The sequence below is a fragment of the Actinosynnema sp. NPDC050436 genome (genome assembly GCF_040655415.1).
In the GTDB taxonomy this organism is placed as follows: Bacteria; Actinomycetota; Actinomycetes; order Mycobacteriales; family Pseudonocardiaceae; genus Actinosynnema.
In genome coordinates this window covers 1-56,458 of sequence record NZ_JBFAJV010000003.1, presented here as the reverse complement: position 1 = coordinate 56,458, position 56,458 = coordinate 1, and the positions used below count along the sequence as shown (strand labels likewise).

Below are 56,458 nucleotides of genomic sequence, written 5' to 3'. Positions count from 1 at the left end.
TCACGCTGGGCGTGGCGGACCGGCCCACGGCGTCCCGGACCGCTGCCTCCATGACGTCCACCTCGGGCGGCGCGTCGGGGTCGGGCACGACCACGGCCGCGACGGCCTGCCCCCACTCCGGGTCGGGCACGCCCACCACGCACACCTCGCGCACCCCCGGCACGGCCGCGAGCACCCGCTCGACCTCGGTCGGCGACACGTTCTCCCCGCCGCTGATGATCACGTCGTCCGCGCGCCCGAGCACCTCCAGTCGGCCGTCGTCGGCGACCCGGCCGAGGTCCCCGGTCCGGAACCACTCGCCGAAGGGATCGCCGTGCTGGTAGCCGAGCGCGAGCACGGGCCCGGCGAGTTCGATCCGGTGGTCGGCGGCGATGCGGACGCGGACGCCGTCGAGCGGGACGCCGTCGTAGACGCAGCCACCCGAGGTCTCGCTCATGCCGTAGGTGGTGACCACGCGGACACCGGCCTGACGTGCGCGGTCGAGCAGCGAGGGCGGCGCGGCGGCGCCGCCGATGAGGACGGCGTCGAACTCGCGGACCGCGGCGAGCCCGGGCCCGTCGGCCGCGACCAGGCGGGCGAGCTGGGTCGGGACGAGCGCGGTGTAGTGCGGGCCGGGCCGGGAGAGCAGGGGCCGCGCGGCGGCGGCGAACCCGGTCGCCCGGAACCCCGGGGCGAGGTCCATCAGGCAGGGCTCGCGCCCCGAGACGACGGACCGGACCAGCACCTGCAAGCCCGCGATGTGCGTGGTGGGCAGCGCGAGCAGCCAGGACCCGGGCCCGCCGAGCCGGTCGTGCGTGGCCTCGGCCGACGCGACGAGCGCGGCAGCGGACAGCAGCACGACCTTCGGCTCCCCGGACGAGCCGGAGGTGCCCACGGCAACCGCCGCGCCGGCCTCCCACCCGCGCAACACCCCCAACCCACGCCCACCAGGCAGAACCCCGGCCACCACCGGCACCCCGCCACCGCCGATGCCCTCACTCCTGATGCCCTTACCGCCGATGCCCTCACCCCTGGTGACCTCACCGCCGGTAACTTGGGGATCGACCGCGCCGGAACCGACCGGGCCGGAACCGACCGCGCCGCTGCGGGCTGCTCCGCGACCAGCCGCGCTACTGCCGCCCGTGCCGCCTGTGCCAGCCGTGCCGCCTGTGCCAGCCGCATCGCCGCTGTCAGCCGCGTCGCCGTGGGCACCGCCGGGGTCAGCCGCGCTGCTGCCAGCGGTCCCGCGACCGGCCGCGCTGCCATCCGCCGGATCACCGCTTGCCGAGCCGTCATCGGGCACATCGCCGACCCCGGTGGCCTCGGCGGTCCCGAACCCGGCGGAAGGGGAGCGGGACAGGGCAGGAGCCAGGACCACCCGCAGCGCCGCCAGAGTCTCCTCCGGCGACGGCGACGGCGGGGGAGGGGGCGGCGGAGGTGACACCGGCAGGGGCGGGGGCGTGGTGGGTGGGGGCATGGTGGCCTAGTAGTAGTAGGGGTAGGGGGACCAGTCCGGGTCCCGTTTCTCCAGGAAGGCGTCGCGGCCTTCCACCGCCTCGTCCGTCATGTAGGCGAGGCGGGTGGTCTCGCCCGCGAACAGCTGCTGGCCAACGAGGCCGTCGTCGATCAGGTTGAACGCGTACTTCAGCATCCGCTGGGCGGTCGGCGACTTGCCGTTGATCTCCTTCGCCCACTGGAGCGCCGTCTCCTCCAGCTCGGCGTGCGGGACCACGGCGTTGACCGCGCCCATCGCGTGCATCTCCGCCGCGCCGTACGTCCGGCCCAGGAAGAAGATCTCACGGGCGAACTTCTGGCCCACCTGCCTCGCCAGGTACGCCGAGCCGTACCCGCCGTCGAAGCTGCCGACGTCGGCGTCCGTCTGCTTGAACCTCGCATGCTCCGCGCTCGCCAGCGTGAGATCGCACACCACGTGCAGGCTGTGCCCGCCGCCCGCCGCCCAGCCGGGGACGACCGCGATCACCACCTTCGGCATGAAGCGGATCAGGCGCTGGCACTCCAGGATGTGCAGCCGACCGGCCCGCGCCGGGTCGACCGTGTCGGCGGTCTCCCCCGAGGCGTACTGGTACCCGCTGCGGCCACGGATGCGCTGGTCACCGCCCGAGCAGAACGCCCACCCGCCGTCCTTCGCGGACGGGCCGTTGCCGGTCAGCAGGACGCAGCCCACGTCCGAGCTCATCCGCGCGTGGTCCAGCGCGCGGTACAGCTCGTCCACGGTGTGCGGGCGGAACGCGTTGCGCACCTCGGGCCGGTCGAACGCGATGCGCACCGTGCCCTGGTCCAGCGCGCGGTGGTAGGTGATGTCGGTGAAGTCGAAGCCCTCGACCGCCTTCCAGCGGGAGGGGTCGAACAGCTCGGAGACGCCGTGATCTGCCACGGCACGGACAATATGCCCGCGCCGAAGCTGAGAACGGGCCAGGCCGGCCGGTGGTCGGGACGTGGGGTTTACGCAGTGTGATGCCCATGTGTCCATGATCCGAACACCTGTTCGACTCAGCAAGGGGAATCACCTGTTCGTGGACTAGGCGACAATGTTCAGGTGAACCCGTCCACCGCGCAGGCCAGGGTGCTCGTCGACGAGCTCCTCCGCAACGACGTCCGGCACGTCGTGCTGAGCCCCGGATCGCGCAACGCTCCGCTGTCGTTCGCCCTGGCCGAGGCCGCGGCGGCCGGACGGCTCACCCTGCACGTCCGGATCGACGAGCGGACGGCGGGCTTCCTGGCGCTGGGCCTGGCCCGGGGCAGCGGCGAGGTCACCGCCGTGACCTGCACCTCCGGCACCGCCGTGGCGAACCTGCACCCGGCCTTCCTGGAGGCCCGCCACGCGCGGGTGCCGCTGATCGCGCTCACCGCCGACCGCCCGGTCGAGCTGTACCGGACCGGCGCGAGCCAGACCGTCGACCAGCAGCGCGCGTTCGGCGTCGACACCCTCCAGTTCCCGATCGCCGAGCGCCGCGCGGGCCAGAACGGCCTGTGGCGCTCGCTGGTCTGCCGGGCCGTCGCGGACGCCCGCGAGCACGGCCCGGTGCACGTCAACGTCCCCTTCCGGGAGCCGCTGGTGCCCGCCGCCGGCCAGTGGGTCGAGTCGCTCGACGGCCGCCCGTTCGACATGCCGTGGACCCGGGTGGCGACCCGGACCACGACGTCGCTGCACCCGGCCGACCACCTCGGCCCGCGCACGCTGGTCGTGGTGGGCGACACCCGCGAGGACATCACCGACCTGGCCGAGCGGGCGGGGTGGCCGGTGATCGCCGAGCCCACCGCGCACGGCCTGCGCCACGGCACCCTCCTGCTCAACGCGGGTGAGCTGCCGGCCGAGCTGAAACCGGACGCCGTGGTGGTGGTGGGCCGCCCGACGCTGTCCCGGGGCGTCATGAAGCTCATCGCGGCCACGTCCGTCGTGCACGTGCTGTCCGACGACCCGGACTGGCCGGACCCGCAGTTCGCCGCCACGCACGCCTCCACCGGCCTGGTGCTGGGCGAGCACGAGGTGGACGACCGCTGGCTCACCGCGTGGCAGCACGCCGACAAGGCAGCCTCCGACGTGGTGGACGAGTTGCTGGCCAAGGAGTCGTGGCCGACCGGCCTCCAGGTGGCCCGCGACCTGCTCGCGCACCTGCCGGTCGGCGCGAACCTGTTCCTCGGCTCCTCCAACCCGGTCCGGGACGTGGACCTGGTGGCCGAACCCCGGCTGGACGTCCGGGTGCACGCGAACCGGGGCGTGGCGGGCATCGACGGCAGCGTCTCCACGGCCGCCGGCATCGCGCTCACCTCGGGCCACGCGTTCGCGCTGATCGGCGACCTGACCTTCCTGCACGACGCCAACGGCCTGCTGATCGGCCCGGACGAGCCGCGCCCGGACCTGACCGTGGTGGTGCTCAACGACGACGGCGGCGGCATCTTCACCCTGCTGGAACAGGGCGCGGCGGAGCACGCGGGCGCTTTCGAGCGGGTTTTCGGAACTCCGCACGGAACCGACCTGGCCGCGTTGTGCGCCGCTTACGGCGTGCCGCACGAACTGATCGGGAACGCCGACCAGCTGAGACGCGCACTGGCCCCGCCGCAGGGAATCCGGGTGCTGGAAATCCGGGCGGAACGCACCGAATTGCGCGATCTGCACAGCCGGTTGAAGCTCGCGGTGTCAACCGCTTTCCAGTGACCAGGAACCTACGGACGGGGGTACAGCGACACCCCCGGACGTGGCAGCTTCGGCCTCATGTCCCTCAGAGCGAAGCTCATGCTAGGCACCGCCACCGCGGCTTCCCTGCTGCTGCTCGCCGGTACCGCGACGGCTGCGGAACCGGGCGCACCGGGCATCGGAGACCCGTACTACCCGAATGCGGGCAACGGCGGCTACGACGTTTCCCACTACGACATCCGGCTCAACTACCAACCGTCGAGCGACAACCTCGCGGGCACCACCACGATCCTGGCCAAAACGACCAAGGACATCACCCGCTTCAACCTGGACTTCCTGCTCAAGGTCAGTTCGGTCCGGGTGAACAACAAAGTCGCCGCGTTCTCCCAGCAGTCCGGCGAACTGGTCGTCGACCCCCGGGGCAGCCTCCGCAAAGGCACCGACCTGACGATCGTCGTCACCTATTCGGACGTGCCGTCGAGCCACTCGGTGGACGGCTTCACGGCGTGGAAGCGGACCGCCGACGGCGCGCTCGCCATCAACGAGCCCGACGTCGCGCCCTGGTGGTTCCCGAGCAACAACCACCCGCGCGACAAGGCCACCTACGACGTCTCGCTGTCCGTGCCGGACGGCCTGGAGGTGCTCTCCAACGGCCTCCTGCTCGGCACCACCAAGCAGGTCAACGGCCGGACCTGGTGGCGGTGGCGCAGCCTGAAGCCGCAGGCCAGCTACCTGGCGTTCGTGGCGATCGGCCAGTTCGACGTCCGCCAGTCCAGCACGCCCGGCGGCCGGCCGGTGGTCAACGCCTACTCGCCGAACCTGGGTGCCGACGACGCGGCGGCCAAGGCCAGCGTAGAGCGCACGTCCGAGGTGGTCGAGTTCCTGGAGGGCAGCTTCGGCCCGTACCCGTTCGAGGCGGAGGGCGGTGTCGTGGTGTCGCCGGGCCTGCTGGGCTTCGCGCTGGAGAACCAGACCCGTTCGACCTACGACCCGGCGTTCTTCCGGCGCGGCGCGAACACCTACGTCGTGGCGCACGAGAACGGCCACCAGTGGTTCGGCGACTCGGTGTCGGTGCACAACTGGCGCGACATCTGGCTGAACGAGGGCTTCGCCAGCTACGCCGAGTTCCTGTGGTCGGAGCACGTCGGCGAGGGCACCGCCCAGGAGAACGCCCAGTACACCTACGACCTGTACCCGGCGGACAGCCCGTTCTGGCAGGTCCTGCCCGGTGACCCGGGGGTGGACCACCAGTTCGACGGCGCGGTCTACGACCGGGGCGCGCTGGCCGTGCACGCGCTGCGGGTCGAGGTCGGCGACGACGCGTTCTTCAAGATCCTCAAGCGGTGGACGCAGGCCAAGCGCTACGGCGACGCGACCATCGAGGAGTTCATCGCGCTGGCCGAGCGCGTGTCCGGCGAGCAGTTGGACGAGCTGTTCCGGACCTGGCTGTTCACCAAGGGCAAGCCGGCGGCGGCCCCGGGCGGCTCCGCGCTGCGGGCCGGGTCGGTGGCCGAGCCGAAGTCGTTCCAGAAGATCCGCGAGACGCACGCGCTGCTCGACCGCGAGCGGCGCTGACGGCGGCCCGGTGCCGCCTCCCCCCGAGGAGGCGGCACCGGGTGGTCGGCGCGGGTCAGCCGGTCTGGCCGATCCCGTCCACGACCTCGGTGGTGATCGAGCTGAACCCGGTCACGGTGCCGGGCGTGATCCACGCGGTGGCCGGCTTGGGGCCGGCGACGGTCCGCTCGCCGATGAAGTCGCCGGTCGCCGGGTCGACGATCAGGTCGCGGCGCTCCTGCTCGTCCTCCAGGCCGATGGCGATGCCGGTGCGGCCGTCGAGGGTGGCGGCCTCGTCGTAGACCTTCACGCCGTCCAGCGTCGCCAGCGCGCGGTACCAGCCGGCCCGCAGGTCGGCGGGCATCAGGCCGGCGCGGAGGATCTCCACGCCGAAGTGGAACATCACCGGCGGGGTCGCGCCCCGGTGCGCGGTGGTGGTCCGCAGCCACTCGACGATCGCGTCGGGGTCGCGCGGCAGCCCGGTGTAGAACTCCGGGTGGCTCCAGTCGGTGGGGTCGCCGCACTGGGTCGCGCCGCCCGAGTTGGGGAAGAAGTTGCCGCACTTGGCCCGCCGCTCACCGGTGTCGGTGTCCGTGGCCTGGGGCTCGGGTGCCTCGGACTGCGGCACGGAGCCGCCGAGCCACTTCACGCCGGGCAGCCAGCCGCGCCGCTCCAGCCAGTCCTGCGACTGGTCCTGCGGGATCCACAGCTCGTGCGAGGTCTCCTTGAGGTAGTCCCAGCCCCGGATGGTCTGGTCGGGGTTCTCCTGGGAGACGCCGAACGACGTGCCGCGCCGGTACCAGGCGTGCGTGGCGATGTAGCGGTACTGGCCGGGCGCGAGCACCGGGTCCACCGCGTTGATCTTGGCGGCGGCGTCGTCGAGCACCTGCTTGGCCGACAGCAGCGACACCTTCGGCTGGGTCGGCGCGGTGGTCGTGCCGTGCTGCGCCTGGACCTGCCCCGTGGGGTCCTGGCCCGGTGCGGCACCGTCCGGGCGGGTCACCACGATCCCGGCCACCAGGGCCGCCGCAGCCGCCGCGGCGACGGGCAGGAACCAGCGGGCGGTCCGGCGGGAGCCCCGGGGCGCCTGTTCGGCCGCCGCGGCGGCGAGCACGCGGGCGCGGATGTCGCCCAGCGGCGCGTCCGACGTGCGGGCGTCGTGTTCGAGCCGGTCGAGGGCTTCGTCGAGATCGCGCATCAGCGGGACTCCTCGGTGAGCAGTGCTTGCAGTCTGGTGCGCACCCGGTGCAGGCGGGAGCGGATGGTGCTGGCGGGTTCGCCGAGCGCCTCGGCGACCTCGGCGGGGGTCAGCCCGGCCCAGGACGTGAGCAGGAGGACGTCGCGGTCCTCGTCGCGCAGGTCGGCGATGGCCCGCTTGAGGACCTGCGACGCGCGTTCGGCGTCGACCCGGTCGGCGACGACGGCGTCGTGGTCGGGTTCGGGCCGTCCTACGGCCCGCAGGTTCGCGCGGCGGCCCCGGACCTCTTTGCGCAGGTGGTCGCGCACGAGGTTGGTGGCGATGCCGTAGAGCCACCCCTTGACCGGCGCGCGCTCCGGGTCGTAGTCGTGCCGGCGGCGCAGCGCCACCAGGAAGGTCTCCGCCACCAGGTCGTCGGCCACCGACTCGCCGACGCGGCCGGCGAGGTACCCCCGCAGCTGTCGGGCGTGCGCGTCGAACAGCCGGGCGAACACGTCCGTGACGTCGGGCCCGCGCAGGTCCGGCGGTTTGTCCAGTGCTGTGGTCACGTACCGGTTGGCCGACGGGCCGCCCGGCGTCCCCGTGTCCCCGCTCACACCGCCACGATCACACGCCTTCGAGCGCTTCGCGGAACGGGCGCATCTTGGCGTGCGCCTCGCCGACCTCCGAGTCCGGGTCGGACTCGGCGACCAGCCCGCAGCCCGCGAACAGCCGCGCCGTGCGGCCCTCGACCTGGGCGCACCGCAGCGCGACGCCCAGCTCACCGTCGCCGTTGGCGTCGATCCAGCCCACGGGGCCCGCGTACCGGCCCCGGTCCATGCCCTCCAGCTCCTCGATCAGGGCCACCGCGTCCGCGCGGGGCGTGCCGCCGACGGCGGCCGTCGGGTGCAGGGCCGCGCCGAGTTCGAGCAGCGACGGGGTCCCCCGCAGGGTGCCGATGACGTCGCTGGACAGGTGCGAGACGTTCGGCAGCCGCAGCACGGACGGCCCGTCGACGGACATCGCCGCGCAGAACGGCCGCAGCGCCCCGGTCAGCGATTCCACCGCGTACTCGTGCTCCCGGCGGTCCTTGCCCGACGAGAGCAGCGCGGCGGCCAGCTCCTCGTCGGGCACGCCGGCGCGCGGCCACGTCGTGCCGGCCAGCACCCGGGAGTCGACCACCCGGCCGGACCGGCGCAGCAGCAGTTCCGGGGTCGCGCCGATCAGCCCGTCCACCGCGTACACCCAGCACTCGGGGTAGCGCCGGGCCAGGCCCTGGAGCACGAACCGGTGGTCGACGGGCTCGTCGGTGACCGCGAGCAGGTCGTGCGCGAGGACGACCTTCTCCAGGTCGCCGGCCCGCATCCGGGCCACGGCCGCGCCGACCGCCTCCCGGTAGGCGGACGCGGACAGCTCGCCGTCCTGGTAGCGCACGGTCGTCGGGCGGCGGACCGGCCGCACCCCGGCGGGCGTGCCGTCGCCGACCGTGGTCAGCCAGGCGTCGCCGTTGCGCACGCCCGCGACCACCTCGGGCACGACCAGCACCGAGTGGCCGGGGCGGTCGGCGAACGCCAGCGAGGCGAACGCCACCGGTCCGCTTCCGGGCACGCCCAGCGGGTCGTCCACGTCGAGGCCGGCGGTGAACTCCCGCCACCAGCGGTCGGCCTCGGCGAACCGGTCCGGGCCCGACACCTCGAACCGGGCGGCCTCACCCCACCCGACCAGGCCCGACCCGTCGCGCACCCAGGCCAGCGCGCCGGTCGGCGCGGGCAGCCTGGCGAGCAGGTCGGCGTGGTCCGCGCGCGTCGTGCGCACGCGCAGCCGGTGTCGGGTCCGGGAGACGGGGGCGGAGGTCACGACGTCGAGGGTAGGTAGTCGTGGCTGAGATCCCCCGCCGGCACGGCCCTAGACTCCTCGGTTGTGGTGGACAACGCAGTGCGTGCCCGCGGTCGCCGGAAGGCCGGGCTGGTGGCCAGGGCGCTGCTGGTGCTCGGCGGCGTCGTGACGCTGATCGGGGTGGTCCTGCTGCTCTCGTGCGTGAAGGACGACCTGGCGATCGAGCGGCGGCTGGGCAAGGCGACCGCCGAGGTGGTGTCGGTGGACTTCCAGCGCACGGTGGTGCGGTTCGCCACGCCGGACGGCGCGGTGCACAGCCCGGAGCAGGGCGTGCTGTACCCGGCGGGGCTGGAGCCGGGCCAGCTCGTCCGGATCGAGTACGACACCTCCGACCCCGAGCTGGCGCGGGTCGCCGAGCGCACCTGGGCGCTGGCCGTCCTGCCGGTCTCGACGTTCCTGCTCGCGGTGTGGGCGGTGCTGGCACCGCTGGTCTGGTGGGTCCGCCGACGCATGTGACACTTGTTCCCGTAAACCGTCTCCAGGTGTAACATCGGCGGCATGGACCTGGAGGCGGAGTTCGAGCGCACCGTGGCGGCGGAGCACCGCGTCGAGCCGCGCGACTGGATGCCCGACGGCTACCGCAGGACGCTGATCCGGCAGATCGCCCAGCACGCGCACTCCGAGATCATCGGGATGCAGCCCGAGGGCAACTGGATAAGCCGCGCGCCGTCGCTGCGCCGCAAGGCGATCCTGCTGGCCAAGGTCCAGGACGAGGCCGGCCACGGCCTCTACCTGTACGCCGCCACCGAGACCCTCGGCGCGGACCGGGGCGACCTCACCGAGAAGCTCATCGAGGGCCGGCAGAAGTACTCGTCGATCTTCAACTACCCGACGCTGTCCTACGCCGACGTCGGCACCATCGGCTGGCTCGTCGACGGCGCGGCGATCTGCAACCAGGTGCCGCTGTGCCGCACCTCCTACGGCCCCTACGCGCGCGCCATGATCCGCATCTGCAAAGAAGAGTCGTTCCACCAGCGGCAGGGCTACGAGCTGCTGATGACCATGATGAGCGGCACGGACGCGCAGCGCGCCATGGTCCAGGAGTCCGTCGACCGCTTCTGGTGGCCGTCGCTGATGATGTTCGGGCCGCCGGACGCGGAGAGCGCCAACACCGAGCAGTCCATGGCGTGGCGGATCAAGCGCAACACCAACGACGAGCTGCGCCAGAAGTTCGTCGACATGACCGTGCCGCAGGCCGAGAAGCTCGGCGTCACGCTCCCCGACCCGGCCCTGGCCTGGAACGAGCAGCGCGGCCACCACGACTTCGGCCAACCCGACTGGGACGAGTTCTGGCAGGTCGTGGGCGGCAACGGGCCGACCAACGCGCAGCGCGTCGCCCACCGGCGCAAAGCACACGAAGACGGCGAGTGGGTGCGCGCGGCAGCCGCCGCGCACGCCGCGAAGCGCGCCGACCGGGCAGAGGAGGGTGCGGCGTGAGTTCTTCCTGGCCGCTGTGGGAAGTGTTCGTGCGCGGCAAGCGCGGGCTCAACCACGTGCACGTCGGTTCGCTGCACGCCCCCGACGCGGAGATGGCCGTGCGCAACGCGCGTGACGTCTACACGCGCCGCAACGAAGGCGTGTCGATCTGGGTCGTGCCCGCGACCGCGATCACCGCGTCCTCGCCCGACGAGAAGGACCCGTTCTTCGAGCCCAGCGGCGACAAGGTCTACCGGCACCCGACGTTCTACGCCATCCCCGAGGACGTGCCGCACCTATGAGCTTCGACAACGCGTACGAATCGCTGGTCGACCACGAGGACGCGCACTGGGCGTTCGGCACGGGCTTCACCGAGGCGCTCGCGGGCGTCGACCGCGACGTCCCGGCCGCCCTCGACCCGGCCGACCTGGCCCAGTACTGCCTCATGCTCGGCGACGACGCCCTGGTGCTGTCCCAGCGGCTCGCCGAGTGGTGCTCGCGCGGGCCCGAGCTGGAAGAGGACGTGGCGCTGGCCAACATCGCCCTCGACCTGCTCGGCCAGGCCCGGCTGCTGCTCACCCGCGCCGGCGAGGTCGAGGGCGCGGGCCGGGACGAGGACGCGCTCGCCTACCTGCGCGACGAGCGCGACTTCCGCAACGTGCACCTCGCCGAGATCGAGTGCGGCCCGTTCACGGGCGGCGACTTCGCCACCACGATGGCCCGGCTGCTGGTGTTCTCCTCGTGGAAGACCGCCCAGTACTCGCGGCTGCTCACCTTCGCCGACCCCGTGGTCGCCGCGATCGCCGCCAAGGGCCTCAAGGAGCTGGCCTACCACCGCGACCACGCCGCCCAGTGGGTCGTCCGGCTCGGTGACGGCACCCCCGAATCGCACGAGCGGATGCGCGCCGGGATCGACCGCGTGTGGCCCTACCTGGACGAACTGTTCACCGCCCACCACGTGGAGCTGCGGCTGGGCGTCGACCCCGCCGCCTTCCGGGCCGAGGTCGACCAGGTGCTCGACGCGGTGTTCGCCGCCGCCGGCCTCGACCGGCCGGAGCCCGTGCCCGCCGCGCGGGTCAACGGGCGGGCCGGGCGCGACGGCGTGCACACCGAGGCCATGGGCTACCTGCTCGCCGAACTCCAGCACCTGCACCGCTCGCTGCCGGGTGCGACGTGGTGACCGCGCGCGCCGCGCTCGACGTCGCCTCCCGCGTCCGGGACCCCGAGCTGCCCGTGCTCACCCTCGCCGACCTCGGCGTGCTGCGCGACGTCGCGGTCGAGGACGGCCGCGTGCTGGTCACCATCACCCCCACCTACTCGGGCTGCCCCGCCGTCGACGAGATGGGCGCCGACCTGCGGCGCACCCTGCACGACGCGGGGTTCGGCGAGGTCGAGGTGCGGCTGTCGCTCGCGCCCGCGTGGACCACCGACTGGATCACCGACGACGGCCGGCGCAAGCTCGCCGAGGCCGGCATCGCCCCGCCGTCCCGGGTCGGGCCGCGCCCGGTCGGACCGGTGCCGCTGCAACTCGTGCCACCCCCGTCGCGGGTGCCGTGCCCGCGCTGCGGGTCCTCCCGCACGGTCGAGCTGTCCCGGTTCGGCTCCACCGCCTGCAAGGCGCTGCGGCGGTGCGAGGACTGCGCCGAGCCCTTCGAGCACATCAAGGAGATCTAGATGGCCCGGCCGGTGTTCCACAAGCTGACCGTGGCCGCCGTCGACCGGCTGTGCGACGACGCGGTCGCCGTCACCTTCGACGTGCCCGACGAGTCCACCGCCGACTTCGCGTTCCGCGCCGGGCAGTACCTGACCTTGAAGATCGGCGAGGAACGCCGGTCGTACTCCATCTGCGCCCCGGTCGGCGCCGCGCCCAGGATCGGCGTGCGGCGGGTCGACGGCGGCCTGTTCTCCGAGCACCTCGTGGACCGCGTCCAGCGCGGCGACGTGCTGGAGGTGCTGCCCCCGCTGGGCAGCTTCACGCCCACCGCCGGCGAGCACCACGGCCTGGTCGTCGCCGGCTCCGGGATCACCCCGGCGCTGTCCATCGCCGCCACCGTCCTCGCGGCCGGCGCGCGCGTCACCCTCCTGTACGGCAACCGGCGCGCGGACACCGTGATGTTCACCGAAGAACTGGCCGACCTGAAGGACCGCTACCCGTCGCGGTTCCAGCTCGTGCACGTCCTGTCCCGCGAACCGCGCGACGTGGAGCTGTTCAGCGGGCGTCTCGACGCCGAGAAGCTGCGCGCGCTATTCGACACCGTGGTGCCGTTCGCGTCCATCGACCAGTGGTGGCTGTGCGGGCCTTACGGGCTCGTGCGCGACGCACAGGACGTCTTGGCGTCCCTCGGCGTGGACGAGTCGGCCGTCCACCACGAGCTGTTCTACGTCGACGAGCCGCCGCCCCCGCCCCGCCGTGCCGAAGAAGTGCTCGAAACGGCCGCCGAGGGCACGGTCATCCTGGACGGCCGGACCACGACCGTGCCGCTGCCACCCGACACGCCGATCCTCGACGCCGCCCAACGGGTGCGCTCCGACCTGCCGTTCGCCTGCAAGGGCGGGGTGTGCGGGACGTGCCGCGCGCTGGTCGTGTCCGGGACGGTCGACATGCGCCGCAACTACGCCCTCGAACCCCGCGAGGTCGCCGCCGGCTTCGTCCTGACCTGCCAGTCCGTGCCCGTGACGCCCACGGTCACGGTCGACTTCGACGCCTAGTCCAGCGCATCTGGCACCATGGGTCCCATGGGGAGATCAGTGCTGGCAGGGCTGGTCATCGGCACCATGGTGGTGGCGATGTTCCTCATGCTCATGATGACCGGCTCGCCGGGCGGCACGAGCGGGTCGCTGCCCGCCAACGTCATCGCGGTCGGCATGGTGTCGGTGTTCCTCGGCGGCGTCCCCGGCACGCTGATCGGCGTCGTCGTCGGCCTGTCCAAGACCCGCCGCACCCGCGCCCTCCCGCCGCCCGCCCTGATCCAGCCGATGCTGCTGCCGCCGCCCCCACCACCGCCGCCACTCGTCCGGCGGGACCGCTGGGCGGCCTCGGTCGGCCGCGCCGAGCTGTCCGTGCGGCGGGTCTACGCGGTGGTCGACACCGTGCCGCCGTCACCCGCCCGCGACTGGATGGGCCGGATCGCCGGCCAGTTCGAAGCCGAACTGGGCAACGTGCGGCGCATCGCCGACCTCGGCCGGGCGCTGGACGCCGACGGCGACCACCCCGTGGTGCAGCGGCTGCAAGCCGCCGTGCGCGACTTCACCGCGTTCGAGGGCGAGGTGGGCAGCGTCGCGCTGCGCATGGTCGACCACACCTCGCTCGACGCGGCCCGCGTCCACCTCGAAGTGCTCGAACAGCAGCTGCCCCAGCTGGGCCACCGCTAGCCCCGCGCCCCCGGGCCCGCCATCGAGGACTGCCACCACTCCAGCACCTCCTCGGCCACCTCCGGCAGCGCCACCAGCAGGCCGTCCCCCGGCAGCGACGCGTCCTCGCCCCGCCGGTCCAGCACCGCCGCCCCCGACTCCACCGCCAGCGCCACCGCGCCCGCCACGTCCCACTCGTGGTAGCTGTCCAGCACGGCCGCCGCCGCGTGCCCCAGCGCCACCTGCGCCACCGCCAACGCCTTCGACCCCAGCACCCGCACCCCCGACCCCGACACCGCCGCCCGCGAGATGAACTCGCCCATCCCCGGCCACGGGCCCGTCCGCGTCATCTCCGTGCACACGATCGGGCTGACCGGCTGGCCGCCGAGCTTCACCGGCGTGCCGTTCGCCCGCATCCCGCGCCCCCGCGCGGCGGCGTAGATCTGCGCCCGGTACGGGTCCGCCACCACACCCACCACCGGACCCCAGCGGTCCACCAGGGCCAGGCTGTACGCGCACCACGGCACGCCCGCCACGTAGTTCGCCGTGCCGTCCACCGGGTCCACCACCCAGCGGAACTCCGCGTCCGACGGCACGTCCACGTCGGTGTCCTCGCAGAACACCGGGATGTCCGGGAACTCCGCGGTCAGCACCCGCCGGGTGTGCCGCTCCAGGGTGCGGTCGGTGTCGGTCACCCAGTCGAACGGGTACGGGTCGTCATCGGGCTGCGCACCCCGGCCCGCCGTCGCCATGATGACGTCCGACGCGTCGTTGGCGAGGCGGCCCGCTATCTCCAGCGCGATCGACACCAGCCCCGGATCGACGGGCTGCGCGGGCCGGGACGACAAGACGGTCATGCCGCACTAGTGTCACCGCCCCCGGTGACCGCGACACGTCCACCAGGTGAAGCGACGACGATCTCCCGGGCAACGTCGACCGCGACGCGAGGAGTTCGACCGTCGTTCCGCGATCCGTCACGCCGCCGTGTCCTTCGCCGCCCAGGGTTCTCGGCGTGCGCGTAGCGATCGTCACCGAGAGCTTCCTGCCCCAGGTCAACGGGGTGACCAACTCCGTCCTGCGGGTGCTGGAGCACCTGCGCGCGACCGGCCACCCGGCCCTGGTCGTCGCACCCGGCGCGGGCGCCGACCAGCACCGGGGGACCCCCGTCGTGCGGGTGCCCGCCGTCGACCTGCCGAGGTTCAGCTCCCTGCCGGTCGGCGTGCCCACCCGCAGGGTGCAGACCGCCCTGGCCGACTTCCGGCCCGACGTCGTGCACCTGGCCAGCCCGTTCGTGATGGGCGCGCGCGGCGTGTCGGCGGCCCGGCGGCTCGGGCTGCCCTCGGTCGCCGTCTACCAGACCGACGTCGCCGGGTTCGCAGGCCACTACGGGCTGGGGCTCACCGCACGGGCCGCGTGGCGGTGGACCCGCCGGCTGCACAGCCAGGCGGACCGCACGCTCGCCCCGTCCACGTGGGCCGTGGAGGCGCTGCGCGAGCACGGCGTGCCCCGCGTGCACCGGTGGGGGCGCGGTGTGGACGTCGACCTGTTCACCCCCGCACGCCGTGACGACGCGTTGCGGCGCTCGCTCGCACCGGACGGGGAGCTGCTGGTCGGGTACGTCGGGCGGCTGTCGCCGGAGAAGCAGGTCGCCCGGCTGCGCCCGGTGCACGACCTGCCCGGCGTGCGGGTCGTCATCGTCGGCGAAGGCCCGGAAGAAGCCGCGCTGCGGCGCGACCTGCCCGGCGCGGCCTTCCTCGGGTTCCGGCACGGGGCGGACCTGGCGGCGGCCTACGCGTCGCTGGACGTGTTCGTCCACACCGGACCGCACGAGACGTTCTGCCAAGCGGTGCAGGAAGCGCTCGCCAGCGGCGTGCCCGTCGTCGCACCCGACGCGGGCGGGCCGCGCGACCTCGTGCGACCCGACACGGGTTACCTGTTCACCAGCGACGACGAACTGGTCACGGCCGTCACCGAACTGCGCGACCCGCTGCACCGCAGGCGAATGGGCAACGCCGCCCGGCGATGGGTGCGCGGCCGGACGTGGTCGGCGGTGTGCGACGAACTCCTGGGGCACTACGCCGCCGTGCTCGACCTGCCGGAGCGGCAGGCGGCATGAAGCGCGTGCAACCGGCCTCCGGCGTCCCGGTGAGGATCGTCCAACTGGCCAACTTCTACGGCCCGCGATCCGGCGGGCTGCGCACCGCCCTGCACCACCTCGGCGCCGGGTACGCGGCGGCCGGCCACGAGGTGACCCTCGTCGTACCCGGCCGGGGGCACGCCGACGAGCGGCTGGCCCCGGACGTCCGCCGGATCACGCTCCCCGCCGCCGGCATCCCCGGCACCGGTGGGTACCGGGCCGTCGACCCGTGGCGGGTGCGGGCGCTGCTCGACCACCTGCGCCCGCACCGGCTGGAGGTCTCGGACCGGGTGACGTTGCGCGGGATGGGCCGGTGGGCGGCGGCGCGCGGCGTGCCCAGCGTGGTGATCTCCCACGAGCGGCTGGACCGGCTGTTGCAGCAGTTCCTGCTGCCCCCGGGCCTGGCCGTGCGCGGCGCGGACCGGGCGAACCGGCGGATGGCGGCGTTGTACGACACGGTCGTGTGCACGACCGACTTCGCCCGCCACGAGTTCGACCGCATCGGAGCTCGGAACGTCGCAACGGTCCCGCTGGGCGTCGACCTGAGGACGTTCACCCCGAGCCGCAACGACCGGGCGCTGAAGGCGGACCTGGCGGCGGGGGCGGACGCGCTGCTGGTCCACTGCGGGAGGCTGTCACCGGAGAAGCACGTCGAACGCAGCGTCGACACGGTCGCCGAACTCCACCGCGCCGGCCACCGGGTGCGCCTGGTGATAGCCGGCGACGGCCCGAGGCGGGAGGCGCTGGAACGGAGAGCGGCGGGCCTGCCGATCACGTTCCTGGGCTTCGTGAACCGACGAACCGCCGTAGCCGACCTGCTGGCCACGGCGGACGTGTCCCTGGCCCCGGGCCCGCACGAGACGTTCGGCCTGGCAGCCCTGGAAGCACTGGCCTCCGGCACCCCGGTCGTGGTCTCGAAGTCCTCCGCCCTGGCCGAGATAGTCCGCCCGGGATGCGGCGAGGCGGTCCCCGACCACGCCCCGGCCTTCGCCGAAGCCGTGGAAGCGCTGCTGGCCGACCCCGAACCCACCCGCCGCGCGGCAGCCCGAACCCGAGCCGAGGCGTACCCGTGGCACACGGCGATAACCGGGATGCTCACCGCTCTCCGCATCCCCTGACCAACAGGCCCCAGGCCCACCACGCCGCCGACCGCGCCCGCATCACGCTGCCGCGCCGGCTTCGCCATCCATGCCTGCCAGACCCGCGCGCACCGCACTCGCGCTCACGCCGTGCCCAGGATCGCCCCGCACTGGCACTCGCACCCGGCCACCGGACCGCGCCGCGCTGACGACCGCATCCGCACCGGGACCGCCGCGCGTCAGGCCGGCTGCGCGTCCCGATCCCCGCTCAGCACCCGCCCAGCGTCATCCGGGCAGCCTTCACCCTGGCGTTGCGTGTGCCTGGTGCCTCAGTGCCTCCCGCCGTGCCGCCTCCTCTTCTCTACGGCAACGAAAGTCATCGGCGGATAGTGCCCGGATCCCTGATCTTTAGTCCCATCCGGTGATCTTCGTACGCGATGACATCTGCGATCACATCCGTCGAGCAAACCGGCCGACCATCGAATCAGTCGATCGGACCGTGCAAGCATCTCCGCTGGTCAGGAGCACCCCGAGTGGCATCCGGCGAGGATGGGGTGAGTGGCCGGGGAGTGCGTCACCTACGCTTTCCCCATGTCGCGCGCAGGTCTGGACAAGAACCCCCGCGAGGTCGCCGAGATGTTCGACGGCGTGGCGAAGGGCTACGACCGCACGAACTCCGTCATGACCCTGGGGTTCGACCGGCGCTGGCGGGAGTGGAGTCGGCGGGTCCTGGACGCGCGGGCGGGGGAGAAGGTGCTCGACCTCGCCGCCGGGACGGCGGTGTCCACGGTGGAGTACGCGGCTTCCGGTGCCTGGTGCGTGGCGGCGGACTTCTCGCTCGGGATGCTGGTCGGGGGTGCTCACCGGCCCGTGCCGAAGGTGGCCGCCGACGCCTTGCACCTGCCGTTCGCCGACGGGTCGTTCGACGCCGTCACCGTCTCCTTCGGCATCCGCAACTTCAACGACACCGAGGCCGCCCTGCGGGAGATGGCCCGCGTGGTGCGGCCCGGTGGTCGGATGGTGATCTGCGAGGTCTCCACGCCGACGTTCCGGCCCTTCCGGTTCGTCTACATGCGTTACCTGCTGCGGATCCTGCCGTTCATCGCGCGGTTCGTGTCGTCCAACCCGGACGCCTACAAGTACCTCGCCGAGTCGATGCGCACCTGGCCCGACCAGCGCGCCCTCGGCGAGATGATCGCGCGCGCCGGCTGGGACGACGTGGCCTGGATGAACCTGACCGGCGGCATGGTGGCGCTGCACCGGGCGGTCAAGCCGGAACCCGACCAGGACCGGAACTGAGCCGGCCCGGCTGACGAGTGGGCGGACAACCCGGGGCGAGCAACCCCAGGCGACCCCGGGCAACCCGGGGCGGGAACGCCCCGCAGAGCCCGGCGGCGGGTTTCACCTGGCACGAGTGGGCGTCGGCGCTGCTCTCAGGTGTCCGCCAGTAGACTCGGCACGGACTTTGTGAACTGACGCACAAGGAGCGGGGATGACGACTCCCAGCCGCCGCAAGGCAGGCGAGGACGCCGAGGTGATCGTGGTCGGCGCGGGTCCGGCGGGCTCGACCGCGGCGGCTTACCTGGCTCGCGCAGGTCTGGACGTGTTGCTGCTGGAGAAGTCCGCGTTCCCCCGCGAGAAGGTCTGCGGCGACGGGCTCACGCCGCGCGGGGTCAAGCAGCTCATCGACCTCGGCATCGACACCCGCGAGGAGGCCGGCTGGTTGCACAACCGGGGGCTGCGGGTGGTCGGTGGCGGGGTGCGGCTGGAACTGGACTGGCCGGACCTGGCGTCCTTCCCGCCCTACGGCGTGGTGCGCCCGCGCCAGGACTTCGACGAGATGCTGGCCAGGACCGCCCAGCAGGCGGGCGCGCGGCTGTTCGAGCAGACGAACGTCACGGGCGCGATCACCGAGCACGGCCGGGTCGTCGGGGTCACCGCGAAGACCGGGCCGGACAAGCGGGAGGTCTCCTACCGCGCGCCGGTGGTGATCGGGTGCGACGGGGTGTCGGCGCGGCTGGCGCTGAGCGTCGGCATCCAGAAGGACGACGCCAAGCCGATGGGTGTCGCGGTCCGCCGCTACTACGCGAGCCCGCGCACGAAGGACGACTTCCTGGAGTCGCACCTGGAGCTGTGGGACCGCGCGAACGACGTCCTGCTGCCCGGCTACGGCTGGATCTTCGGCATGGGCGACGGGACCGTGAACGTCGGCCTCGGCATCCTCAGCACCTCGAAGGCGTACGGGACTACGGATTACCGAGCCCTCCTCAAGTCGTGGCTGGACGGCACGCCGGAGGAGTGGGGCTTCCGCGAGGAGAACGCCACCAGCCGGATCGGCGGCGCCGCGCTGCCGATGGGCCTGAACCGCAAGCCGCACTACCGGGACGGCTTGCTGCTGGTCGGAGACGCGGGCGGCATGGTGAACCCGTTCAACGGCGAGGGCATCGGCTACGCGATGGAGTCGGCGCGGATCGCGGCGGAGAGCGTGGTGCAGGCGCTGGCCCGCTCGGGTCCGAGCCGGGAGCGGGCGCTGCACGGGTACCCGGTGCGCATCGAGCAGGCGCTGGGCAGCTACTACCGGATGGGCAACCTGTTCAGCCGGCTGATCGGCCACCCGACCATCATGCGCACCGCGACGAAGTACGGTCTACCTCGCAAGACGTTGATGAAACTGGTCCTGAAGCTGCTGGCGGGGCTTTACGACCCGAAGGACGGGGACGCCTTCGACCGGGTCATCACGGCGGCCACGAAACTCACCCCAACGGCCTAATCGGCACACCGCTAATCGTCGCAGCACCGGCTTCTGAGCCGGTGCTGTTTCGTTTTCGGTGTGCTCCCGTTCACGTCGGGGCACCGAAGTCGGTGATCTGGACCCCGTAAGGCCAGGTCAGACCGTGTCCAGGGGGTGCCGGTCACGGCTGTGTGTGACGTTCTACACTGGCCCTCAGGTCTTGTGAATCAGTTCACAACCGGCTGTGATGCCTTGTGAAGTGTTTCACAAGCGACCTGCGGAAAGTTAGGTGCGCCTAACTTCCGGAGGCCGCAAGAACACCCCTTAGGGTGCGCAACGGTCGGCGGTGCACCACCACCGCGACACGCGAGGAAAGGACGACGGAGAGTGCTGGACCCTTACCTCCCCCTCGTATTGATGTTCGCCCTCGCCGCGGCCTTCGCCCTGTTCTCCGTGACGGCCGCGCCGTACATCGGCCCCCGCCGCTACAACCGGGCGAAGCTCGACGCCTACGAGTGCGGCATCGAGCCGTCACCGCAGCCCGTGGTGGGTGGTGGCCGGATGCCGGTCGCCTACTACCTCACGGCGATGCTGTTCATCCTGTTCGACATCGAAATGGTGTTCCTCTACCCGTTCGCGGTGTCCGCGGACCGGCTGGGCCTGTTCGGCCTGGTGGAGATCGCACTGTTCGTCGCAACGGTCGGCTTCGCGTACGCCTACGTGTGGCGGCGCGGCGGCCTCGACTGGAACTGAGGGGGAAGACCCGTGGGTCTCGAAGAGAAGCTCCCGAACGGCATCCTGCTCGCCAGCGTGGAGAAGCTGGTCAACTGGACCCGCAAGTCCTCGCTCTGGCCGGCCACGTTCGGCCTCGCCTGCTGCGCCATCGAGATGATGACCACCGGCGGCCCGCGCTACGACCTGGCGCGCTTCGGCATGGAGGTCTTCCGCGCGTCCCCGCGCCAGGCCGACCTGATGATCGTCGCGGGTCGGGTGACCAACAAGATGGCCCCGGTGCTGCGCCAGATCTACGACCAGATGCCCGAGCCGCGCTGGGTGCTGGCGATGGGCGTGTGCGCGTCCAGCGGCGGCATGTTCAACAACTACGCGGTGGTGCAGGGCGTCGACCACGTCGTGCCGGTCGACATGTACCTGCCGGGCTGCCCGCCCCGGCCGGAGATGCTGATCGACGCGATCCTCAAGATCCACGCGAAGATCATGGACGAGCCGCTGGGCGCGACGCGGGCCGCGCTGCTGGCCGAGCAGGGCCACTCCACGGACCTCATCCCGTCCTCCCAGCGGTTTGCGAAGAAGTGAGCGGCATGGCTGACGACAAGCGCGAGGTCGAGAAGACCACCGGCGCGGACAACCCGTCCCCCAACGGCGAGGCGCTCAGCTCGGCGAGCATGAGCGAGGCCCAGCACGAGGAGCACCAGGCGCGCGGCGGCGTGGTCGCGGGCCGGGCGCGCACGGGCATGTTCGGCACGTCCGGCTCCGGCGACACGTCCGGGTTCGGCGGCCTGCGGCTGCCCGCGCACGTGGCCGCGCCCAGCGAGCGCCCGTACGGCGGCTGGTTCGACGAGGTCGCCGACGAGCTGCTGGCCGCGCTGCACGAGAAGGGCCTGCCCGCCGACACCGTCCAGCAGGTCACCGTGGACCGGGGCGAGATCACGTTCTTCCTGCGCCGCGAGCACCTGGTCGAGGTGGCCCGGGTGCTGCGCGACGACCCGGCGCTGCGCTTCGAGCTGTGCAGCTCGGTGTCCGGTGTGGACTACGGCGAGGCCGCGCCGCAGCGGCTGCACTCCGTCTACCACCTCACGTCGATGACCTACCGCCGGCGCATCCGCCTGGAGGTCGCGGTCGACGTCGACGACGCGCACGTACCCAGCCTGGTGTCGGTCTACCCGACCGCGGACTGGCAGGAGCGCGAGACCTGGGACATGTTCGGGATCGTCTACGACGGCCACCCCGGCCTGACCCGCATCCTCATGCCGGACGACTGGGACGGCCACCCGCAGCGCAAGGACTACCCGCTCGGCGGCATCCCGGTGGAGTACAAGGGCGCGGAGATCCCCCCGCCAGACCAGAGGCGGTCCTACTCATGACCGAACGTCTTTCCGACGTCACGACCGGCACCGACACGTCCGCGCCGGGCCGGGACAGCACCCCCGACGACAGCCGTCCCGACGACGGCCGCAACGGCACGGCCGACGCCTACGCCGGCTCCCGGGAGACGACCGAGGGCACCGTCTACACGGTGACCGGCGGCGACTGGGACGAGGTGCTGGCCGACGCGGCGGGCGACGAGCGCATCGTCATGAACCTGGGCCCGCAGCACCCGTCGACGCACGGCGTGCTGCGCCTGGTGCTGGAGCTGGAGGGCGAGACCGTCACCCAGGCCCGCAGCGTCATCGGCTACCTGCACACCGGGATCGAGAAGAACCTCGAGTACCGGAACTGGACGCAGGGCGTCACGTTCGTGACGCGCATGGACTACCTGGCCCCGCTGCACAACGAGGCGGCCTACTGCCTCGCGGTGGAGAAGCTGCTCGGCGTCGAGGTGCCGGAGCGCGCGCAGGTGATCCGCGTGATCCTCATGGAGCTCAACCGGATCAGCTCGCACCTGGTGGCGCTGGCCACCGGCGGCATGGAGCTGGGCGCGCTGACCGGCATGACGGCGGGCTTCCGCGAGCGCGAGGAAGTCCTGCACCTGCTGGAGCACCTGACCGGCCTGCGGATGAACCACGCGTTCATCCGGCCCGGCGGCCTGGCGCAGGACCTGCCGGCCGACGCGCCGCAGAAGATCCGGGACTTCATCAAGGTGATGGACTCGCGGCTGCCGGACTACGACAAGCTGCTCACCGGCCAGCCGATCTGGCGCAACCGGCTGGAGGGCATCGGCTACCTGCCGGTGGACGCCTGCCTCGCGCTGGGCGTCACCGGGCCGATCCTGCGCTCCGCCGGCCTGGCGTGGGACCTGCGCAAGATCGAGCCGTACTCGGGCTACGAGCACTACCGGTTCGACGTGCCGACGGCGACCGAGGCCGACTCGTTCGCCCGCTACCGGCTGCGGGTCGAGGAGATGCACCAGTCGCTCAAGATCGTCCGGCAGGCGGTGGACCGGCTGGAGCCGGGCCCGGTCATGGTGGAGGACGCCAAGATCGCGTGGCCCGCGCAGCTCACCATCGGCGCGGACGGCATGGGCAACTCGCTGGAGCACGTCCGCAAGATCATGGGCCAGTCCATGGAGTCGCTCATCCACCACTTCAAGCTGGTGACCGAGGGCTTCCACGTGCCGCCCGGCCAGGTGTACGTGCCGGTCGAGTCGCCGCGCGGCGAGCTGGGCTACCACGTGGTCTCCGACGGCGGCACCCGGCCGATGCGCGTGCACGTGCGCGAACCCAGCTTCGTGAACCTCCAGTCGATGCCCGCGATGTGCGAGGGCGGCATGGTCGCCGACGTCATCGCGTCGGTGGCCTCTATCGACCCGGTGATGGGTGGTTGTGACCGATGACTCAGACCCAGGAACCAACCGGCGTGTTCGGCGAGGACACGGTGGCCCGCGCGCGGGAGCTGGTCGCGCGCTACCCGCAGTCCCGGTCGGCGCTGCTGCCGATGCTGCACCTGGTGCAGTCGGTGGAGGGCTACGTCAGCCAGGCGGGCATCGCGTTCTGCGCGGGCCAGCTCGGCCTGACCAACGCCGAGGTCAGCGCGGTGGCGACGTTCTACACCATGTACAAGCGCCGCCCGTGCGGCGAGCACCTGGTGAGCGTCTGCACGAACACGCTGTGCGCGGCGCTCGGCGGTGACGCGATCTACGCGAAGCTGCGCGAGCACCTCGGCTCGGACGGCCGGCCGCTCGGCCACGAGGAGACCTCGGGCGAGCCGGGTGCGCCGGGTTCGATCACGCTGGAGCACGCCGAGTGCCTGGCGGCCTGCGACCTGGGCCCCGTGCTCCAGGTGAACTACGAGTTCTACGACAACCAGACCCCGGCCAAGGCGCTGGAGCTGGTGGAGTCGTTGCAGGCCGGGGTGAAGCCGGACCCGACGCGCGGTGCGCCGCTGACCGACTTCCGGCAGGCGGAACTCCAGCTCGCGGGGTTCTTCGAGGGTCGTGAGGCGGACCTGGACGGTCCGTCGGCCGCGCCCGAGACGGTGCGCGGCGCGGCGCTGGCCGCCGACCGGGGCTGGACGGCGCCGGCCATGCCGGAGAACGCCGAGTTCCCCGCGCTGCCGGAAAAGAAGTAGGGGGAGGCACCGATGGTCGACAACCTGACTCCCGTCCTCACCAAGCGCTGGCTGTCGCCGCGCTCGTGGACGCTGAAGACCTACGAGCAGCTGGAGGGGTACACGGCGCTGCGCAAGGCGCTGACCGCCCACCCGGACCAGCTCATCCAGCAGTGCAAGGACTCCGGGCTGCGCGGTCGCGGCGGCGCGGGCTTCCCGACCGGCCTGAAGTGGGGCTTCATCCCGCAGGGCGACGGCAAGCCGCACTACCTGGTGATCAACGCCGACGAGGGCGAGCCGGGCACCTGCAAGGACATCCCGCTGATGATGGCGGACCCGCACTCGCTGATCGAGGGCATCATCATCACCTCGTACGCGATCCGGGCGAACTTCGCCGCGATCTACGTGCGCGGCGAGGTGCTGCACTGCATCCGCCGGCTGAACGCGGCCGTGCGGGAGGCGTACCAGGCGGGCTACCTGGGCAAGGACATCCTCGGCTCCGGGTTCGACCTCGACGTCGTCGTGCACGCGGGCGCGGGCGCGTACATCTGCGGCGAGGAGACCGCCCTGCTGGACTCGCTGGAGGGCAAGCGCGGCCAGCCGCGGCTCAAGCCGCCCTTCCCGGCGACCGCCGGCCTCTACGCCTCGCCCACCGTGGTGAACAACGTCGAGACCATCGCGTCGGTGCCCTACATCGTCAACGGCGGCGCGGACTGGTTCCGCACCATGGGCCGCGAGCGGTCGCCGGGCCCGAAGATCTACTCGCTGTCCGGCCACGTCGAGCGGCCCGGCCAGTACGAGGCCCCGATGGGTGTCACGCTGCGCGAGCTGCTGGACCTGGCGGGCGGCATGAAGGACGGCGTCCCGCTGAAGTTCTGGACGCCGGGCGGCTCGTCCACCCCGCTGTTCACCGCCGAGCACCTCGACGTGCCGCTGGACTTCGAGGGCGCGGCCGAGGCGGGCTCGATGCTGGGCACCACGGCGCTGCAGATCTTCAACGAGACGGTGTCCGTCCCGTGGGCGGTCATGAAGTGGACCGAGTTCTACAAGCACGAGTCGTGCGGGAAGTGCACGCCGTGCCGGGAGGGCACGTACTGGCTGGTGCAGATCCTCCAGCGGATGAACCGCAACGAGGGCACCGCCGGTGACATCGAGACGCTGCTGGACATCTGCGACAACATCCTGGGCCGCTCGTTCTGCGCCCTCGGTGACGGCGCGGTCAGCCCGATCACCAGCGGCATCAAGTACTTCAAGGACGAGTTCCTCGCCCTGTGCGACGTGAACTCGAAGGTCCTGGCGGGAGCAAGCGCATGACGATCGCGCCTGACAAGTCGACCGAGCTGGTGGTGCCCGAGGGGCACGTCAAGCTGGTCATCGACGGCCTGGAGGTCGTCGCGCCCAAGGGCGAGCTGCTGATCCGCACCGCCGAGCGCCTCGGCATCGTCGTGCCGAGGTTCTGCGACCACCCGCTGCTGGACCCGGCGGGCGCGTGCCGGCAGTGCCTGGTCGAGGTGGAGATGGGCGGCCGGCCGATGCCGAAGCCGCAGGCGTCCTGCACGATGACGGTCGCCGACGGCATGGTGGTCAAGACCCAGCTCACCTCGCCGGTCGCCGACAAGGCGCAGCAGGGCGTGATGGAGCTGCTGCTCATCAACCACCCGCTGGACTGCCCGATCTGCGACAAGGGCGGCGAGTGCCCGTTGCAGAACCAGGCGCTCAAGCACGGCCGCGCGGACTCCCGCTTCCACGAGCACAAGAGGACGTTCCCGAAGCCGGTGGCGATCAGCACCCAGGTGCTGCTGGACCGCGAGCGGTGCGTGCTGTGCCAGCGCTGCACCCGGTTCTCGGCGCAGATCGCGGGCGACCCGTTCATCGAGCTGCTGGAGCGCGGCTCGCAGCAGCAGATCGGTGTCGCGGAGGAGAAGCCGTTCCAGTCCTACTTCTCCGGCAACACCATCCAGATCTGCCCGGTGGGCGCGCTCACCTCGGCCGCCTACCGGTTCCGGGCGCGGCCGTTCGACCTGGTGTCCACGCCGAGCGTGTGCGAGCACTGCTCGTCGGGCTGCGCGGAGCGCACCGACTGGCGGCGCGGCAAGGTGCAGCGCAAGCTCGCCGGCGACGACCCCGAGGTCAACGAGGAGTGGATCTGCGACAAGGGCCGGTTCGCCTTCCGCTACGCGACCGCCGACGACCGGGTCACCCGGCCGCTGGTGCGCGACCGGGAGTCCGGTGAGCTGCGCGAGTCGTCGTGGACCGAGGCGTTGCAGGTCGCGGCGGCCGGGCTGGCCAAGGCCCGGGACGGCCGGGGCGCGGCGGTGCTGGCCGGCGGCCGGCTGACCGTCGAGGACGCCTACGCGTACTCGAAGTTCGCCCGGATCGCGCTGCGCACCAACGACGTCGACTTCCGGGCCCGCCCGCACTCGGCGGAGGAGCTGGAGTTCCTCACCTCCGCGGTGCTGGGCACCACGCCGGAGGACGGCGTGACGTTCCGGGGCATCGAAGCCGCGCCGGCCGCGCTGCTGGTGGCCTTCGAGCCCGAGGAGGAGGCCCCGATCGTCTTCCTGCGGCTGCGCAAGGCGGCCCGCGCGAAGAAGACCAAGGTGTTCCACCTGGGCCAGTTCACCTCGCCCGCCGTGGAGAAGACCTACGGCACGCTGCTCGCGTGCGTGCCCGGCGGCGAGCCGGCGGCGTTGAACGCGCTGCCCGAGCACGCCTCGGACGTGGTCGAGGAGCTGGCCAGGCCGGGTTCGGTCATCCTGGTCGGCGAGCGCGCCGCCGAGGTGCCGGGCCTGTTCTCGGCGGTGGCCGCGCTGGCCGCGAGGACCGGGGCGAAGGTCGCCTGGATCCCGCGCCGGGCGGGGGAGCGGGGCGCGCTGGAAGCGGGCCTGCTGCCCACGCTGCTGCCCGGCGGCCGGCTGGTGTCCGACGCCGCCGCGCGCGCCGAGGTCGAGCGGTCCTGGGGCCTGGACGCGGGCGCGCTGCCCGGCACGGCCGGCCGCGACACCACCGGCATCCTGGTCGAGGCCGCGAGCGGCGGGCTGGACGCGCTGGTCGTGGGCGGGGTCGACCCGTTCGACCTGCCGGACCCGGCGCTGGCCGAACGCGCCCTGGACGCGGTCGGTTTCGTGGTCAGCCTGGAGCTGCGGCACAGCGCGGTCACCGCGCACGCCGACGTGGTGCTCCCGGTCGCCCCGGCGGTGGAGAAGTCGGGCAGCTTCCTGAACTGGGAGGGCCGGCTGCGCCCGTTCCCGCTGACCCTGGAGGGCACCGGCGCGCTGTCGGACGGCCGCGTGCTGGACACGCTGGCCGTGGAGATGGACGCCGACCTGTTCACCCAGACCCCGGCCGCCGCCGCTGCGGACTTCGACCGCCTGGGCCGGGGCACCGCGTCGGCCGCCGCGCCGACCGTGCCCGCGCCGCTGCTGCCCCAGCCGAAGGCCGGCCAGGCCGTGCTGGCGACCTGGCGGCGGCTGCTGGACAACGGCTCCGGGCAGGACGGCGAACCGTACCTGGCGGGCACCGCCCGGCCGGTGGCGGCGAAGCTGTCCGAGGCCACCGCGCGGAACCTGGGCGTCGAGCTGGGCGGCGTGATCACGGTGGCGACCGACCGGGGCGAGGTGTCGCTGCCCGTCGAGGCGGCCGACCTGCCCGACGGCGTGGTGTGGCTGCCCGGCAACTCCGGCGCGGTCACCGTGCGGCGCAACCTGGCGGCCGGCCACGGATCCGTGGTGGCCGTCGCCACCGCGCAGGGAGGCAAGGCATGAACGCGGGACAGCTGCTGGCCGACGACCCCGTCTGGCTGGTCCTCATCAAGGTCGTCGGGATCTTCGCGTTCCTGGTCGTGATGACCCTGTTCATGATCAACTGGGAGCGCAAGGTCGTCGCCCGGATGCAGCAGCGGCCCGGTCCCAACCGGGTCGGCCCCGGCGGCTGGCTGCAGTCCCTCGCCGACGGCCTGAAGCTGGCGTTCAAGGAGGACATCCGCCCCGTCCTGGCGGACAAGTGGGTGTTCTTCCTGGCCCCGGTGATCTCCTGCATCCCGGCGTTCGTCGCGTTCTCGGTGATCCCGCTGGGCGGCAAGGTCTCGATCTTCGGCGAGGAGACCGCCCTCCAGCTCGTCGACCTGCCGGTGGGCGTGCTCGTCGTGCTCGCCTGCTCGTCGCTGGGCGTCTACGGCATCGTGCTGTCCGGCTGGGCCTCCGGCTCGCCGTACCCGCTGCTCGGCGCGCTGCGCTCGGCCGCCCAGGTGATCTCCTACGAGATCGCCATGGGCCTGTCGATCGTCGCCGTCGTGATGAGCTCGCACTCGCTGTCCACGGCCGACATCGTCGGCAGCCAGTCCGGCACGATCGCGTGGGGCGCGCTGCCCGCGTGGAACGCGATCCTGCTGCCGGTCAGCTTCGTCATCTACGTCATCTCCATGGTCGGCGAGACCAACCGCGCGCCGTTCGACCTCCCCGAGGCCGAGTCGGAGCTGGTCGGCGGCTTCCACACCGAGTACAGCTCGCTCAAGTTCGCGCTGTTCTTCCTCGCCGAGTACGTGAACATGGTGACGGTGTCGGCGCTGGCCACGACCCTGTTCCTGGGCGGCTGGCAGTTCCCGTTCGTCGGGCCCGACCACGTGCTCAACTCCAACGGCTGGCTCGGCCTGATCTGGTTCGTGGTCAAGACGCTGGGCTTCCTGTTCCTGTTCATCTGGCTGCGCGGCACGCTGCCCCGCCTGCGCTACGACCAGTTCATGCGGCTGGGCTGGAAGTTCCTGGTCCCGATCGCCCTGTTCTGGTTCGTCGCGGTCGCGTTCACCCGCTACTTCAACCTGGAGCGCGAGGCCGACCGGTTGAGCACCGGCGTGCTGCTCGCCGTCTTCGGCGTGGTCCTGGCGGTGATCGTGCTGGTCGCGTTCCTGCTGCCGGACCAGCGCGAGCAGCGCGACCCGAACGCCGTGCCGGTCACCGGCGGCGGCTTCCCGGTGCCGCCGCTGGACCTGCAAGTGCCCAAGTCGCCCCCGCGCCGGCAGGTGCCGGTGGCGAAGCTGCCGTCGTCCGACGGCGGCGCACCACCCCTGCCCCCCGGCGGGGACCGGACAACCGCGCCCGCGCCAGCGAGTGTGTCAGCTAAGGAGGCCGGCGATGGGGATGCTTGATCCCGTCAAGGGTTTCGGGGTCACCTTCGGGACGATGTTCAAGAAGGTCGTCACCGAGGAGTACCCCGAGGTCAAGAAGGTCACCGCGCCCCGGTTCCACGGGCGGCACCAGCTCAACCGGCACCCGGACGGGCTGGAGAAGTGCGTCGGCTGCGAGCTGTGCGCGTGGGCCTGCCCGGCGGACGCGATCTTCGTCGAGGGCGGCGACAACACCGAGGAGCAGCGCTTCTCGCCCGGTGAGCGGTTCGGTGCCGACTACCAGATCAACTACCTGCGCTGCATCGGCTGCGGCCTGTGCATCGAGGCGTGCCCGACCCGGTCGCTGACCATGACCAACGAGTACGAACTCGCCGACGACGACCGGCAGAAGCTGATCTTCACCAAGGAGGACCTGCTCGCGCCGCTGCTGCCCGGCATGGAGCAGCCGCCGCACCCGATGCGGCTGGGCGAGAACGAGCAGGACTACTACGTGGACGGGCCGCGGCTGGCCCAGCAGCAGCAGGCCCAGGAGCAGCAGGCGCGGGAGGCCGGGCGATGATGCTGTTGCTCCAGCCCGAGGACGCCGCGCGCGTGGTCGACGTCGTGACCACGGGCGAGGCCGTGTCGTTCTGGGTCCTCGGCCCCCTGGCCCTGGCCGGCGCGCTGGGGATGCTGTTCGCCCGCAACGCCGTGCACTCGGCGCTGTGGCTGGTGCTGACCATGCTCAGCCTCGGCGTGCTGTACATGGTGCAGCAGGCCCCGTTCCTGGGCTTCGTGCAGATCATCGTCTACACCGGCGCGATCATGATGCTGTTCCTGTTCGTGCTGATGCTGGTCGGCCGGGACAGCTCGGACTCGGTGGTGGAGGTGCTGCGCGGGCAGCGGCTCGCGGCGAGCGTGCTCGGCGTCGGCTTCGCCGGCCTCGTGGTCGGCTCGCTGGCGCGGGCGCTCACCGACGTGCAGCCGGTGGGCCTGGCCCAGCAGAACACCCAGAACGGCGGCAACGTCGCCAACATCGGCGAGGCGCTGTTCACCGACTACCTGTTCCCGTTCGAGCTCACCTCGGCGCTGCTGATCACCGCCGCCGTCGGCGCGATGGTGCTGGCGTTCACCCAGAACGCGGGCAAGGAGCGCAAGAAGACCCAGCGCGAGCTGGTCGAGGAGCGCTTCCGGGGCGACCGGCCCGGCTCGCTGCCCGGTCCGGGCGTGTTCGCCACCGCCAACTCGGTGGCCACGCCCGCGCTGCTGCCCGACGGCTCGGTCGCCTCCGAGTCGCTGTCCGAGCTGATCGAGACCACCGCCAAGGAGACCCTCGACGGCGACGTCGCCGAGGTCTCCGGGACCGGGCACCAGGCCGACGCGCGCGCCCTCAAGGGGGACCAGCCGTGACCGCTCGGCTCACCGGGACCACCCGGCCCACCGGGTTCCTCCGGCTCACCGCGCGCTCGGCGGTCGCCGCCGCGCGGTTCGCCGAGCGGGTGCCCGCCCGCCCGGCGGTGCGGCTCGGTCGGCTCAGCACCGGGCCGGCGAACGCCCGCGCGATCGAGGGAGTGCAGTCGTGACCCCCACCTACTACCTGCTGCTGTCCGCCCTGCTGTTCAGCCTCGGCGCGGTGGGCGTGCTGGTGCGGCGCAACGCCATCGTCGTGTTCATGTGCGTGGAGCTGATGCTCAACGCGGTGAACCTGAGCCTGGTCACGTTCGCCCGGATCAACGGAGCGCTCGACGGCCAGGTCATGGCGTTCTTCGTGATGGTCGTCGCCGCCGCCGAGGTCGTGGTGGGCCTGACGATCATCATGGCGATCTTCAAGACGCGTCGCTCGGCCTCGGTCGACGATTCCAACCTGCTGAAGTACTGAGAGGTCACCGGTGACGGAACCTGTTGCCGCCAGCGGGATCGGCGGTCTCGCCTGGTTGTTGTTGGCGTTGCCCGCGTTCGGCGCGGCGGTGCTGCTGATCGGTGGCAAGCGCACCGACAAGTGGGGCCACCTGCTGGGCACGGCGACGGTCGTCGCCGCGTTCGGCTACGGCGTGGCGCTGTTCCTCGACACGGTCGGGCGGACCGGGGAGCGGACCAGCGAGCTGCACCTGTTCGACTGGGTGTCGGTCAACGCGCTCACCGTCGAGTTCGCCCTGCGGCTCGACCCGCTGTCGCTGACGTTCGTCCTGCTGATCACCGGTGTCGGCGCGCTGATCCACCTCTACTCGATCGGCTACATGGCCCACGAGGCCGGGCGGCGGAAGTTCTTCGCCTACCTGAACCTGTTCGTGGCCGCGATGCTCCTGCTGGTGCTGGGCAACGGTTTCGTGACCCTGTACTTCGGCTGGGAGGGCGTCGGCCTGGCCTCCTACCTGCTGATCGGCTGGTACCAGCACAAGCCCGAGGCCGCGTCGGCGGCCAAGAAGGCGTTCCTGATGAACCGGGTCGGCGACCTGGGTCTGGCGATCGCCATCTTCATCCTGTTCAAGGAGCTGGGCACCACCCAGTACACCGAGGTGTTCGCCCGGGTCGGCGAGCTGTCGGCGGCCGAGGTCACCGCGGTGACCCTGCTGCTCCTGCTCGGCGCGTGCGGCAAGTCCGGCCAGTTCCCGCTCCAAGCGTGGCTCCCGGACGCCATGGCGGGCCCCACCCCGGTGTCCGCGCTGATCCACGCGGCGACCATGGTCACCGCCGGCGTCTACCTGATCGCCCGGTCCAACCCGATCTACGACCTGTCGGCCGACGGCCGGCTGGTCGTGATGTGCATCGGCACGTTCACGCTGATCATCGGCTGCATCATCGGCTGCGCCTACGACGACTTCAAGAAGGTCCTGGCGTACTCGACGGTCTCCCAGATCGGCTACATGATCCTGGCCGTGGGCCTCGGCCCGGTCGGGTACGCGCTGGGCATCATGCACCTGCTCACGCACGGCTTCTTCAAGGCCGGGCTGTTCCTCGGCGCGGGCTCGGTGATGCACGGCATGAACGACGAGGGCGACATCCGCCGGATGGGCGGCCTGTGGCGCAAGATGCCGGTCACCTTCGTCACCTGGACGCTGGGCTACCTCGCGCTGATCGGCTTCCCGTTCCTGTCCGGCTACTTCTCCAAGGACGCGATCATCGCCGCGGCGTTCAGCGAGCAGGGCTGGCGCGGCTGGGTGTTCGGCGGCGCGGCGGCGCTGGGCGCGGGCCTCACCGCGTTCTACATGACCCGCCTGCTGCTGCTGGTCTTCCTCGGCAAGGCCCGCTGGACCGACCTCAAGTCCTCGGACGGCCGCGAGTACCACCCGCACGAGTCGCCGCTGTCGATGACCGTGCCGATGGTCGTGCTGGCGGTCGGCTCGGTCGGCGCGGGCGCGTTCTTCGCCTCCGGCGACAACCTGGCCGGCTGGCTCGCCCCGTCGCTGGGCGAGCTGCGGGAGCAGCACGGCGTGCTGGACCACACCGTGGTCAACTTCCTGGTGCTCGGCCTGTCCGCGCTGGGCGTGCTGGTGGCGTGGCTGCTGTTCGGCCGCAAGCCGCAGCCGGTGGCCCGGCCCGAGCGGGTGTCGTTCCCGGTCCGCGCGGCGCGCGCCGACCTGTACGGCAACGCGCTCAACGAGGCGCTGTTCGCGCGGCCGGGCACCTGGCTCACCCGCGCGCTGGTCTTCGTGGACAACAAGGGCGTGGACGGCCTGGTCAACGGGTCGGCCGCGCTGCTCGGCGGTAGCTCGGGCCGGCTGCGCAGGCTGCAGACGGGCTTCGTGCGCTCCTACGCGCTCTCCATGCTCCTGGGTGCGATCTTCGTCCTGGGTGCGCTGCTGATGGTGAGGTTCTCGTGAGCTGGACGCTGATCGCGCTGCTCCTGCTGCCCCTGGTGGGCGGCGTGGTGGTGGCCTTCCTGCGGGGCAACGACCGGCTGGCCAAGGCGGTCGCCCTGGCCGTGTCGCTGGTCGAGCTGGCGGTCGCGGTGGTCGCCTGGGTCGGCTACGACACCTCGTCGACCGAGCGGCTCCAGCTGACCAGCTCGGCCGACTGGATCCCGTCGTTCGGCGTGCACCTGTCGTTCGGCGTGGACGGCATCGCGCTGGTGATGATCGCGCTGATCGCCTTCCTGGTGCCGGTCGTCATCGGCGGCTCGTGGGCGGACAAGCTGCCCGAGGGCCGCAGCGCCGGCGGGTTCTTCGCGCTGCTGCTGGTCATGGAGACCGGCATGGTCGGCGTGTTCGCCGCCACCGACGTGTTCCTGTTCTACGTGTTCTTCGAGGCCGTGCTCGTCCCGATGTACTTCCTGATCGGCCGCTTCGGCGGTCCGAACCGGCAGTACGCGGCGATGAAGTTCTTCCTCTACTCGCTGCTCGGCGGCCTGGTCATGCTGGCGTCGGTGATCGGCGTGTACGTGGCCGCCGCCGACCGGCTGGGCTCCGGCACGTTCGACTGGGCGACGCTGGTCACGGTCACCCGCGAGCTGCCGCTGTCCCACCAGATCTGGCTGTTCCTCGGGTTCTTCGTCGCGTTCGCCATCAAGGCCCCGCTGGTGCCGCTGCACACCTGGCTGCCCGACGCCGGCGCCGAGGCGCCGGTCGGCGCGGGCGTGCTGCTGGTCGGCATCCTGGACAAGATCGGCACGTTCGGCTTCCTGCGCTACTGCCTGCCGATGTTCCCGCTGGCCAGCCAGGAGCTCGCGCCGGTGGTGCTGGTGCTGGCGGTGGCGGGCATCCTGTACGGCTCGCTGCTCGCGGTCGGCCAGTCCGACCTCAAGCGGTTCGTCGCCTACACCTCGATCGCCCACTTCGGGTTCATCGCGCTGGGCATCTTCGCGTTCAGCTCGCAGGCGGGCGCGGGCGCGGTGCTCTACATGGTCAACCACGGCATCTCGACCGGAATGCTGTTCCTGGTCGTCGGCATGGTGATGGCCCGGGGCGGGTCGCGCCTGATCGAGGACTACGGCGGCATGGCGAAGCTGACGCCGGTGCTCGGCGGCCTGTTCTTCGTGGCCGGCCTGTCGTCGCTGGCGCTGCCCGGCACCAACTCGTTCGTCAGCGAGTTCCTGGTGCTGGTCGGCTCCTACCCCAACCAGCCGGTCTACACGATCCTGGCCGCGCTGGGCATGGTGCTGGCCGCGCTCTACATCCTCTGGCTCTACCAGCGGGTGTTCCAGGGCCCGGTGCGCGGCACGGCGCTGATCGGCGCGACCGGCGGGCCCGGTGCGACGGTCGACCCGGAGCGCGCCCCGGTGCGGGACCTGGGCAAGCGGGAACTGGCGGTGCTCGCGCCGCTGGTCGCGCTGATCCTGGTGCTCGGGTTCTACCCGAAACCGGTGTTGGACGTGATCACCCCGTCCGTCGGGGCGACGCTCAGCGAGGTCGGGGTCGCGGACCCGGTCACGCAGGAAGGCAAGTGACGTGGAGACGTTCCTCGCTCAGACCCAGCGGCTCCAGGCGCCCGAGATCGACTACCTCGCGGTCGCGCCGATCCTGATCGTGCTCGGCGCGGCGTGCTTGAGCGTGCTGGTCGAGGCGTTCCTGCCCAAGACCCAGCGGTGGTCGAGCCAGGTCGTGCTGACCCTGCTCACGCTCGTCGCGTCGGGCGTCGCGCTGGCGGTGTACGGCAGCGCCGAGGAGACGCCCGCGCAGGGCGTGGTCACCCTCGCGGGCGCGATCGCGGTGGACCAGCCGGTGATCTTCCTGTGGGGCACGCTGCTGCTGCTCGGCTTCGGCGCGGTGCTGCTCATCGCGGACCGCTCGGTCGAGCCGGGCGGCGCGTTCGTCGCCGACGCGGCCATCCGCCCCGGCACGGTCCAGGACCGCGCCCAGGCGGGCCGGTTCGGGATGCAGACCGAGGTGTTCCCGCTCACGCTGTTCGCGCTCGGCGGCATGATGGTCTTCGTCGCGTCCAACGACCTGCTGACCATGTTCATCGCGCTGGAAGTGCTGTCGCTGCCGCTGTACCTGATGTGCGGCCTGGCCCGCCGCCGTCGCCTGCTCTCGCAGGAGGCGGCCGTCAAGTACTTCCTGCTCGGCGCGTTCGCGTCGGCGTTCTTCCTCTACGGCGTGGCCCTGCTCTACGGCTACGCGGGCTCGGTCAAGCTCGCCGACATCGCCACCGCGACCGCCGGCACCGACCGCTCCGACACGCTGCTCTACGCGGGCTTCGGCCTGCTCGTGGTCGGCCTGCTGTTCAAGGCGTCGGTCGGCCCGTTCCACGCGTGGACCCCGGACGTCTACCAGGGTGCGCCGACCCCGGTCACCGCGTTCATGGCCGCCTGCACGAAGGTCGCCGCGTTCGGCGGCATCCTGCGGGTGCTGTTCGTGGCGTTCGAGAACAGCAGCTGGGAGTGGAACGGCGTGCTGTGGGGCGTGGCGATCGCGTCCATGGTCATCGGCGCGGTGCTCGGCCTCACCCAGACCGACGTGAAGCGGATGATCGCCTACTCGTCGGTGGCGCACGCGGGTTTCCTGCTGGTCGGTTCCATCACGCTGACCAGCGAGGGCCTGTCGGGCACGATGTTCTACCTGATGGCCTACGGCTTCACCACCATCGCCGCGTTCGGCGTGGTGTCGCTGGTCCGCAACGCGGACGGCGAAGCCACCCACCTGTCCCAGTGGGCGGGCCTGGCCAAGCGCTCGCCGATCACCGCCGCCGTGTTCACGTTCCTGCTGCTCGCGCTCGCGGGCATCCCGCTGACCAGCGGGTTCATCGGCAAGTTCGTGGTGTTCACGGCGGCGATCAAGAGCGGCATGGCACCCCTGGTGGTGATCGCCCTGATCGCCTCGGCGGTGGCGGCGTTCTTCTACCTGCGGGTCATCGTGCTGATGTACTTCAGCGAGCCCGCGCCGGACGGCCCCACGGTCAGCGTGCCCGGCGCGTTCACCACCGTGGCCATCACCATGGGCGCGGCGATCACGCTGGTGCTGGGCCTGTGGCCGGCTTTCGCCCTCGATTGGGCGGGTGCCGGCGGGTTCGCCTTCTAGTGGTACGTAGGCTTCAGGAGTGACCAGTAGCGAGCAGGCGGGGACGGGGTTCCGGTTCACGGACCCCGTGCTCGCGGAGGTGGTGCAGGCCGGGCTGGCCGAGGTGGAGGAGCTGCTGCACAAAGTCGTGCGGAGCGAGTTCCACCCGGTGATGGAGACCTCCCTGCACCTGGTGGACGCCGGCGGCAAGAGGATCCGGCCGCTGTTCACCATCCTGTCCGCGCAGTTGGGGTCCGCCTGGAACCGGGACAGCGTCATCAAGGCCGCCGCCGTGGTCGAGCTGACGCACCTGGCCACGCTGTACCACGACGACGTGATGGACGAGGCCACCATGCGCCGGGGCGCGGAGTCGGCCAACGCGAAGTGGGACAACAGCATCGCCATCCTGACCGGCGACTACCTGTTCGCGCACGCCTCCGCGCTGGTCGCGGACCTGGGCACGCGGGCCGCGCGGATCATCGCCGAGACCTTCTCCGAGCTGGTCACCGGCCAGATGCGGGAGACGATGGGCCCGCGCCAGGGCGAGGACCCGGTCTCGCACTACCTGACCACGATCGCCGAGAAGACCGGGTCGCTGATCGCCACCGCCGCCCGGTTCGGCGCGATGTTCTCCGACATCACGCCCGCCCAGGTCGAGGCGTTGCAGACCTACGGCGACATCATCGGCGCGGCGTTCCAGATCTCCGACGACGTCATCGACATCGCCAGCCCGTCGTCCGAGTCGGGCAAGACCCCCGGCACGGACCTGCGCGAGGGCGTGAAGACGTTGCCGATGCTCTACGCGCTGGAGGACGAGCCCGACTCGCGGCTGGCGGGCCTGCTCGCCCGGCCGCTGACCGACGACGCCGAGGTGTCCGAGGCGCTGACCCTGCTGCGCTCCTCGACCGGCCTGGACCGGGCCCGGCGGACGCTGGACGACTACGCGGCGCGGGCCCGCGCCACGCTGGTCGACCTGCCCGCCGGCGCGGCGCGCGAGGCGCTCGAATCGGTCAGCGAGTACGTCGTCACGCGCTCCCGCTGACCGGGTCCGCTACTCGACCGGAGCGAGCAGCCGGGGCTTGCGCCGGGTGCGCAGCGCGTCGAGCGTGAAGACGACCAGCGCCACCCACACCAGGGCGAACCCGAACCACCGCGACGGCGGCATCGGCTCGTGCATGACGAACACGCCCCACGCGAACTGGAGGATCGGCGCGAGGTACTGGAGCATCCCCATGGTGATCAGCGGGACGCGCCGCGCGCCCGCGCCGAACAGCATCAGCGGGACGGCCGTGACCACGCCGGACGACACGAGGACCAGTGCGTGGCCGACGCCGTGGTCGTGGAACGTGCCGGCGGGGCCCAGCCAGAGCAGGTAGCCGACCGCTATCGGGGCGAGCACGACGCTCTCGGCGGTCAGGCTGGCCGTGGCGTCCAGCGGCACGGTCTTCTTCAGCAGGCCGTAGAGGCCGAACGAGCAGGCCAGGACCAGGGAGATCCACGGCAGCCTGCCGTAGTCCACGGCCAGCACGACGACCGCGACCAGCGCCACGGCGATGGCGGCGAGCTGCGCGCGGCGCAGCCGCTCCCGCAGCACCACGACCCCGAGCACGACGCTGACCAGCGGGTTGATGAAGTAGCCGAGGGCGGCCTCCACCACGTGCCCGGTGTTCACCGAGTAGATGTAGACGCCCCAGTTGACCGCGATGAGCACCGACGCGGCGGCCACCATCAGCCAGCCCTTCGCCGACAGCGTGCGCAGCCCGGCCCAGCGGCCCAGGACGGCGGTGAGCAGCACCATCACCACCAGGGACCAGGCGATCCGGTGCGCCAGGATCTCCACCGCGCCGGCCGGGGCGAGCAGCGGCCAATAGGCGGGCACGATGCCCCAGAGGAAGTACGCGCCGATGCCGAACGCGACGCCGCGATTCGTTTGGTTGGTTTCCGACGAACTGGCGGAGGAGTTTGTAAACGGCGGCACGGGGGTACTCTACGCTGCTGTTTCTCCTGGTCAGTCGGCCCAGGTGGCCTGTTGTCCGACTGGTGGTCACCGTCCGGGCGGCAGGGCGCGCTCTGCCGGTTGGTCAGGGTAGTTTTGCAGCCGCTCCACTACCGGGTGACGGCCGGAAGCGGAGCGTGTCGGGGTGTGACAGGGACGTTGCAGTGGGAGGGTCTCCCGTGGGTTCGCTGTTCGGACAGGTCTGGCTGTGGAGCCTGCTGTCGTTCGTGGCAGGCGTCGCGCTGACCTGGCTGGTCCTGGTCCGCCCGGCGAAGAAGGAGCTGGAGGAGCTGGAGGAGCGCCTGCTCACCTCCCCGCGCCCCGCCCCGGTCGCCACCCCGGTCGCCCCGGTGGCCGCCCCCGCGCAGGACGAGTACGACGACTGGCCGAGGGACCCCACCTCGCCGGTCGATTCGCTGCTGGGCGACGAGCCGCCGCGCTACGACGTGGCCGGCCTCCAGCTCGACCGGCGCGACGAGCGCTCGGACGACCTGGACGACGAGCACCGCCCGCTGTCGGACTTCGAGGAGCGGCACGTTCCGGAGGACGAGCGCCCGCGCAGCCTGTTCGAGCGCCTGACCCCCGAGGACGACCAGGCCGCCGGCCACGACGACCCGAACCGTCCCGACGCCGGTCGGACCCGTGCCGGCCACGGCGACGTGGACGCGGGTGTCGTCGGACGGGGCTTGTCCGGCGTCGACTCTTTCGGTGCGGGCCAGGAGGCGGGGGAGCCCGAATCGCCGGCCGAGCGGACCCAGCTGCTGCCGCCCACCGCGCCGCCGGCCGAACCCGCCGCGCCGCCGACCGAGCCGACCGCGCCGCCCGAGGTCGAGGCGTTCCAGCCGCGCGAGGTGTGGCGCGAGGAGCCCGCCGTGCCCGAGGTGTACGGCGAGGACGCCGACGAGCCCGGCAACTCCCCGTCCCACGAGGAGGAGGACGAGCCGGAGCGCCCGGCCGAGGCCACCGCCCTCATCCCGGCGACCGCCCTCGCCCAGGCCATCGCCGAGGTGGACGGCCGCACCGACGACCGCACCCACGCCGACGACCGCTTCCAGCCCGGCCGCTCCCAGCCCGACCACTCCCGGGACGACCGCCCCGAGGACGACGACCGCTCCCAGGAGGAGCGCGCCAGGGCGGACGAGCGCGCTCAGGCCGAACAGGCCCGTGCCGACGACTTCCACGCCGAACTCGCCCGCTCCCGCGACGCGCAGCTGTGGCCGGACCACGACCTGACCGGCGAGTACCCGGTGATCCGCGAGACCCCGCCGCCCGCCGGCCCGGCGTTCACCGAACCCGCCTTCACCGAGCCCGCAGCCTCCGGCCCCGCTGCCACCGAACCGGCGTTCACCGAGCCCGCTGCCACCGGACCCGCGTTCACGGAGCCCGCTCCGGACCGCCGCGAGGCCGAGCGGTTGTCGCCGCGCACCGAGTACATCTCGCCGTTCGGCGCGGACCTGACCGTCGATCCCGAACCACCGCTGACCGAGCCCGCCCACGCGCGCCCCGAGCCGGTGCACATCCAGCCCGAGCCGTTCGAGCCGATGCACTCGCAGCCCGAGCCGTTCGAACCCGTGTACGCACCCGAGCAGGCCACCGCAGCGCCGACCACCGAGCCGCCGGTCGTCATCCCGGCGATCGCGGAACCGGTCATCCCGGAGCCCTCGGAGCACCGCGCTCCCGACCACGCGATTCCCGAGCAAGCGACGCCCGAGCACGAGGCTCCGGAGCACGCGGCTCCCGAGGAGCCGGCGGCGGAACGAGCGGTCGAGGAGCCGCGACCGGTGGCCAACTCGCTGTTCACCGAGCCCGAGCGCGAAGCGCCCGCCGCTCCGGTGTCGATGTTCACGCCGCCGGACCTGGGCGACGAGCCCGCCGGCCCCGCGCACGCCCGCCCGGAAACCCCCGCCATCACCGCGCACACCGACACCCCGCACACCGCCGACACCTCCCACGCGGAGACCTCCCGCGCGGGGCAGACCCGGGCGGAGCGCGCGCGTTCCCTGCCCTCCCGGTCCAAGCCGGCCAAGGCGGAGGAGCCGCGCGAGCCCGGCCGTCCCCGCTCGCTGTTCGAGCCGCTGCTCACCCCCGAGGACATCGACGACGAGCCGCCGGTCCCGCCGGTCACCCCGCGTCCCCCGGCACCCGGCAACGACCAGCCGTTCGTCCCGACCCTGGCCCCGGAGCTGCTGGCGTCGAGCAGCGGCGGCCTGCCGCAGCGCCCGACCCGCCCGGCCAACAGCCCGCGCACGCCACCGCCCGCGCCGCTGTCCCCGCAGCCGATCAGCCCGCCCCCGCCGCGCCCGGTCCGGCCGCGCCCGGTCGGCTTCAGCCCCAGCACCGGCGGTCGCCCGGCGACCGGTGCCACCACCCGCTACCAGCAGCCCGAGGGCTTCAACCCGAGGTCGCCGTTCGGGCCGGGTTCGGTGCTGCCGAAGTCCGACGGCATGGCCCCCGCGCCGGACTTCCACGTCAAGGCGACCCTCACCGGCCGCCGCTACTACACCGGCGAGTCGGCGAACTTCCGCGAGACTCGCGCCGACGTCTGGTTCCGCACGACCTCCGACGCCGAGAAGGCGGGCTTCCGCCCGGCGCCGTGAGCCGGGGCGGTCCTCGCGGGACCGCCCCGTTTCACCCCCACCACAGGCGCCGCGTGGGATAGTCCTCACGGCGCGCAGAAGCTCCCTGGGGAGGGAACGCGAAGGGCCCCTGTTCCGGGAGGCGGAACAGGGGCCCTTCCGTGTCTGCCGAGCTGCGCGCCGGGGCCGTCCTAGGCCACGGTCCAGGTGTCCTTGCCGCGCAGCAGCGCGCCCAGGTCCGGTGCCTTCGCCGCCCGCGCGGCCTCCACCTGGGCCCGTGCCGCGTCGTCGTACGTGGTCCGCGCGACGTTGCGGAAGACCCCGGTCACGGTGTGCTGGAGGTCCTGGGTCGACAGCCGGGACAGCGCGAACGCCAGGTTCAGGTCGTCCGCGTCGTGCACCACGACGTCCTCCGCGGACACCTCCGAGGTCTTCGCCACGGCCAGCCCGAACCCGTCCCGCACCACCGCGAACTCGCCGCCGGTGCCGAACGTGATCGGCTGCCCGTGCACCACGTTGATGATCCGCCGGGCCGCCTCGTCGGCGTCCTTGAGCACGTCGAACGCGCCGTCGTTGAAGATCGGGCAGTTCTGGTAGATCTCGACCAGCGCCGAGCCCCGGTGCTCGGCGGCCTGCCGCAGCACCTCGGTCAGGCCCGCGCGGTCCGAGTCGACCGCGCGCCCGACGAACGTGGCCTCCGCGCCCAGCGCCAGCGACACCGGGTTGAACGGGTGGTCCAGCGAGCCCAGCGGCGTGGACTTGGTGACCTTGCCCTCCTCGGAGGTGGGCGAGTACTGGCCCTTGGTCAGGCCGTAGATCCGGTTGTTGAACAGCAGGATCTTCAGGTTCACGTTGCGCCGCAGCGTGTGGATCAGGTGGTTGCCGCCGATGGACAGCGCGTCGCCGTCACCGGTCACCACCCACACCGACAGGTCGGGTCGGGCCACGGCGAGACCGGTCGCGATGGCCGGCGCCCGCCCGTGGATCGAGTGCATCCCGTAGGTGTTCATGTAGTAGGGGAACCGGGACGAGCAGCCGATCCCGGAGACGAACACGATGTTCTCGCGCTTCAGGCCCAGCGTCGGGAGGAACGACTGCACGGCGTTGAGCACCACGTAGTCGCCGCACCCCGGACACCAGCGGACCTCCTGGTCCGACTTGTAGTCCTTGGCCTTCTGCGGCTCGTCGGAAGCAGGAACGCCGGCCAGACCCCCCAGGCCCGGCAGCCCCAAATCGATGGCCGTCACGCGGACACTCCCTTGATCACATCGGCGAGCACGTCCTGGAGCTCCTCCGCCTTGAAGGGCAGGCCCTGCACCTTGGTGTAGCTGATCGCGTCCACCAGGTACTTCGCTCGCAACAACAACGCCAGTTGACCGAGGTTCATCTCCGGCACGACGACCTTGTCGTACCGGGCGAGCACGTCCCCGAGGTTGCGCGGGAACGGGTTGAGGTGGCGCAGGTGGGCGTGGGCCACCGGCATCCCGAGCTTGCGCACCCGGCGGGCCGCCGCGCCGATCGGGCCGTAGGACGAGCCCCAGCCCACGACGAGCACCCGCGCCTCGCCGGACGGGTCGTCCACCACCACGTCGGGCACCGCGACGCCGTCGACCTTGCGCTGCCGCAGCCGCACCATCAGGTCGTGGTTGGCCGGGTCGTAGGAGATGTTGCCGTTGCCGTCGGCCTTCTCCAGGCCGCCGATGCGGTGCTGGAGGCCGGCCGTGCCGGGCACCGCCCACGGGCGGGCCAGCGTCTCCGGGTCGCGCAGGTACGGCCAGAACTCGCCGTCCGGGCCGTTGGGCTCGGTGGCGAACTCGACGCTGAGGTCCGGCAGGTCCTCGACGTCCGGGACCAGCCACGGCTCGGAGCCGTTGGCGATCGCGCCGTCCGAGAGCAGCAGCACCGGCGTGCGGTAGACCAGCGCGATCCGGGCCGCCTCCAGGGCCGCGTCGAAGCAGTCCGCGGGGGACTGCGGGGCGACGATCGGCACCGGCGACTCGCCGTTGCGGCCGAACATCGCCTGGAGCAGGTCGGCCTGCTCGGTCTTGGTCGGCAGGCCGGTGGACGGGCCGCCGCGCTGCACGTCGACCACGATCAGCGGCAGCTCGGTCATCACCGCGAGGCCGATGGTCTCGGACTTGAGCGCCACGCCGGGGCCGGACGTCGAGGTCACGCCCAGCGCGCCGCCGTAGGACGCGCCCAGCGCCGCGCCGATGCCCGCGATCTCGTCCTCGGCCTGGAGCGTGGTGATGCCGAAGTTCTTGTGCTTGGACAGCTCGTGCAGGATGTCCGACGCCGGGGTGATCGGGTAGGTGCCCAGCACGACCGGGAGCTTGGAGAGCTGCCCGGCGGCCACGAGCCCGTACGCCAGCGCGGTGTTGCCGGTGATCTGCCGGTAGGTGCCCTGGTTCAGCTTGGCGGGCGCGACCTGGTAGGTGACCGCGAAGGACTCGGTGGTCTCCCCGTAGTTCCAGCCCGCGCGGAACGCCAGCACGTTCGCCTCGGCGATGTCCGGCTTCTTGGCGAACTTCTCGCGCAGGAACCGCTCGGTGCCCTCGGTCGGCCGGTGGTACATCCAGGACAGCAGGCCCAGCGCGAACATGTTCTTGGCCCGCTCGGCGTCCTTCTTGCCCAGGCCCGTGCTCTCCAGCGCGCCGATGGTCAGGGTCGCCATGGCGACCTTGTGCACCTGGTACGCCTCCAGCGAGGTGTCGTCCAGGGGGTTGCCGGCGTAGCCGACCTTGACCAGGTTGCGCTTGGTGAACTCGTCGGTGTTCACGATCAGCATCCCGCCCTTGGGCAGGTCGCCGATGTTCGCCTTGAGCGCGGCAGGGTTCATCGCCACGAGCACGTCGGGCCGGTCGCCGGGCGTGAGGATGTCGTAGTCGGCGAAGTGCAGCTGGAAGCTGGAGACCCCGGGCAGCGTCCCCTGTGGTGCCCGGATCTCGGCCGGGAAGTTCGGCTGCGTCGCGAGGTCGTTGCCGAACGCCGCGGCTTCGGAGGTGAAGCGGTCGCCGGTGAGCTGCATCCCGTCGCCCGAGTCGCCGGCGAAGCGGATCACCACGCGGTCGAGCTTCTGGACCGTGCCCGTGCTCCTGGCGTTGCCACCACCTGGCGCGGCGCCATTACCAACGTCGGTAGTCATGTCCTACGCCGATCCCTCTCTTCACGCCCGCCTGAGGGCAAGTCGCCCCTCCCCTACCGCTGAGGGTAGTCGTGCCCGCTCACGGGCCGGTTTCTGCTGTACCACTCTGCGGGACGGATCGTTCCACCTGGTGTGACGGCGTTCCCCGGGACCGGGATCGCCGCGCTTTTGGCCGTACCCAGCGGTAACCGTTACCGGAAATTACAGGTGGTGCCGGGAGCTGTCCAGGGTCACGGCCTGCCGCTGATCCGGGCTTTCGCCGCCGCCAGCCGCGCGGCGAACTCCGGCGTGGCGATGGAGGCGGACTGCGGCCCGATCTCGACGTCGACGGCGTCCGCGTGCGCGTCCAGCACCGCCGTCGTCCGCATCGTGGACTTGATCGTGCGGACCAGCTCGCGCGGGGCTTCGGCGCACGCGCGGGCGAACTCCACCGCCGAGGCCACCAGCTCCTCGTGCCCGCCGTCCACCCGGTCCCAGGCCAGCCCGTGCCGGACCGCCGCGTCGGCGTCCAGGACCTGGCCGAACAACGTCATCGCGGTCGCCGTCTGGGGGCCCGCCAGGCGTTGCAGCATCCACGTCATCCCGCCGCCGGGGTGGATGCCGAGCTGGAGGAACCGCGCGTCGAACCGCGCCTTCGGACCGGCCAGCCGGACGTCGCAGGCCAGCGCGAGGTTCAGCCCCGCGCCCACCGCCGCGCCGCCTACGGCCGCGATCGTCGGCAGTGCGCAGCCCGCCACCGCCAGGAAGCCCGCGTAGATGCGCCGCAGGCCCTCCTCCCGGGCCTCGCCCAGCGCCGTCAGGTCCGCCCCCGCGCAGAACGCCGGCGGAGTGCCCGTCACCACCACGGCGTGGACGTCGGCATCCCGCTCGCAGGACTCGACGGCGGCGACGAGCTGGTCGGACAGGTCGAGCGTCAACGCGTTGCGCCGCTCGGGGTCGTGCACGGTGATCACGCCGACCCGGTCGCAACGCTCCAGCAGCACCTCGGACATGGCCGCGACTCTAGGGCCAGGCCGCCCGCACCCGATCGGGGTGCCGGACCCGATCGGGGTGCCGGATCCCGATCAGGGGGCCGGCGGTCGGTCGAGCAGGCGCGAGAGCACCACCGTGGACACCGTCCGGTCGATGATCTCGACCGCGCGCAGGCGCTCCAGGGCGGTCTCCAGGTGGTGGATGCTGGCCGCGCGGAGGTGGACGATCGCGTCGGCCGCCCCGGAGACCGTGTAGGCGGCCATCACCTCGGCCATCGGCTCCAGGCGCTGCTGGATGTCGTGGGGTGCCACGTTGCCCCGGCAGTGCACCTCGACGAAGGCTTCGGTGCCCCATCCGAGCTGCTCAGGGTCCACGACGGCGGTGAAGCCGCGCAGCACGCCGGTGTCCAGCAGCTTGTCCACCCGCCGCTTCACCGCCGGGGCGGACAGGCCCACCTCCTTGCCGATGTCGGCGTAGCTGGACCGGGCGTTGGCCATGAGGCACGAAATGATTCGCTGGTCGATCGAGTCCACACGCAACATTCTGCACCAACAGACGCAAAACTGCGGCATTGTTCGCTGGTCAGACGGGAATTTACCCTTCGATCCATGACCTCGGTTTCCCTCCTCGGCCCCGGCGACGAGCCGATCGTGCTGGGCGTCACCACGCCCGCGACGCCCGTGCGCGTGCCGACCACCCGCAGGTACCTCATGTGCCCGCCGGAGTACTTCACGGTGGAGTACGCCATCAACCCGTGGATGGACCCGACGCAGCCGATCGACACGGCGCTGGCGGTCCGGCAGTGGACCGCGCTGAAGGAGGCGTACGAGCGCCTGGGCCACCGCGTCGACCTGATCGAGCCGGTGCCGGGCCTGCCGGACATGGTGTTCTCGGCCAACTCGGGCACCGTCGTGGACGGCCAGGTCCTGGGTTCGAGGTTCCGCGCCGACCAACGCGTCCCGGAGGCGGACCACTTCCGCAGGTGGTTCCTGGCCAACGGCTACAAGTCCGTCGTGATGCCGGAACGCACGAACGAGGCCGAAGGCGACTTCACCTGGACGGGCAAGTACCTGCTGGCCGGCACGGGCTTCCGCACGGACCCGCTGGCCCACTCGGAGGCGCAGGAGGTGCTCGGCGTCCCGGTGATCTCGCTGCAGCTCGTGGACCCGAGGTACTACCACCTGGACGTGGCACTGTTCGTGCTGTCGGACGACCTGGTGGCGTACTACCCGGAAGCGTTCTCCCCGGGCTCCCAGAGGGTCCTCCGCCGCCTGTTCCCGGACGCCGTGATCGCCACCGCCGAAGATGCCGCCTGCCTGGGCCTGAACGCAGTCTCCGACGGCCGCAACGTGATCCTGCCGGTCGAGGCGACGGCACTGGCGGACCAGGTCGCCAGGCGCGGTTTCGAGCCGGTCTTCGTGGACATCTCCGAACTCCGCAAGTCGGGCGGCGGCCCGAAGTGCTGCACGATGGAACTCAGGGACTAAAGAGCCGAAGTCCTGGCTGCCCAAGCTTGATCGTCTTGATGCGGTTCCAGCCGTCCAAGGCTTTCGGCTTGCAGCGCGCGGAACATGCACGGAACAGCGAAGGCCCTCTGCAAGATCATTGCCGGGGGCCTTCGTCGCTGCTCACGCCACTGCATGTCTGACTTCGCGGCCCTTGCGGGCGTTCGGAGGCCGTTGCGGCCTCGGTCAGGCGGGATTGAGTCCTTGCTCGGGCGGATGAGTCGGGGTCAGCGAACTCAAGTTCGCCGCGCACGCAGGAACTCTGCCGACTGATCGACTTCGAAGGGCTTCCCGGGACGGCTGGGTGACCAGCCGCCGGCGAGGGCTGCGCGGATACCGTTGGCGACGTCGGCCGGCCTGATCGGAGTGGCAGGTGCGTTGATCCAGTTGCTCGGGTGCGGCTGGCTGGTCTTCACGACCAGAACGGTTCCTGCGGAGTCGGCCTGTTCCACTGCGTAGGTCAGGGGAGTTCAGGCGAGTCCCTGGCAGTACGACGGCTTGTGCCGGACGCGCCACCGGTAGATCGTGCCGTCGACGACGATTCGCCGAGAGCCCTTCTGCACCAGAGCCATGCCTGCCCCCGCGTCGCACTTGTTGGAACGGCGGAACATACACGGGGCAGCGGTACGGTCGACACGCTATTCCTGCATATATGCAGCTCAAGAGGGCAATGGACTTCGCCGCTACCTACGCTGGCATCGAAGAACGTCCTCGCCGGAAGGGCAGGCCAACGGGATGACTGAGCGGTGCGATTGGGTCCCGACCCAGCGGGGACCGGGGTTCGTGTCATCCCGTCGACCTTCCAGAGGACTGTCACGCGAGCTGAGGGCCTGCGAGCTTGGCACCGGTAGGCGCACGTCGACCGGGCATGTCGCAGGCCCTCAGCTCGCGTGACAGGGCTGCGCCAGGTCGACGGGATGACACGAGCCCCCTCTGTGGGGGCTGGGTCGGCGGTCATCATGTGAGGTGTGGACGTGGGGCTTGTGGTGTCTCTGGTCGCGACCGGGCTGGTGCTTCTCGGGCTGGTGGTCGTCATCGTGGTGGACCGGTGGTCCACCAAGCCCGCTTCCGAGCACGACTCGCCTGGGCCGGAGTCGTCCGGGGGTGGTGGGGGTGGTTGATCCGGCTGCTCGCGCGTAATGAAGTGGGCGCGTGGCCGGGGTGCTTAGCAGGTGTCCCGGCAAACCTGCGGCCTGTCACCCGTTGGGCTGATCGGGCTGGCGGGTCGGGGCGGGTCAGTGCTCCGATCGACGGCACTCGCTGTCGACCTAGGTAGGGAGCCGCCTCATGAACGACCTCGAAGACCGGGTGCCTTCGCCTCAGCCGCAACCGGAGGAGGACCGGGTGGAACGCGATCAGACAGCGGGTCCCCAGCAGCTCAGCGGGCTGGAGTGGCTCGTGCGGCAGGCTCAGCGGCAGCGCAAGGGCTGACCGCGCCGGGGGCCGTCTCAGGCCGCGTCGGGCCCGTCCGCACCTGCGGGCGGGCCCGTGGGCGCTCCGGGGGTGGCCGGCGTCCGGGTGAAATCCCGGCGGTTGTCGTCGGTGTCCGTGCTCGCGGTGTCCCGGGACAGCGACTCGGTGCCGAACGGGCTCGTCGGGCCTCGCGCGGCCTGCCCCTCCTGCCGGCACGCGGTGGTGCCCAGTTCGGTGGTCCACGCCAGGCCGTCCACCACCCCGTCCTGGTCGGCCACCGACACGCTGCCCTGCGGGCCGAGCAGGAGGCCCACGGGGGACGGGGAGGTATACCTCAGCAGGGTCGCCTCCGGCGGCACGGTCCCGGTGAAACCCTCGTTGACGAACACGAGCATCGCGCCCGGGTCGAGGACCGTTCCCGGCGGGATCGCCACGACGGCCTCGACGGCGCAGTTCGGCCGGTGCGCGCGCACCTCGTACCCGCTCACGTCCAGCGGCTGCGCGCCGACGTTGCGCAGCTCCAGGAACTCGTCCAGCTCACCGTTGAGCCCGCTCGCCTTCACCTCGTTCACCACCAGGGCGGTCGTCACCGCGCCCACCGGGGACGCGGGGGCGCAGAGCACCGCACCGCAGGCCGACAGCACCACCGCACCCACCGCCCGACCGCGCATGGCCCCTCCGTCCCGGCTCGACGTCACGTCCATGCTGGCGAAACCCGCACCGCCGCCGACAGGGGCCCGCGAACGGGGCCGGGGTCAGTCGGACACCTCGCGCTGGAACGCGGCCCACAGCAGGTTCAGCGGGTGGTCGGGCGGGAACTTGGCGCGCTCCTCCTTGCGCGCGAACACCCCCACCAGCCGTTCCAGCTCCGGCTTCCGGTCGTTCTCCAGCTCCACCACGCGCAGGCCCGACCCCTCGCGCAGCTCGTTGTTCGCCGCCACCACGCCCAGCCCGGACGTGACGATCATGCAGCCCTCGACCAGGCCCGACCGCAGCAGCGACATGCCGTACTGGATCTCGTCGATCTCCGCCGCGATGTCGAGCTCGTTGCGGTAGTCCGGCCCGAACCAGCCGCGCAGGAACTCCGCGATCAGGCCGTCGCCGGGCACGACCAGCGGCAGCTTCGGCAGCTCCCCGGTGCCGACGGCCGCGCCCAGCCGGTGCTCGGGCAGGTTCGTCAGCAGCGCCAGCCCGCCGCGCCGCCACTCGATGACGTCGAAGTCGGCGAAGTCCGACCCGCCGCCGGCCGGGGTGACCACGGACCCGCAGACGATGTCGACCTCCTTGCTCTCCAGCTTGTTCCAGATGTCCTTGGTCCGGATGTGCACGACCTTCAGCTCCACGTCCCGCTGCCGGAAGTCGTCGGCCACGTGGTGCCACGCCTTGGCCAGCGAGTCGAGCATGAACCGCGTGGTGCCCACGGTGAGGGTCGTGCCGAGCTTGCGCCGGCACTCGTGAATCGAATCCAGCCAGTCGCCCAGGGTGTCCTTCGCCAATTCCACCAACGCCTCGCCGGTCGGGGTGATCAGCACGTCCTTTCCCCGTCCCTGCTTGACGACGAGCGGTTCGCCGCAGAGCGACTTGAAGTTGCGGTTCAACGTGTCGACCTGCTTCTGGACGCTCGACTGCTCGCGGCCGAGCACCCGCGCGGCACGCAGCGCCGACCGCGTCTCGTGCACTGCGATCAGCGTCCTGAGCTGGTCCAACGTGGTGTCCAGCAGCAGTGGCGAGGTGTGCAGGAGCCTGCTGAGCTGGTTGCCCACGGGGAGCAGCAGCCGGGCCGAGGTGGACATCGTGGGCCTCTCGGGTCAGGGCGGAGTGATCTACCGATTAGTTGTACTGAACTTGACCACAGTGTGCCGTGAAATTATCCGAAGATCTTGACGGATTTTCCTGGACAGGTATGCGTGTTCCGTAAGAGACTTCTCCGGCAACCAGGTGCGAGTTCGCATGGGAGCAATCAGGGGGAGTTTTGGGGGGTTGGGGGCCCGCCGGGCGCGAGCCGGGCGGGCCCCCACGTATTAACCTCATCCGCCGTGACGGTTTCCACGCTCGACTGGGGTACGACGTACCGGGTCACCGTGCTCGACCTCGGGCTCGCCTGCTGCGGTGTCGAGGTGATGGCCGCCCTCGAAGGGGACCGGCCGCACGACCTGGCGGCGCTGGGGGTGGACGTGGCGCACGCCGAGGGCGAGGCCCACGTGCTCATCGTCTCCGGGACGGTCACCGACGTCATGTTGCCCGCCGTGCTCGCCACGTACCAGGAAATGCCGGAACCGCGTTACGTGCTGTCGGTCGGCGCGTGCAGCAACACCGGCGGCCCGTACTGGGACTCCTACAGCGTGACCAAGGGCATCGACCAGGTCCTCCCGGTGCACGTCGCCGTCCCCGGCTGCCCACCCCGCCCCGAGGCGCTGCTCGACGGCCTCGCCGCCCTCCACCGGCTCGTCTCGTGACCGCCGCGTCCGCCGAACTGGCCGCGCTGGTCCCCGGCGCGCGGGTGGCGACGGCGTTCGGCCAGAGCACCGCGCACGTCGCCGTGGAGCAGTGGCACGCCGCCGCCGCGCACGCGCGCGACGGGCTGGGCTGCGCGGCGTTCGACTGGCTGGGCGTCGAGGACGCCGGCCGGCCCGGCGCGTCCGGCCTGCGGCACGCGGTCTTCCTGCACGTCGTGCAGCCCGACACCCGCCTGGGCCTGCTGCTGCGCACCGAGGTGGCCGACGAGCCGCTGCCCAGCGTGGCCGGCCTGTGGGCGGGCGCGGCGTGGCACGAGCGGGAGGCCGTCGAGATGTTCGGCATCGCCCTGGCCGGCCCCGCGCCGCACCTGCTGCTGCCCGACTCGTTCGCCGGGCACCCGCTGCGCAAGGACTTCGTGCTGGCCTCCCGCGTGGTGCGGCCGTGGCCGGGGCGGCTCGAACCGGGCGAGGACGGCTCGTCCGCGCCCAGCCGCAGGCGGACCGCGCCGCCCGGCGTGCCCGACCCCTCGTGGGGTCCCCGACGTGGAGGTGAGAACGGTGCCTGACCTGCCGCCGCGCACCAGGGGCGTGATCGCGCTGCTGGAGGCCAACTGCACGGTCTGCATGATCTGCGCGCGCGAGTGCCCCGACTGGTGCATCCACATCGACTCGCACACCGAGACCGAGCAGCAGCCCGGCTCGGCCCGGCCCCGCGCGCGCAACGTGCTCGACCGGTTCGCCATCGACTACGGGCAGTGCCTGTACTGCGGGATCTGCGTCGAGGCGTGCCCGTTCGACGCCCTGCACTGGGCACCGGACTTCTCCTACCCCGGCACCGGCACGCCGACCGGTGAGGGCGCCGTGGCCGAGTTGGTCCACGAACGGGACGTCCTGGGCACGTGGGTGGCCCACGTGCCGCCGCCGCCCGCCCTCGACCCGGCCGCCGAAGCCGCCCCGGAGAGCTCCGCCGCACGCCCAGCACGAGGGGGTTCCGGAACCACGGGACGCCCTGGCGCGTTGAGGGGGAGGACGTAAGGCACCGGAGGCGAAGCAACGTGCACAAGCACTACAACGGGTTGAAGACCGCGTTGCTGCTCGGCGCGATGAGCGCGCTGATCATCGGGATCAGCTCGCTGTTCGGGCGCACCGCCCTGGTCGTCGGCGTGATCCTGGCGTTCGGGGTGAACGCGTACGCGTACTTCAACTCCGACAAGCTCGCGCTGCGGGCGATGCGGGCGCGGCCGGTGTCCGAGGTCGAGCAGCCCGCGATGCACCGGATCGTGCGGGAGCTGGCGATGGCCGCCCGGCAGCCCATGCCCCGGCTCTACCTGAGCCCGACGGCCGCCCCGAACGCCTTCGCCACCGGCCGCAACCCGCGCAACGCGGCGGTGTGCTGCACCACCGGCATCCTGGAGCTGCTCGACGAGCGCGAGCTGCGCGCCGTGCTCGGGCACGAGCTGTCGCACGTGTACAACCGCGACATCCTCATCTCCTGCGTCGCGGGCGCGCTGGCGAGCGCGGTGGGCATGGTGGCCAACCTGGCGATCTTCGCGGGGATCTTCGGCGGCGACGACGAGGAGCGCCCGAACCCGGTCGCGCTGCTGCTCGTCGCGGTGCTGGGCCCGGTCGCGGCGGCCATCGTGCAGATGGCGGTGAGCCGGTCCCGCGAGTACCAGGCCGACGCGTCCGGCGCGGAGCTGACCGGCGACCCGCTCGCGCTGGCCTCGGCGCTGCGCAAGCTGGAGCACGGCACGCAGGTCGCTCCGCTGGCCCCGGAGCCCGCCGTGGTGGCCCAGTCGCACCTGATGATCGCCTCGCCGTTCCGGGCGGGGGAGAACCTGACCAGGCTGTTCTCCACCCACCCGCCGATCGCCGACCGCGTGCGCCGGCTGGAGGAGCTGGCCCGCTCCTGACCGGCGCCGCAGGTCCTAGCGGGACTCGCGGGCCACGTTCATCAGGTACTGGCCGTAGCCGGACTTCGCCAGCCGCTCGCCCTGCGCGTAGCACTCGTCCGCCGTGATGAAGCCCATCCGCAGCGCGACCTCCTCCGGGCACGCGATCCGCACGCCCTGGCGGTGCTCCAGCACCTGCACGAACTGGCTCGCCTCGACCAGCGAGTCGTGCGTCCCGGTGTCCAGCCACGCGAACCCGCGCCCCAGGTCCACCAGGTGCGCCCGGCCCTCGCGCAGGTAGGCCAGGTTCACGTCGGTGATCTCCAGCTCGCCGCGCGCCGAGGGCTTGAGGCCGCGCGCGATGTCCACGACCTGGTTGTCGTAGAAGTACAGGCCGGTGATCGCCTTGTTCGACTTCGGCGCGGCCGGCTTCTCCTCGATCGAGACCAGCCTGCCGTCCTGGTCGACCTCGCCGACGCCGTAGCGCTCGGGGTCGCGCACCGGGTAGCCGAACAGCACGCAGCCGTCCAGCGTCGCCACGTGGTGCTGGAGGACCTTCGAGAAGCCCTGCCCGTAGAAGATGTTGTCGCCCAGGACCAGCGACACGTCGTCGTCGCCGACGAAGTCCGCGCCGATCACGAACGCCTCGGCCAGGCCGTTGGGGTGGGCCTGCTCGGCGTAGGAGATCCGCAGGCCGAACTGCGAGCCGTCGCCGAGCAGCCGGCGGAACAGCGGCAGGTCCACCGGTGTCGAGATCAGCAGCACCTCCCGGATGCCGGCGAGCATCAGCACCGACAGCGGGTAGTAGATCATCGGCTTGTCGAAGACCGGGAGGAGCTGCTTGGACACCGCCTGGGTGATCGGGTGCAGCCGCGTGCCGCTCCCGCCGGCCAGGATGATGCCCTTCACCGGTAGTTGGTGAACTGGAGGGCGATCCCGAAGTCCGACCCCTTGAGCAGGGCGATGACGTCCTGGAGGTGGTCCTTCTTCTTGCCGGAGATGCGGAGCTGGTCGCCCTGGATCTGCGCCTGGACGCCCTTGGGCGCCTCGTCGCGGACCTTCTTGGCGATCTCCTTGGCCTTCTCCGACGAGATGCCCTGCACCAGCGTGCCGGTGACCTTGAACACCTTGCCCGAGATCGCCGGGTCGCCGACCTCGAACGCCTTCATCGAGATGCCGCGCTTGACCAGCTTCTCCTGGAAGACGTCGATCGCGGCGCGGCAGCGCTCCTCCGTCTCGGACTGGAAGGTGATCGCCTCCTCGCCCGCCCAGGACACCTGGGTGCCGGTGCCCCGGAAGTCGAAGCGGGTGCTCAGCTCCTTGGCGGCCTGGTTGAGAGCGTTGTCGACTTCCTGCCGGTCGACCTTGCTCACCACGTCGAACGACGGGTCTGCCACGTGCCCGGTACCTCCGCTTAGGTGGGTCTGGAACCGCCCGGCAGCCTACCGGGGTATCCCGGTTGCGAACCCCCGTGCGGGCTTATGTATTGTCTCCTCCGCACCCGGTGATCCGGGAGCGGGGCGGGTTGCCCGAGCGGCCAATGGGAGCGGACTGTAAATCCGTCGCGAAAGCTACAGAGGTTCGAATCCTCTACCCGCCACGCGAGCCGGCAGACCCCCGTGACCAGTGCGAACTGGTCACGGGGGTCTTCTCGTAGCTGCGGCCTCACGCGCCGCACGACCGTCGTGCGCGCTTGGTGCGATCCGGCGCCCAGCGCGCTTTCCCCTGCCGGCCCCTGCTGTGGCCCTCGTGGAATCGGACTGCGGCAGCCCCCTGACGACCGAAACGGCGTTTCGGCGCAGGGCGGACCGTTCGGTCCGGTGTGATCTAAGCCTCACAAGATCGGCTCACGGGCGCTGTGCGCGCCGTCGTCAGCGTGCCCGGCGGTAGGTCCTCACGCCTGCTTCGGCCTCGGCTGCCGACGAAGGCGGGGCCGACGCGCAAGCGCTTCCTCTCGCTTGCGTGCCGGCCCCACGTCGAGAGCATAACCCATCTCGAACGTATGTTCGAGGGTTACGCGATGGCGGCTCTGCCCGCTTCCGTCAGCTCCGCGTCCGACCGCTCGTCCAGCCCGACCGCGCGCCTGGGGCGCAGCAGCCCGGCGTGCACCAGGTCGTGGGTGGCCGTCCGGTCGCAGCACGGCAGGCCGTCGACGTACAGGTCCGGTTCCCTCCCGCCGGACAGCTCGCCCCGTCCTGCGGCCACGGCCCGAAGCATGGCCTTCGCCCTGCCGGAGAGTTCCCTCGCAATGGTCATGGCGACCCCCTCGCCGTCCTTCCGCTCTTACCCCTCGTACTTGTAAGGAGGTCTCGACTCCTGCACTGAGTACCCTCCGAACGGGTGGTTGAACGCCGGGTCGTCGCCGACCACCTTCCCCCCTGCGGCCGGTCCGATCACGTCGCCACGCCGACCGGTTGCGCTGATCGGCCCAACCGGCGCGGGGGACGGGCCGCGAGCCGCCCGGTCGGCCACAATCGCGGGGTGCGCATCCACGTGGTCGACGCCTTCACGGACCGGGCCTTCGCGGGCAACCCCGCCGGCGTGGTGCTGCTCGACGAACCCCGCCGAGGACGCCTGGATGCAGGCCGTCGCGGCGGAGATGAAACACGCCGAGACCGCATTCGTGCGGCTCGTGGACGACGGCCCGCTGCCGCTGCGCTGGTTCACGCCCGTCAAGGAGGTCGACCTGTGCGGCCACGCCACCCTGGCCGCCGCGCACGTCCTGGGCGGTGACCGGAGCTTCGCCACCCGCAGCGGCGTCCTCACCTGCGCGGCCCGCGACGGCTGGGTGGAGATGGACTTCCCGGCCGACCCCGCCCGGCCGATCGGGATCACCGCGCCGCTGCGCGCCGGCCTGCCCGGCGTGACGATCACCGCCGTCGCGCGGGCCGTCTCCGACGTCCTGGTGCAGGCGGCGTCCGCCGCGGAGGTCCGCGCGCTGCGCCCCGACCCGGGGGCGTTGGGCGAGGTGCCCGGCCGGGGCGTGATCGTCACCGCGCCCGGCGACCGGCCCGGCCTCGACGTCGTCAGCCGCTGCTTCTACCCCTCGTACGGGATCCCGGAGGACCCGGTGACCGGTTCCGCGCACTGCACGCCGGCCTCCTGGTGGGCACCTCGGCTGGGCCGCGCCGAGCTGGTCGCGGAGCAGGCGTCGCCCCGGGGCGGGCAGGTCCGGGTGGTCCTGGACGGTGATCGGGTGCGGCTCGCGGGGCAGGCGGTGACCGTGCTGGCAGGAGAGCTGATCGTGTGAGCCGTTCTGTCACTTCTCGTGGTAATCGGCTCATCGACCTGCCATTTCGTCGCCCAACCGGGGTACATTGGCACCCCTGGAGGGGTCTCGGTCGGTGTTCGGGACCCCTCAGTCACGCCAGGAGTTCGTAGGCCGGCACCGGCCGTCCGCGACGACGGCCGACGAGGAGGCTGGATGTCCGACCACGCGTCGGCCACGGCGCCCAACGCGCCGACCCGGTCCACGAACCGCGCGTTCAGCGTGTTCGCGGTCCTGCTCCTCGCGGCGGGCGCGCTGTCCGCGTTCGCCGTCGGCTCCTGGCTGCCGAAGGACGACGACCGGTTCGACCTGCTGTGGGCCGGGCCGCTGCTCGTGGTCGGGTTCCTGCTCGCCGAGCAGCTCGCCATCAACGTCGACGTCCGCAGCGGCGTGGCCTGGACCATCTCGTTCACCGAGATCCCGCTCGTGCTGGGCCTGCTCGTCGCGCCGTTCGAGGTCGTGCTCGCCGCCCACGTGGTCGCGGGCGTCGGCACGCTGCTGGGCAGGCGCGTGCTCGACCGCGCCGTCTACAACGCGGGCCTGATGTTCATGGAGATCTCGGTGGCCTTCGCGGTCGCCCACTCCGTGAAGGAGTTCGTCGGCGAGGACGGCCCGTTCTGGGCCGGCGCGTTCCTCGGCACCATCGCCGTGCCGCTGCTGGCCAGCGTGCTCGGCCTGACCGCGCTGCGGCTGATGGGCAAGGGGATGCGGGTCGCGCCGAGCCTGCGCCTGGTGCTCCAGACCCTGGTCGTGGCGCTGCTCAACACCTCCGCCGGCCTGGCCGGCTACGAGATCGCCACCAAGGCCCCGTGGGGCGGGCTGCTGATCGCCCTGGTCTTCGCCGGCATCACCGCCATCTACCTCGCCTACTCCGGCCTGCTGCGCGAGCAGCGCGACCTGGAGGCGCTCAGCGAGGTCTCGCTGCGGGTCGCCCGCTCCGGCCGGCACGCCGCCGGCCCGCGCGGCGCGTCCGCCGAGGACGGCGACGGGCGGGCCGAGGACGACGAGTGGCAGCTCATCGCCGAGCGGATCCGCGAGCAGCTCAACGCCAACCGCGTGGTGCTCCGGCTGCGCACCGACCCGCAGGCCCCGATGCAGATGCTGGTCGCCGGCGAGCCGCTGCCGCACGGGATGCGCCGCGACGACCCGCGCCAGCTGCGCGAGGACGCCATGCTGCAACTGCCCGGCTCGCAGGTGCGGTACTTCCGCGTCGTCGACGCCGGCGAGGACGTGTCCGAGGCCCTGGCCCGCCGCGACGCGCAGGAGGCGCTGGTGGTGCCGCTGCGCGGCGCGACCCAGCTCCTCGGCGCGGTCGAGGTGCACGACCGGCTCAGCCGGTGGCGCGGCTTCGGCAAGGCCGACCTCCAGCTGCTGCGCACGCTGGCCAGCCACCTGTCCACCGCCGTGGACAACCGCCGGCTGCTCGCCCGGCTGCGCCACGACGCCTACCACGACCCGCTGACCGGCCTGCTCAACCGGCCGGGCTTCCGCGAGGCGGGCAA

General features: G+C 71.9%; 55 protein-coding genes, 1 tRNA gene and 1 pseudogene (1 of these 57 cut by a window edge). 40 read left to right on the top strand and 17 right to left on the bottom strand.

The window, feature by feature from the left end:
• Positions 1-946: the 5' portion of an o-succinylbenzoate--CoA ligase gene (gene menE / locus AB0I60_RS08520; RefSeq protein ID WP_360726933.1), read on the bottom strand. It extends 77 nt beyond the left edge of the window; only the first 946 of its 1,023 coding nucleotides appear in the window; it begins with the start codon at positions 944-946; its stop codon lies beyond the left edge, outside the window.
• Between the two features lie 516 nt (positions 947-1,462).
• The gene (locus tag AB0I60_RS08515) at positions 1,463-2,374 is read right to left on the bottom strand and encodes a 1,4-dihydroxy-2-naphthoyl-CoA synthase (RefSeq protein WP_360726931.1); all 912 of its coding nucleotides are present in this window, start codon (positions 2,372-2,374) and stop codon (positions 1,463-1,465) included.
• 162 nt (positions 2,375-2,536) lie between these two features.
• On the opposite strand from AB0I60_RS08515, the gene menD reads away from it, so the two are divergent.
• Positions 2,537-4,156 (top strand): 2-succinyl-5-enolpyruvyl-6-hydroxy-3-cyclohexene-1-carboxylic-acid synthase, encoded by a 1,620-nt coding sequence (gene menD, locus AB0I60_RS08510; RefSeq protein ID WP_360726929.1) that lies wholly within the window; start codon positions 2,537-2,539, stop codon positions 4,154-4,156.
• A 57-nt stretch (positions 4,157-4,213) separates the two neighbouring features.
• On the top strand, positions 4,214-5,710 hold the full coding sequence (locus AB0I60_RS08505; RefSeq protein WP_360726928.1) for a M1 family metallopeptidase: 1,497 nt from the start codon (positions 4,214-4,216) through the stop codon (positions 5,708-5,710).
• A 55-nt stretch (positions 5,711-5,765) separates the two neighbouring features.
• Here AB0I60_RS08505 and AB0I60_RS08500 read toward each other — a convergent pair whose 3' ends face one another.
• Genes AB0I60_RS08500 through AB0I60_RS08490 form a run of 3 tightly spaced genes read right to left on the bottom strand, consistent with a single transcriptional unit; the run spans position 5,766 to position 8,723 of the window.
• Positions 5,766-6,887, bottom strand: a complete 1,122-nt coding sequence (locus AB0I60_RS08500; protein WP_360726926.1) for a CU044_5270 family protein — start codon at positions 6,885-6,887, stop codon at positions 5,766-5,768.
• Positions 6,887-7,483: a sigma-70 family RNA polymerase sigma factor gene (locus tag AB0I60_RS08495; protein ID WP_360726925.1), complete on the bottom strand. Its 597-nt coding sequence runs from the start codon at positions 7,481-7,483 to the stop codon at positions 6,887-6,889. Before AB0I60_RS08495 ends, AB0I60_RS08500 begins: the two co-directional genes overlap by 1 nt.
• Positions 7,484-7,493: 10 nt before the next feature.
• Positions 7,494-8,723, bottom strand: a complete 1,230-nt coding sequence (locus AB0I60_RS08490) for an isochorismate synthase (protein WP_360726924.1) — start codon at positions 8,721-8,723, stop codon at positions 7,494-7,496.
• Positions 8,724-8,786: 63 nt separating this feature from the next.
• On the opposite strand from AB0I60_RS08490, the gene AB0I60_RS08485 reads away from it, so the two are divergent.
• The 7 genes from AB0I60_RS08485 to AB0I60_RS08455 are packed head-to-tail and all read left to right on the top strand — an operon-like array spanning position 8,787 to position 13,550.
• On the top strand, positions 8,787-9,218 hold the full coding sequence (locus tag AB0I60_RS08485; protein ID WP_360726923.1) for a DUF3592 domain-containing protein: 432 nt from the start codon (positions 8,787-8,789) through the stop codon (positions 9,216-9,218).
• A 42-nt stretch (positions 9,219-9,260) separates the two neighbouring features.
• The gene (paaA, locus tag AB0I60_RS08480) at positions 9,261-10,199 is read left to right on the top strand and encodes a 1,2-phenylacetyl-CoA epoxidase subunit PaaA (RefSeq protein ID WP_360726921.1); all 939 of its coding nucleotides are present in this window, start codon (positions 9,261-9,263) and stop codon (positions 10,197-10,199) included.
• Positions 10,196-10,480: a 1,2-phenylacetyl-CoA epoxidase subunit PaaB gene (paaB, locus tag AB0I60_RS08475; RefSeq protein ID WP_360726919.1), complete on the top strand. Its 285-nt coding sequence runs from the start codon at positions 10,196-10,198 to the stop codon at positions 10,478-10,480. The genes paaA and paaB overlap by 4 nt, the downstream gene beginning before the upstream one ends.
• Positions 10,477-11,358 (top strand): 1,2-phenylacetyl-CoA epoxidase subunit PaaC, encoded by an 882-nt coding sequence (gene paaC / locus AB0I60_RS08470; protein ID WP_360726917.1) that lies wholly within the window; start codon positions 10,477-10,479, stop codon positions 11,356-11,358. The genes paaB and paaC overlap by 4 nt, the downstream gene beginning before the upstream one ends.
• Entirely contained in the window at positions 11,352-11,852 is a 501-nt protein-coding gene (paaD, locus tag AB0I60_RS08465) for a 1,2-phenylacetyl-CoA epoxidase subunit PaaD (RefSeq protein ID WP_360726915.1), read from the top strand. Before paaC ends, paaD begins: the two co-directional genes overlap by 7 nt.
• A complete protein-coding gene (paaE, locus tag AB0I60_RS08460; RefSeq protein WP_360726913.1) occupies positions 11,853-12,887 on the top strand; it encodes a 1,2-phenylacetyl-CoA epoxidase subunit PaaE in 1,035 nt (344 codons plus the stop codon).
• A gap of 27 nt (positions 12,888-12,914) precedes the next feature.
• On the top strand, positions 12,915-13,550 hold the full coding sequence (locus tag AB0I60_RS08455) for a hypothetical protein (RefSeq protein ID WP_360726911.1): 636 nt from the start codon (positions 12,915-12,917) through the stop codon (positions 13,548-13,550).
• On the opposite strand, the gene AB0I60_RS08450 is transcribed toward AB0I60_RS08455, so the two are convergent.
• Complete coding sequence (locus AB0I60_RS08450) at positions 13,547-14,386, bottom strand: inositol monophosphatase (RefSeq protein ID WP_360726910.1); 840 nt, start codon at positions 14,384-14,386, stop codon at positions 13,547-13,549. The two genes, AB0I60_RS08455 and AB0I60_RS08450, sit on opposite strands and share 4 nt — an antisense overlap.
• Before the next feature lie 155 nt (positions 14,387-14,541).
• Here AB0I60_RS08450 and AB0I60_RS08445 point away from each other — a divergent pair, with 155 nt between their 5' ends.
• From AB0I60_RS08445 to AB0I60_RS08350, 20 genes are all read left to right on the top strand, one after another.
• Entirely contained in the window at positions 14,542-15,645 is a 1,104-nt protein-coding gene (locus AB0I60_RS08445; RefSeq protein ID WP_360726909.1) for a glycosyltransferase family 1 protein, read from the top strand.
• Between the two features lie 29 nt (positions 15,646-15,674).
• Positions 15,675-16,784 carry a glycosyltransferase gene (locus AB0I60_RS08440; RefSeq protein ID WP_360728481.1) on the top strand — a complete coding sequence of 370 codons (1,110 nt, stop codon included), beginning with the start codon at positions 15,675-15,677 and terminating at the stop codon, positions 16,782-16,784.
• Between the two features lie 552 nt (positions 16,785-17,336).
• A complete protein-coding gene (locus AB0I60_RS08435) occupies positions 17,337-18,044 on the top strand; it encodes a demethylmenaquinone methyltransferase (RefSeq protein WP_360726907.1) in 708 nt (235 codons plus the stop codon).
• 193 nt (positions 18,045-18,237) lie between these two features.
• Entirely contained in the window at positions 18,238-19,515 is a 1,278-nt protein-coding gene (locus AB0I60_RS08430) for a geranylgeranyl reductase family protein (RefSeq protein ID WP_360726905.1), read from the top strand.
• Positions 19,516-19,863: 348 nt separating this feature from the next.
• Positions 19,864-20,229 (top strand): NADH-quinone oxidoreductase subunit A, encoded by a 366-nt coding sequence (locus tag AB0I60_RS08425; RefSeq protein WP_033428518.1) that lies wholly within the window; start codon positions 19,864-19,866, stop codon positions 20,227-20,229.
• Between the two features lie 12 nt (positions 20,230-20,241).
• Positions 20,242-20,790 carry an NADH-quinone oxidoreductase subunit B family protein gene (locus AB0I60_RS08420; RefSeq protein WP_360726903.1) on the top strand — a complete coding sequence of 183 codons (549 nt, stop codon included), beginning with the start codon at positions 20,242-20,244 and terminating at the stop codon, positions 20,788-20,790.
• 89 nt (positions 20,791-20,879) lie between these two features.
• The gene (locus AB0I60_RS08415; protein ID WP_360728478.1) at positions 20,880-21,578 is read left to right on the top strand and encodes an NADH-quinone oxidoreductase subunit C; all 699 of its coding nucleotides are present in this window, start codon (positions 20,880-20,882) and stop codon (positions 21,576-21,578) included.
• Positions 21,575-22,987 carry an NADH-quinone oxidoreductase subunit D gene (locus tag AB0I60_RS08410; RefSeq protein WP_360726902.1) on the top strand — a complete coding sequence of 471 codons (1,413 nt, stop codon included), beginning with the start codon at positions 21,575-21,577 and terminating at the stop codon, positions 22,985-22,987. Before AB0I60_RS08415 ends, AB0I60_RS08410 begins: the two co-directional genes overlap by 4 nt.
• A complete protein-coding gene (nuoE, locus tag AB0I60_RS08405) occupies positions 22,984-23,721 on the top strand; it encodes an NADH-quinone oxidoreductase subunit NuoE (RefSeq protein ID WP_360726900.1) in 738 nt (245 codons plus the stop codon). The genes AB0I60_RS08410 and nuoE overlap by 4 nt, the downstream gene beginning before the upstream one ends.
• A gap of 12 nt (positions 23,722-23,733) precedes the next feature.
• Positions 23,734-25,014: an NADH-quinone oxidoreductase subunit NuoF gene (nuoF, locus tag AB0I60_RS08400; protein ID WP_360726898.1), complete on the top strand. Its 1,281-nt coding sequence runs from the start codon at positions 23,734-23,736 to the stop codon at positions 25,012-25,014.
• The gene (locus AB0I60_RS08395; RefSeq protein WP_360726896.1) at positions 25,011-27,464 is read left to right on the top strand and encodes an NADH-quinone oxidoreductase subunit G; all 2,454 of its coding nucleotides are present in this window, start codon (positions 25,011-25,013) and stop codon (positions 27,462-27,464) included. Before nuoF ends, AB0I60_RS08395 begins: the two co-directional genes overlap by 4 nt.
• Positions 27,461-28,843, top strand: a complete 1,383-nt coding sequence (gene nuoH, locus AB0I60_RS08390; protein ID WP_360726894.1) for an NADH-quinone oxidoreductase subunit NuoH — start codon at positions 27,461-27,463, stop codon at positions 28,841-28,843. Before AB0I60_RS08395 ends, nuoH begins: the two co-directional genes overlap by 4 nt.
• Positions 28,830-29,381 carry an NADH-quinone oxidoreductase subunit NuoI gene (gene nuoI / locus AB0I60_RS08385; RefSeq protein WP_360726892.1) on the top strand — a complete coding sequence of 184 codons (552 nt, stop codon included), beginning with the start codon at positions 28,830-28,832 and terminating at the stop codon, positions 29,379-29,381. The genes nuoH and nuoI overlap by 14 nt, the downstream gene beginning before the upstream one ends.
• A complete protein-coding gene (locus AB0I60_RS08380; protein WP_360726890.1) occupies positions 29,378-30,211 on the top strand; it encodes an NADH-quinone oxidoreductase subunit J in 834 nt (277 codons plus the stop codon). The genes nuoI and AB0I60_RS08380 overlap by 4 nt, the downstream gene beginning before the upstream one ends.
• Positions 30,208-30,384, top strand: a complete 177-nt coding sequence (locus tag AB0I60_RS08375) for a hypothetical protein (protein WP_360726888.1) — start codon at positions 30,208-30,210, stop codon at positions 30,382-30,384. Before AB0I60_RS08380 ends, AB0I60_RS08375 begins: the two co-directional genes overlap by 4 nt.
• Positions 30,381-30,680 carry an NADH-quinone oxidoreductase subunit NuoK gene (gene nuoK, locus AB0I60_RS08370; RefSeq protein ID WP_015105349.1) on the top strand — a complete coding sequence of 100 codons (300 nt, stop codon included), beginning with the start codon at positions 30,381-30,383 and terminating at the stop codon, positions 30,678-30,680. The genes AB0I60_RS08375 and nuoK overlap by 4 nt, the downstream gene beginning before the upstream one ends.
• Before the next feature lie 37 nt (positions 30,681-30,717).
• Positions 30,718-32,622, top strand: a complete 1,905-nt coding sequence (gene nuoL, locus AB0I60_RS08365) for an NADH-quinone oxidoreductase subunit L (protein ID WP_360728475.1) — start codon at positions 30,718-30,720, stop codon at positions 32,620-32,622.
• Positions 32,619-34,184, top strand: a complete 1,566-nt coding sequence (locus tag AB0I60_RS08360; protein WP_360726886.1) for an NADH-quinone oxidoreductase subunit M — start codon at positions 32,619-32,621, stop codon at positions 34,182-34,184. The genes nuoL and AB0I60_RS08360 overlap by 4 nt, the downstream gene beginning before the upstream one ends.
• Position 34,185: 1 nt before the next feature.
• Positions 34,186-35,754, top strand: coding sequence for an NADH-quinone oxidoreductase subunit NuoN (nuoN, locus tag AB0I60_RS08355; protein ID WP_360726884.1), 1,569 nt, complete (start codon positions 34,186-34,188; stop codon positions 35,752-35,754).
• A gap of 67 nt (positions 35,755-35,821) precedes the next feature.
• Positions 35,822-36,775 carry a polyprenyl synthetase family protein gene (locus AB0I60_RS08350; protein ID WP_360728472.1) on the top strand — a complete coding sequence of 318 codons (954 nt, stop codon included), beginning with the start codon at positions 35,822-35,824 and terminating at the stop codon, positions 36,773-36,775.
• Positions 36,776-36,784: 9 nt separating this feature from the next.
• On the opposite strand, the gene rarD is transcribed toward AB0I60_RS08350, so the two are convergent.
• Entirely contained in the window at positions 36,785-37,711 is a 927-nt protein-coding gene (gene rarD, locus AB0I60_RS08345; protein ID WP_360726882.1) for an EamA family transporter RarD, read from the bottom strand.
• Between the two features lie 197 nt (positions 37,712-37,908).
• On the opposite strand from rarD, the gene AB0I60_RS08340 reads away from it, so the two are divergent.
• Positions 37,909-40,326, top strand: a complete 2,418-nt coding sequence (locus AB0I60_RS08340; protein ID WP_360726881.1) for a hypothetical protein — start codon at positions 37,909-37,911, stop codon at positions 40,324-40,326.
• A gap of 170 nt (positions 40,327-40,496) precedes the next feature.
• On the opposite strand, the gene AB0I60_RS08335 is transcribed toward AB0I60_RS08340, so the two are convergent.
• The 4 genes from AB0I60_RS08335 to AB0I60_RS08320 all read right to left on the bottom strand — a co-directional run bounded on the left by AB0I60_RS08335 (position 40,497) and on the right by AB0I60_RS08320 (position 44,955).
• Entirely contained in the window at positions 40,497-41,552 is a 1,056-nt protein-coding gene (locus AB0I60_RS08335; protein WP_360726879.1) for a 2-oxoacid:ferredoxin oxidoreductase subunit beta, read from the bottom strand.
• Positions 41,549-43,450: a 2-oxoacid:acceptor oxidoreductase subunit alpha gene (locus AB0I60_RS08330; RefSeq protein WP_360726878.1), complete on the bottom strand. Its 1,902-nt coding sequence runs from the start codon at positions 43,448-43,450 to the stop codon at positions 41,549-41,551. Before AB0I60_RS08330 ends, AB0I60_RS08335 begins: the two co-directional genes overlap by 4 nt.
• 230 nt (positions 43,451-43,680) lie before the next feature.
• On the bottom strand, positions 43,681-44,442 hold the full coding sequence (locus AB0I60_RS08325; RefSeq protein ID WP_360726876.1) for an enoyl-CoA hydratase: 762 nt from the start codon (positions 44,440-44,442) through the stop codon (positions 43,681-43,683).
• A 72-nt stretch (positions 44,443-44,514) separates the two neighbouring features.
• Positions 44,515-44,955 carry an Lrp/AsnC family transcriptional regulator gene (locus AB0I60_RS08320; RefSeq protein WP_360726875.1) on the bottom strand — a complete coding sequence of 147 codons (441 nt, stop codon included), beginning with the start codon at positions 44,953-44,955 and terminating at the stop codon, positions 44,515-44,517.
• 75 nt (positions 44,956-45,030) lie between these two features.
• On the opposite strand from AB0I60_RS08320, the gene ddaH reads away from it, so the two are divergent.
• Positions 45,031-45,909, top strand: coding sequence for a dimethylargininase (gene ddaH, locus AB0I60_RS08315; RefSeq protein WP_360726874.1), 879 nt, complete (start codon positions 45,031-45,033; stop codon positions 45,907-45,909).
• 254 nt (positions 45,910-46,163) lie between these two features.
• On the opposite strand, the gene AB0I60_RS08310 is transcribed toward ddaH, so the two are convergent.
• Positions 46,164-46,343 carry a hypothetical protein gene (locus AB0I60_RS08310; protein ID WP_360726872.1) on the bottom strand — a complete coding sequence of 60 codons (180 nt, stop codon included), beginning with the start codon at positions 46,341-46,343 and terminating at the stop codon, positions 46,164-46,166.
• Between the two features lie 552 nt (positions 46,344-46,895).
• Here AB0I60_RS08310 and AB0I60_RS08305 point away from each other — a divergent pair.
• Positions 46,896-47,048, top strand: a complete 153-nt coding sequence (locus tag AB0I60_RS08305; RefSeq protein WP_360726870.1) for a hypothetical protein — start codon at positions 46,896-46,898, stop codon at positions 47,046-47,048.
• A 166-nt stretch (positions 47,049-47,214) separates the two neighbouring features.
• Positions 47,215-47,358 carry a hypothetical protein gene (locus AB0I60_RS08300; RefSeq protein ID WP_360726869.1) on the top strand — a complete coding sequence of 48 codons (144 nt, stop codon included), beginning with the start codon at positions 47,215-47,217 and terminating at the stop codon, positions 47,356-47,358.
• A 17-nt stretch (positions 47,359-47,375) separates the two neighbouring features.
• Here AB0I60_RS08300 and AB0I60_RS08295 read toward each other — a convergent pair whose 3' ends face one another.
• The gene (locus tag AB0I60_RS08295; protein WP_360726868.1) at positions 47,376-48,011 is read right to left on the bottom strand and encodes a lamin tail domain-containing protein; all 636 of its coding nucleotides are present in this window, start codon (positions 48,009-48,011) and stop codon (positions 47,376-47,378) included.
• A gap of 84 nt (positions 48,012-48,095) precedes the next feature.
• Positions 48,096-49,133, bottom strand: a complete 1,038-nt coding sequence (locus AB0I60_RS08290; protein WP_360726866.1) for a LysR family transcriptional regulator — start codon at positions 49,131-49,133, stop codon at positions 48,096-48,098.
• A 243-nt stretch (positions 49,134-49,376) separates the two neighbouring features.
• On the opposite strand from AB0I60_RS08290, the gene nuoB reads away from it, so the two are divergent.
• The 4 genes from nuoB to htpX are packed head-to-tail and all read left to right on the top strand — an operon-like array spanning position 49,377 to position 51,709.
• Positions 49,377-49,796: an NADH-quinone oxidoreductase subunit NuoB gene (gene nuoB, locus AB0I60_RS08285; protein ID WP_360726865.1), complete on the top strand. Its 420-nt coding sequence runs from the start codon at positions 49,377-49,379 to the stop codon at positions 49,794-49,796.
• A complete protein-coding gene (locus AB0I60_RS08280) occupies positions 49,793-50,362 on the top strand; it encodes an NADH-quinone oxidoreductase subunit C (protein WP_360726864.1) in 570 nt (189 codons plus the stop codon). The genes nuoB and AB0I60_RS08280 overlap by 4 nt, the downstream gene beginning before the upstream one ends.
• Entirely contained in the window at positions 50,355-50,831 is a 477-nt protein-coding gene (locus AB0I60_RS08275) for a 4Fe-4S binding protein (RefSeq protein WP_360726863.1), read from the top strand. The genes AB0I60_RS08280 and AB0I60_RS08275 overlap by 8 nt, the downstream gene beginning before the upstream one ends.
• Positions 50,832-50,851: 20 nt before the next feature.
• Positions 50,852-51,709 (top strand): zinc metalloprotease HtpX, encoded by an 858-nt coding sequence (htpX, locus tag AB0I60_RS08270; protein WP_360726862.1) that lies wholly within the window; start codon positions 50,852-50,854, stop codon positions 51,707-51,709.
• Between the two features lie 15 nt (positions 51,710-51,724).
• Here htpX and rfbA read toward each other — a convergent pair whose 3' ends face one another.
• Both rfbA and AB0I60_RS08260 read right to left on the bottom strand, forming a co-directional pair.
• Positions 51,725-52,597: a glucose-1-phosphate thymidylyltransferase RfbA gene (gene rfbA / locus AB0I60_RS08265; protein WP_360726860.1), complete on the bottom strand. Its 873-nt coding sequence runs from the start codon at positions 52,595-52,597 to the stop codon at positions 51,725-51,727.
• Positions 52,594-53,085 (bottom strand): YajQ family cyclic di-GMP-binding protein, encoded by a 492-nt coding sequence (locus AB0I60_RS08260; protein WP_360726858.1) that lies wholly within the window; start codon positions 53,083-53,085, stop codon positions 52,594-52,596. Before AB0I60_RS08260 ends, rfbA begins: the two co-directional genes overlap by 4 nt.
• Positions 53,086-53,207: 122 nt before the next feature.
• Here AB0I60_RS08260 and AB0I60_RS08255 point away from each other — a divergent pair.
• A tRNA-Tyr gene (locus AB0I60_RS08255) sits at positions 53,208-53,288 on the top strand.
• A 413-nt stretch (positions 53,289-53,701) separates the two neighbouring features.
• Here AB0I60_RS08255 and AB0I60_RS08250 read toward each other — a convergent pair.
• Complete coding sequence (locus AB0I60_RS08250) at positions 53,702-53,944, bottom strand: hypothetical protein (protein WP_360726856.1); 243 nt, start codon at positions 53,942-53,944, stop codon at positions 53,702-53,704.
• Positions 53,945-54,169: 225 nt separating this feature from the next.
• Here AB0I60_RS08250 and AB0I60_RS08245 point away from each other — a divergent pair.
• Both AB0I60_RS08245 and AB0I60_RS08240 read left to right on the top strand, forming a co-directional pair.
• Positions 54,170-54,938, top strand: a pseudogene (locus AB0I60_RS08245) (PhzF family phenazine biosynthesis protein).
• A 174-nt stretch (positions 54,939-55,112) separates the two neighbouring features.
• Positions 55,113-56,458, top strand: a 1,346-nt coding sequence (locus tag AB0I60_RS08240) for a GAF domain-containing protein (protein WP_360726855.1), incomplete at its 3' end; no start/stop codon positions are given.

What these genes read in the sequence shown, in the direction of transcription:
- AB0I60_RS08505 (WP_360726928.1), top strand. Translation starts at nt 4,214, where the DNA reads ATGTCCCTCAGAGCGAAGCTCATGCTAGGCACCGCCACCGCGGCTTCC.
- AB0I60_RS08500 (WP_360726926.1), bottom strand. Translation starts at nt 6,887, where the DNA reads ATGCGCGATCTCGACGAAGCCCTCGACCGGCTCGAACACGACGCCCGC.
- paaA (WP_360726921.1), top strand. Translation starts at nt 9,261, where the DNA reads ATGGACCTGGAGGCGGAGTTCGAGCGCACCGTGGCGGCGGAGCACCGC.
- paaC (WP_360726917.1), top strand. Translation starts at nt 10,477, where the DNA reads ATGAGCTTCGACAACGCGTACGAATCGCTGGTCGACCACGAGGACGCG.
- paaE (WP_360726913.1), top strand. Translation starts at nt 11,853, where the DNA reads ATGGCCCGGCCGGTGTTCCACAAGCTGACCGTGGCCGCCGTCGACCGG.
- AB0I60_RS08455 (WP_360726911.1), top strand. Translation starts at nt 12,915, where the DNA reads ATGGGGAGATCAGTGCTGGCAGGGCTGGTCATCGGCACCATGGTGGTG.
- AB0I60_RS08450 (WP_360726910.1), bottom strand. Translation starts at nt 14,386, where the DNA reads ATGACCGTCTTGTCGTCCCGGCCCGCGCAGCCCGTCGATCCGGGGCTG.
- AB0I60_RS08435 (WP_360726907.1), top strand. Translation starts at nt 17,337, where the DNA reads ATGTCGCGCGCAGGTCTGGACAAGAACCCCCGCGAGGTCGCCGAGATG.
- AB0I60_RS08430 (WP_360726905.1), top strand. Translation starts at nt 18,238, where the DNA reads ATGACGACTCCCAGCCGCCGCAAGGCAGGCGAGGACGCCGAGGTGATC.
- AB0I60_RS08415 (WP_360728478.1), top strand. Translation starts at nt 20,880, where the DNA reads ATGAGCGAGGCCCAGCACGAGGAGCACCAGGCGCGCGGCGGCGTGGTC.
- AB0I60_RS08410 (WP_360726902.1), top strand. Translation starts at nt 21,575, where the DNA reads ATGACCGAACGTCTTTCCGACGTCACGACCGGCACCGACACGTCCGCG.
- nuoE (WP_360726900.1), top strand. Translation starts at nt 22,984, where the DNA reads ATGACTCAGACCCAGGAACCAACCGGCGTGTTCGGCGAGGACACGGTG.
- nuoF (WP_360726898.1), top strand. Translation starts at nt 23,734, where the DNA reads ATGGTCGACAACCTGACTCCCGTCCTCACCAAGCGCTGGCTGTCGCCG.
- AB0I60_RS08395 (WP_360726896.1), top strand. Translation starts at nt 25,011, where the DNA reads ATGACGATCGCGCCTGACAAGTCGACCGAGCTGGTGGTGCCCGAGGGG.
- nuoH (WP_360726894.1), top strand. Translation starts at nt 27,461, where the DNA reads ATGAACGCGGGACAGCTGCTGGCCGACGACCCCGTCTGGCTGGTCCTC.
- nuoI (WP_360726892.1), top strand. Translation starts at nt 28,830, where the DNA reads ATGGGGATGCTTGATCCCGTCAAGGGTTTCGGGGTCACCTTCGGGACG.
- AB0I60_RS08380 (WP_360726890.1), top strand. Translation starts at nt 29,378, where the DNA reads ATGATGCTGTTGCTCCAGCCCGAGGACGCCGCGCGCGTGGTCGACGTC.
- AB0I60_RS08330 (WP_360726878.1), bottom strand. Translation starts at nt 43,450, where the DNA reads ATGACTACCGACGTTGGTAATGGCGCCGCGCCAGGTGGTGGCAACGCC.
- AB0I60_RS08325 (WP_360726876.1), bottom strand. Translation starts at nt 44,442, where the DNA reads ATGTCCGAGGTGCTGCTGGAGCGTTGCGACCGGGTCGGCGTGATCACC.
- ddaH (WP_360726874.1), top strand. Translation starts at nt 45,031, where the DNA reads ATGACCTCGGTTTCCCTCCTCGGCCCCGGCGACGAGCCGATCGTGCTG.
- AB0I60_RS08300 (WP_360726869.1), top strand. Translation starts at nt 47,215, where the DNA reads ATGAACGACCTCGAAGACCGGGTGCCTTCGCCTCAGCCGCAACCGGAG.
- AB0I60_RS08295 (WP_360726868.1), bottom strand. Translation starts at nt 48,011, where the DNA reads ATGCGCGGTCGGGCGGTGGGTGCGGTGGTGCTGTCGGCCTGCGGTGCG.
- AB0I60_RS08290 (WP_360726866.1), bottom strand. Translation starts at nt 49,133, where the DNA reads ATGTCCACCTCGGCCCGGCTGCTGCTCCCCGTGGGCAACCAGCTCAGC.
- AB0I60_RS08250 (WP_360726856.1), bottom strand. Translation starts at nt 53,944, where the DNA reads ATGACCATTGCGAGGGAACTCTCCGGCAGGGCGAAGGCCATGCTTCGG.